This is a genomic window from Paraburkholderia sp. (genome assembly GCF_036488795.1).
Classification (GTDB): domain Bacteria; phylum Pseudomonadota; class Gammaproteobacteria; order Burkholderiales; family Burkholderiaceae; genus Paraburkholderia.
The window spans coordinates 1-56,816 of the sequence record NZ_DASXHA010000072.1 but is presented as its reverse complement, the minus strand read 5'-3'; the positions used below and the strand labels follow the sequence as shown (position 1 = coordinate 56,816).

At 64.2% G+C, this 56,816-nt stretch carries 46 protein-coding genes and 2 pseudogenes; 17 read left to right on the top strand and 31 right to left on the bottom strand.

Translation table 11 applies throughout. The annotated features are described in order from the left end of the window. The 6 genes and pseudogenes from VGH41_RS09905 to VGH41_RS09880 all read left to right on the top strand — a co-directional run. A pseudogene (locus tag VGH41_RS09905) lies at positions 1–585 on the top strand (acyl-CoA dehydrogenase domain-containing protein); the annotation flags it as partial. Positions 586–674: 89 nt separating this feature from the next. Then, positions 675–2,084 (top strand): 3-oxoacyl-ACP reductase, encoded by a 1,410-nt coding sequence (locus tag VGH41_RS09900; protein ID WP_331597221.1) that lies wholly within the window; start codon positions 675–677, stop codon positions 2,082–2,084. Positions 2,085–2,086: 2 nt separating this feature from the next. Then, on the top strand, positions 2,087–2,998 hold the full coding sequence (locus VGH41_RS09895) for a MaoC/PaaZ C-terminal domain-containing protein (protein WP_331597220.1): 912 nt from the start codon (positions 2,087–2,089) through the stop codon (positions 2,996–2,998). Between the two features lie 181 nt (positions 2,999–3,179). Beyond that, positions 3,180–4,481, top strand: a complete 1,302-nt coding sequence (locus VGH41_RS09890) for an acetyl-CoA C-acetyltransferase (RefSeq protein WP_331597219.1) — start codon at positions 3,180–3,182, stop codon at positions 4,479–4,481. 71 nt (positions 4,482–4,552) lie between these two features. Beyond that, positions 4,553–6,325, top strand: coding sequence for an AMP-binding protein (locus VGH41_RS09885; protein ID WP_331597218.1), 1,773 nt, complete (start codon positions 4,553–4,555; stop codon positions 6,323–6,325). Positions 6,326–6,485: 160 nt separating this feature from the next. Further along, a complete protein-coding gene (locus VGH41_RS09880; RefSeq protein ID WP_331597217.1) occupies positions 6,486–7,490 on the top strand; it encodes a DUF1571 domain-containing protein in 1,005 nt (334 codons plus the stop codon). A gap of 43 nt (positions 7,491–7,533) precedes the next feature. On the opposite strand, the gene VGH41_RS09875 is transcribed toward VGH41_RS09880, so the two are convergent. From VGH41_RS09875 to VGH41_RS09850, 6 genes are all read right to left on the bottom strand, one after another. Next, a complete protein-coding gene (locus tag VGH41_RS09875; RefSeq protein ID WP_331597216.1) occupies positions 7,534–7,920 on the bottom strand; it encodes a hypothetical protein in 387 nt (128 codons plus the stop codon). A 52-nt stretch (positions 7,921–7,972) separates the two neighbouring features. Continuing rightward, positions 7,973–9,550 (bottom strand): FAD-binding oxidoreductase, encoded by a 1,578-nt coding sequence (locus tag VGH41_RS09870; protein ID WP_331597215.1) that lies wholly within the window; start codon positions 9,548–9,550, stop codon positions 7,973–7,975. Between the two features lie 122 nt (positions 9,551–9,672). Then, positions 9,673–10,167 carry a hypothetical protein gene (locus tag VGH41_RS09865; protein WP_414696630.1) on the bottom strand — a complete coding sequence of 165 codons (495 nt, stop codon included), beginning with the start codon at positions 10,165–10,167 and terminating at the stop codon, positions 9,673–9,675. A gap of 258 nt (positions 10,168–10,425) precedes the next feature. Next, entirely contained in the window at positions 10,426–11,241 is an 816-nt protein-coding gene (locus VGH41_RS09860; RefSeq protein ID WP_331597214.1) for an anti-sigma factor, read from the bottom strand. Continuing rightward, on the bottom strand, positions 11,241–11,771 hold the full coding sequence (locus VGH41_RS09855) for a sigma-70 family RNA polymerase sigma factor (RefSeq protein WP_331597213.1): 531 nt from the start codon (positions 11,769–11,771) through the stop codon (positions 11,241–11,243). Before VGH41_RS09855 ends, VGH41_RS09860 begins: the two co-directional genes overlap by 1 nt. 22 nt (positions 11,772–11,793) lie before the next feature. Next, positions 11,794–11,943: a hypothetical protein gene (locus tag VGH41_RS09850; RefSeq protein WP_331597212.1), complete on the bottom strand. Its 150-nt coding sequence runs from the start codon at positions 11,941–11,943 to the stop codon at positions 11,794–11,796. Between the two features lie 492 nt (positions 11,944–12,435). Between VGH41_RS09850 and hfq the strand changes: the two genes are divergently transcribed. Continuing rightward, positions 12,436–12,918, top strand: coding sequence for an RNA chaperone Hfq (hfq, locus tag VGH41_RS09845; protein ID WP_331597210.1), 483 nt, complete (start codon positions 12,436–12,438; stop codon positions 12,916–12,918). 109 nt (positions 12,919–13,027) lie between these two features. Here the strand turns inward: hfq and VGH41_RS09840 are convergent, their stop codons facing one another. After that, a complete protein-coding gene (locus VGH41_RS09840) occupies positions 13,028–13,255 on the bottom strand; it encodes a hypothetical protein (RefSeq protein ID WP_331597223.1) in 228 nt (75 codons plus the stop codon). 221 nt (positions 13,256–13,476) lie between these two features. Between VGH41_RS09840 and VGH41_RS09835 the strand changes: the two genes are divergently transcribed. Together VGH41_RS09835 and VGH41_RS09830 are read left to right on the top strand one after the other, a co-directional pair. Beyond that, on the top strand, positions 13,477–13,644 hold the full coding sequence (locus VGH41_RS09835) for a hypothetical protein (protein ID WP_331597209.1): 168 nt from the start codon (positions 13,477–13,479) through the stop codon (positions 13,642–13,644). A 239-nt stretch (positions 13,645–13,883) separates the two neighbouring features. Beyond that, complete coding sequence (locus VGH41_RS09830; RefSeq protein ID WP_331597208.1) at positions 13,884–15,098, top strand: low temperature requirement protein A; 1,215 nt, start codon at positions 13,884–13,886, stop codon at positions 15,096–15,098. 164 nt (positions 15,099–15,262) lie between these two features. On the opposite strand, the gene VGH41_RS09825 is transcribed toward VGH41_RS09830, so the two are convergent. The 14 genes and pseudogenes from VGH41_RS09825 to VGH41_RS09760 form a co-directional block, all read right to left on the bottom strand. Continuing rightward, a complete protein-coding gene (locus VGH41_RS09825; protein ID WP_331597206.1) occupies positions 15,263–15,985 on the bottom strand; it encodes a DUF2968 domain-containing protein in 723 nt (240 codons plus the stop codon). Positions 15,986–16,032: 47 nt separating this feature from the next. Beyond that, positions 16,033–17,424 (bottom strand): sigma-54 dependent transcriptional regulator, encoded by a 1,392-nt coding sequence (locus tag VGH41_RS09820; protein ID WP_331597205.1) that lies wholly within the window; start codon positions 17,422–17,424, stop codon positions 16,033–16,035. Positions 17,425–17,434: 10 nt separating this feature from the next. Next, positions 17,435–19,261, bottom strand: coding sequence for a TadG family pilus assembly protein (locus VGH41_RS09815; RefSeq protein WP_331597204.1), 1,827 nt, complete (start codon positions 19,259–19,261; stop codon positions 17,435–17,437). Between the two features lies 1 nt (position 19,262). Next, positions 19,263–19,604 (bottom strand): DUF3613 domain-containing protein, encoded by a 342-nt coding sequence (locus VGH41_RS09810; protein ID WP_331597203.1) that lies wholly within the window; start codon positions 19,602–19,604, stop codon positions 19,263–19,265. Between the two features lie 32 nt (positions 19,605–19,636). Beyond that, entirely contained in the window at positions 19,637–20,443 is an 807-nt protein-coding gene (locus tag VGH41_RS09805; RefSeq protein WP_331597222.1) for a pilus assembly protein, read from the bottom strand. A 169-nt stretch (positions 20,444–20,612) separates the two neighbouring features. Continuing rightward, the gene (locus VGH41_RS09800) at positions 20,613–21,629 is read right to left on the bottom strand and encodes a type II secretion system F family protein (protein ID WP_331597202.1); all 1,017 of its coding nucleotides are present in this window, start codon (positions 21,627–21,629) and stop codon (positions 20,613–20,615) included. Next, positions 21,629–22,669, bottom strand: a complete 1,041-nt coding sequence (locus VGH41_RS09795) for a type II secretion system F family protein (RefSeq protein WP_331597201.1) — start codon at positions 22,667–22,669, stop codon at positions 21,629–21,631. The genes VGH41_RS09800 and VGH41_RS09795 overlap by 1 nt, the downstream gene beginning before the upstream one ends. After that, positions 22,662–24,029: a CpaF family protein gene (locus tag VGH41_RS09790; RefSeq protein WP_331597200.1), complete on the bottom strand. Its 1,368-nt coding sequence runs from the start codon at positions 24,027–24,029 to the stop codon at positions 22,662–22,664. The genes VGH41_RS09795 and VGH41_RS09790 overlap by 8 nt, the downstream gene beginning before the upstream one ends. 3 nt (positions 24,030–24,032) lie before the next feature. After that, a complete protein-coding gene (locus tag VGH41_RS09785; protein ID WP_331597198.1) occupies positions 24,033–25,265 on the bottom strand; it encodes a fimbrial protein in 1,233 nt (410 codons plus the stop codon). A gap of 156 nt (positions 25,266–25,421) precedes the next feature. Continuing rightward, positions 25,422–26,900, bottom strand: coding sequence for a type II and III secretion system protein family protein (locus tag VGH41_RS09780; RefSeq protein ID WP_331597197.1), 1,479 nt, complete (start codon positions 26,898–26,900; stop codon positions 25,422–25,424). 40 nt (positions 26,901–26,940) lie between these two features. Beyond that, positions 26,941–27,873, bottom strand: a pseudogene (gene cpaB, locus VGH41_RS09775) (Flp pilus assembly protein CpaB). A gap of 103 nt (positions 27,874–27,976) precedes the next feature. Then, positions 27,977–28,474 carry a TadE family protein gene (locus VGH41_RS09770; RefSeq protein ID WP_331597196.1) on the bottom strand — a complete coding sequence of 166 codons (498 nt, stop codon included), beginning with the start codon at positions 28,472–28,474 and terminating at the stop codon, positions 27,977–27,979. Then, positions 28,471–28,971, bottom strand: coding sequence for an A24 family peptidase (locus tag VGH41_RS09765; protein ID WP_331597195.1), 501 nt, complete (start codon positions 28,969–28,971; stop codon positions 28,471–28,473). The genes VGH41_RS09770 and VGH41_RS09765 overlap by 4 nt, the downstream gene beginning before the upstream one ends. 160 nt (positions 28,972–29,131) lie before the next feature. Continuing rightward, the gene (locus VGH41_RS09760; protein WP_331597194.1) at positions 29,132–29,293 is read right to left on the bottom strand and encodes a Flp family type IVb pilin; all 162 of its coding nucleotides are present in this window, start codon (positions 29,291–29,293) and stop codon (positions 29,132–29,134) included. A 652-nt stretch (positions 29,294–29,945) separates the two neighbouring features. Here VGH41_RS09760 and VGH41_RS09755 point away from each other — a divergent pair. The 4 genes from VGH41_RS09755 (at position 29,946) to VGH41_RS09740 (ending at position 35,607) form a co-directional block, all read left to right on the top strand. Then, complete coding sequence (locus tag VGH41_RS09755; protein WP_331597193.1) at positions 29,946–31,370, top strand: collagen-like triple helix repeat-containing protein; 1,425 nt, start codon at positions 29,946–29,948, stop codon at positions 31,368–31,370. A gap of 179 nt (positions 31,371–31,549) precedes the next feature. Then, a complete protein-coding gene (locus tag VGH41_RS09750) occupies positions 31,550–32,941 on the top strand; it encodes a collagen-like triple helix repeat-containing protein (protein WP_331597192.1) in 1,392 nt (463 codons plus the stop codon). 241 nt (positions 32,942–33,182) lie between these two features. Further along, entirely contained in the window at positions 33,183–34,883 is a 1,701-nt protein-coding gene (locus VGH41_RS09745; RefSeq protein ID WP_331597191.1) for a ShlB/FhaC/HecB family hemolysin secretion/activation protein, read from the top strand. A gap of 229 nt (positions 34,884–35,112) precedes the next feature. Continuing rightward, positions 35,113–35,607, top strand: coding sequence for a DUF2147 domain-containing protein (locus tag VGH41_RS09740; RefSeq protein WP_331597190.1), 495 nt, complete (start codon positions 35,113–35,115; stop codon positions 35,605–35,607). Positions 35,608–35,719: 112 nt separating this feature from the next. Here VGH41_RS09740 and VGH41_RS09735 read toward each other — a convergent pair whose 3' ends face one another. The 6 genes from VGH41_RS09735 to typA form a co-directional block, all read right to left on the bottom strand. Further along, complete coding sequence (locus VGH41_RS09735; RefSeq protein ID WP_331597189.1) at positions 35,720–36,172, bottom strand: transposase; 453 nt, start codon at positions 36,170–36,172, stop codon at positions 35,720–35,722. A 173-nt stretch (positions 36,173–36,345) separates the two neighbouring features. Then, positions 36,346–37,443, bottom strand: a complete 1,098-nt coding sequence (gene zapE, locus VGH41_RS09730; protein ID WP_331597188.1) for a cell division protein ZapE — start codon at positions 37,441–37,443, stop codon at positions 36,346–36,348. 92 nt (positions 37,444–37,535) lie between these two features. After that, positions 37,536–38,966 carry a dihydrolipoyl dehydrogenase gene (gene lpdA / locus VGH41_RS09725; protein ID WP_331597187.1) on the bottom strand — a complete coding sequence of 477 codons (1,431 nt, stop codon included), beginning with the start codon at positions 38,964–38,966 and terminating at the stop codon, positions 37,536–37,538. A gap of 137 nt (positions 38,967–39,103) precedes the next feature. Continuing rightward, positions 39,104–40,384: a 2-oxoglutarate dehydrogenase complex dihydrolipoyllysine-residue succinyltransferase gene (odhB, locus tag VGH41_RS09720; RefSeq protein ID WP_331597186.1), complete on the bottom strand. Its 1,281-nt coding sequence runs from the start codon at positions 40,382–40,384 to the stop codon at positions 39,104–39,106. A 121-nt stretch (positions 40,385–40,505) separates the two neighbouring features. Further along, positions 40,506–43,367 (bottom strand): 2-oxoglutarate dehydrogenase E1 component, encoded by a 2,862-nt coding sequence (locus VGH41_RS09715; protein WP_331597185.1) that lies wholly within the window; start codon positions 43,365–43,367, stop codon positions 40,506–40,508. A gap of 337 nt (positions 43,368–43,704) precedes the next feature. Beyond that, complete coding sequence (typA, locus tag VGH41_RS09710) at positions 43,705–45,531, bottom strand: translational GTPase TypA (RefSeq protein WP_331597184.1); 1,827 nt, start codon at positions 45,529–45,531, stop codon at positions 43,705–43,707. Positions 45,532–45,906: 375 nt separating this feature from the next. Here typA and VGH41_RS09705 point away from each other — a divergent pair, with 375 nt between their 5' ends. The 4 genes from VGH41_RS09705 to VGH41_RS09690 all read left to right on the top strand — a co-directional run bounded on the left by VGH41_RS09705 (position 45,907) and on the right by VGH41_RS09690 (position 50,944). After that, positions 45,907–46,434: a MarR family transcriptional regulator gene (locus VGH41_RS09705; protein WP_331597183.1), complete on the top strand. Its 528-nt coding sequence runs from the start codon at positions 45,907–45,909 to the stop codon at positions 46,432–46,434. A 67-nt stretch (positions 46,435–46,501) separates the two neighbouring features. Further along, positions 46,502–48,025, top strand: a complete 1,524-nt coding sequence (locus VGH41_RS09700) for an efflux transporter outer membrane subunit (RefSeq protein WP_331597182.1) — start codon at positions 46,502–46,504, stop codon at positions 48,023–48,025. An 81-nt stretch (positions 48,026–48,106) separates the two neighbouring features. Further along, positions 48,107–49,342, top strand: a complete 1,236-nt coding sequence (locus VGH41_RS09695) for an EmrA/EmrK family multidrug efflux transporter periplasmic adaptor subunit (protein ID WP_331597180.1) — start codon at positions 48,107–48,109, stop codon at positions 49,340–49,342. Positions 49,343–49,381: 39 nt separating this feature from the next. After that, positions 49,382–50,944: a DHA2 family efflux MFS transporter permease subunit gene (locus tag VGH41_RS09690; protein ID WP_331597179.1), complete on the top strand. Its 1,563-nt coding sequence runs from the start codon at positions 49,382–49,384 to the stop codon at positions 50,942–50,944. Between the two features lie 145 nt (positions 50,945–51,089). Here VGH41_RS09690 and truB read toward each other — a convergent pair whose 3' ends face one another. From truB to nusA, 4 genes are all read right to left on the bottom strand, one after another. Continuing rightward, the gene (truB, locus tag VGH41_RS09685) at positions 51,090–52,049 is read right to left on the bottom strand and encodes a tRNA pseudouridine(55) synthase TruB (RefSeq protein WP_331597178.1); all 960 of its coding nucleotides are present in this window, start codon (positions 52,047–52,049) and stop codon (positions 51,090–51,092) included. A 56-nt stretch (positions 52,050–52,105) separates the two neighbouring features. After that, the gene (gene rbfA / locus VGH41_RS09680) at positions 52,106–52,471 is read right to left on the bottom strand and encodes a 30S ribosome-binding factor RbfA (RefSeq protein WP_331597177.1); all 366 of its coding nucleotides are present in this window, start codon (positions 52,469–52,471) and stop codon (positions 52,106–52,108) included. Positions 52,472–52,612: 141 nt separating this feature from the next. Further along, positions 52,613–55,543, bottom strand: coding sequence for a translation initiation factor IF-2 (gene infB, locus VGH41_RS09675; protein ID WP_331597176.1), 2,931 nt, complete (start codon positions 55,541–55,543; stop codon positions 52,613–52,615). A 93-nt stretch (positions 55,544–55,636) separates the two neighbouring features. Then, positions 55,637–56,816: transcription termination factor NusA (nusA, locus tag VGH41_RS09670; RefSeq protein ID WP_331597175.1), on the bottom strand; the 1,180-nt coding region annotated here is incomplete at its 5' end.

Sequence of the window (56,816 nt, the reverse complement as noted above, 5' to 3'; positions counted from 1 at the left end):
AGACGAAGGCCGGCAGGAGACCGATTTGCCGCTGCTTCGGTGGGGCGTCGAAGACTCGCTTTACAAGGCGCAACAGGCCATTGACGGCGTGCTCGCCAACTATCCGAACCGCGTGGCCGCTGCCCTCGTGCGTGGGCTTGCCTTCCCGTTCGGCTTGCCGCATCGCGAGCCGGCCGATCGACTCGGCAGCGAGATTGCCGTGTTGATGCAGACGCCCGGTGCTGCGCGTGAGCGCCTCGTAGCCGATTCCTATGTGCCGCATCCTGAGCCGATCCGCTCGGCTATGGCGAACTGCTGTTTGCACTGAATCCGCGCCTCAACGCAATCGAGGAAAAGCTGCGTGACGCGCTCAGGCAAGGTCTGCTTGCACCGATGCCGCAAAGCCTCGCGCTTCTGCCTGAATGGACCGCCCGCGCGCACGAGCAGGGACTGATCGACGCCGACGAGCGCCAGGTGCTCGACGACTACGCCCGCTACGGCGCCGAGGTGCTCAAGGTCGACGACTTCGCGCCGGACTTCGGCATGCTGGAGGCCCTGCAAAAGCGTAAGGAAGCGTTAGAAAAAGCGCTGCAGCTTGCGGCCTGAGCGTCGCGCCCTGCACACTGACGCAAATCTGCAAAGCACATGCGCGGCACACGCATCAGCAAACCGACTGGCCAGCGGAGCAACGGAACATGAACGACACCTACCTGAACTTCGTGAACTCGCCGTTCGGCGCACGCCTCGCGCGCTCGATCGGCCTGCCGAAGCCGGAGGTCTTACGCCGCTATCGCGCGGATCAGCCCGAATTCGACGGGCTGGTGGCGATCGGCGCGGGGCGCGAGCCGCAGTTGCTCGACGCGCTCGCCGACGTGATCTCCCGCACCGGCTTCACGAGCGTCGCGCATCAGAGCGCGGGACTGTGGATGCCGCTCGCGAACCGTCACGGCCTGATGACGGGGCGCTTCGAACCCGCCGAGGCGGGGCCGCATGGCAGTGTCGCGGCACTCATCTTCGATGCCAGCGGCATTGAGGACAGCAGCCAGCTCGATGCGGCATATGCGTTTTTCCACGACACGCTGCGCTCGCTCGGCAAGAGCGGACGCATCATCGTACTGGGACGACCACCCGAGGCTTGCGCGAATCCGCGTCAGTGGACCGCGCAACGCGCGCTCGAAGGGCTCGTGCGATCACTCGGCAAGGAAGCACGGCGCGGCATCACCGCCAATCTCGTGTATGTCGAAGCAGACGCGCAATCGCACGTCGAAGCCAGTTTGCGCTTTCTGTTGTCGCCGCGCTCGGCCTATGTGTCGGGTCAGGTGGTGCGGGTCGGCGCAGTGCCCGCCATGCAGCCGCCTGCTTTCGACTGGACCCGGCCGCTCGCCGGCCAGCGCGCGGTCGTCACCGGTGCCGCGCGCGGGATCGGTGCGGCGATCGCGGCTGCCCTTGCTGCCGAAGGCGCGCATGTGATCGGCATCGATATGCCCTCCGCCCTTGAAGCGCTCGACGCCTCCATACGGCAACTGTCGGGCACCGCCCTCGCCTTCGATATCGCCGCGCCCGAGGCGCCGGCGCAGATCGCCGCGGCGCTCGACGAACTCGGTGTCGATATCGTCGTGCACAACGCCGGCATCACGAAGGACAAAACCATCGCAAAGATGAGCGAGGCTGCATGGCATAGCGTGATCGATATCAACCTCGCCGCACAGGAACGCATCGACGATGCGCTGCTTGCGGCCGGCACGTTGCGCGACGGCGGCCGCATCGTCTGCGTATCGTCGATCAGCGGCATTGCCGGCAACATGGGCCAGGCCAACTACGCGACATCGAAAGCCGGCGTGCTTGGCCGCGTGCAAAGCATGGCAGCGCATCTGAAGGAGCGGCGTATCACGATCAATGCGGTGGCACCCGGCTTTATCGAAACCCAGATGACTGCGAAGATTCCGCTAGCCATTCGCGAAGCCGGGCGGCGCATGAATTCGCTGAGTCAGGGCGGTCAGCCCGTCGACGTCGCACAGACCGTCGCATGGCTTGCCCATCCCGGGTCGGCCGGCGTCACGGGCCAGGTGGTGCGTGTGTGCGGGCAAAGCCTGATCGGAGCCTGAGCATGCACGAACCGTCCCGCATGGGTCACGCACTGGGCGCGCCACGCGCCAAAACGGTGGTGATCGAACGCCTGCCCGCGCCGGCCAGACTCTATGCACGCGCGCTGTCCGGTCTCATCAAGCGCGGCCGGGAGAGCCGCTTGCCCGCGTTGCGGCTGGTGCGCCCTGCCGCGCCGCTCGAACCCGTCGCGATCGAACGCTATGCGCGGGTCTGCGGTTTCATCCCGGAGCATGGGGTGCCGCTCACGTTTCCGCATCTGCTGGCTTTTCCGCTGCACCTGCTGATGCTGACGGATCCCGCATTCCCGTGGCCCGCCCTCGGTCTCGTGCATCTGGCGAATCACGTGCGGCTGCGCCGGCCGCTCGCGTATGGCGACGTCCTGCGCGTCGAAGTCGAATTCGGCGCCTTGCTGCGCCACGACAAGGGCCAGGCGTTCGTGCTGCATACGCGCTTATATCGTCGCGGCGAAGCAGTCTGGGATGGCGACAGCATCTATCTGAAGCGCAACGTCGCCGCCGCCGGCGACCCGCTGGCCGCACTCGAGGTCGAGCGCGATGCGCTGCGGCGCGTCTCCCGCTGGCAGCTTCCTGCGCAACTGGGGCGCGACTATGCGCACGCATCCGGCGACTACAACCCCATTCATCTGACGACGCTATCCGCGAAAGCCTTCGGGTTTCCCAGGGCGATCGCGCACGGCATGTGGACGCTGGCTCGCGCGGCGGCCGCGCTGCAACCGCCGAAACCGCTCGCCGACGCCACCTTCAGCGCCGAATTCAAGGCGCCGATGCTGGTGCCGGGCGATGCGTGGTTGTGGAGCGCGTCGCCGGCCCCGACCTTGCGCGAACTGGAAGTGCGGGATGCGGCCGGCGAAAAACCGCATTTGCGCGGCCGGTTTCAGTGGACGCCGCAATGATTGGTAATCAACCGAAGCCATCCGTACCGGCTAAAGATGGAATCCATACCGCGGCGCACCCGTTAAGTTCACGCCGTTGTGCGAACCTGTTTGCCCGGGAAGACAGGTACTTCGCGCACGGATCGGCGCGCGGTGGTGCCCCGGTTCAACTGGCGAGGCAACGTCCTCAAAGGAGTCACGCATGTCCAACCCGCTTCCTGCTGTGCGGCGCGTCGCCATCCTCGGCGGCAACCGGATTCCGTTTGCGCGTTCGAATACCGCCTACGCAAACGCGTCGAATCAGGACATGCTGACCTTCACATTGCAAGGCCTGGTCGATCGGTTCAACCTGCACGGCGAGCGGCTCGGCGAAGTGGCGGCCGGCGCGGTCATCAAGCATTCGCGCGATTTCAACCTGACGCGCGAATCGGTCCTGTCCACCACGCTGGCGCGGCAAACACCCGGCTACGACGTCCAGCAGGCTTGCGGCACCGGGCTGGAGGCGGCCATTCTGGTGGCCGGCAAGATCGCCCTTGGACAGATCGAAGCAGGCATTGCCGGTGGCGTCGACTCGACCTCGGATGCGCCGATCGGCGTCAACGAACGGATGCGCAAGATCCTGCTCGAAGCGAACCGCGGCAAGACGACCGGCCAGCGCGTCGGCGCGCTCGCGAAGCTGCGCCCCGACATGTTTTTCAAGCCGCTGTTGCCGCGCAATGGCGAGCCGCGCACCGGTCTGTCGATGGGCGAGCACTGCGAACTGATGGCCAAGCGCTGGGCCATCTCGCGCGAGGCCCAGGACGTGCTCGCCTACGAAAGCCATCGCAAGCTGGCCGACGCTTATACGCGCGGCTTCCTCAACGATCTGATGACGCCGTACCGGGGCCTTGCGCGCGACAACAACCTGCGCGCCGATCTGACGCTGGACCAGCTTGCGGGTCTGAAGCCCGTGTTCGATCGCGACGCCGGCACGCTCACGGCCGGCAACTCCACGCCGCTCACCGACGGCGCATCCGCGGTATTGCTCGCAAGCGAGGCCTGGGCCGCTGCGCGCGGGCTGCCGGTGCTCGCGTACCTGAGCTGGTCGGAAACCGCCGCCGTGGACTACTTCGACAAGAAGGAAGGCCTGCTGATGGCGCCTGCGTACGCGGTCCCGCGGATGCTGGCGCGCGCGGGCCTCACGCTGCAAGACTTCGATCTGTACGAAATTCACGAGGCATTCGCGGCCCAGGTGCTCTGCACGCTCACCGCGTGGCAGGATGACGAGTATTGCCGCACGCAGCTCGGTTTGCCCGGACCGCTGGGCGTGATCGATCGTGCGAAACTGAACGTCAACGGCAGCTCGCTTGCGACGGGACATCCGTTTGCGGCCACCGGCGCCAGGCTCGTCGCGGGACTTGCCAAGATGCTCGCGCAACTCGACAAACCGGCCGGCACGGCACGCGGCCTGATTTCGATCTGCGCGGCGGGCGGCCAGGGCGTGGTGGCGATTCTCGAACGTTAAGGCGCATGCTGTCAGGCGCGAACCCGAATAGATAACAATGACGCGGAGCGTTCCGCTTCAGGAGACATACGATGAACCAGCCCACCCAATCGCCGCCCATGCGACCGTCCGGCACCGAAGCCGCGCCACTGCGCGCGCCGGACACCGACGGCATCTGGTACGCGTCGTACCCGCCGGACGTGCCGCACGAAGTCGACGTGACGCAATACGAGTCCCTCGTGCAGTTCTTCGACGAGTGCACCGCGAAGTTCCGCGAGCGGGTCGCGTACGTGAGCGTCGGCGCCGAGCTCACCTATGGCGAACTGGCACGCAAGGCGACGGCCTTTGCGGCGTATCTGCAAAGCATCGGCGTAAAGCCCGGCGAACGTGTCGCGATCATGTTGCCGAACACCTTTCAGTATCCGGTCTCGCTGTTCGGCGTGCTGAAGACGGGGGCAGTCGTCGTGAACGTCAATCCGCTCTACACGGTGCGCGAACTCGCGCATCAATTGAAGGACAGCGGCGCGCAAACCATCATCGTGTTCGAAAACTTTGCAAGGACGCTCGAAGAAGCGTTGCCGGGCACCCAGCTGAAAAACGTGATCGTGACGGGCCTCGGCGACCTGCTCGCCGACGGTCTCAATCTGAAAGGGCGGATGCTGAACTTCGTGCTGCGGCACGTGAAAAAGATGGTGCCGAAGTATCGCCTGCCGCACGCCGTGCGTCTGCTCGATGCCCTCGCGCGCGGCTATCGCCTGCCGCTGATGCCGGTGCGCCCCACCCGCTCCGATCTGGCGTTTCTCCAATACACCGGCGGCACCACGGGCGTCGCGAAAGGCGCCATGCTCACGCACCAGAACATCATCGCCAACCTGCTGCAGGCGAAAGTGTGGTCCGAAGGCCAGTTGGGCGGCGAGGTCGAAACCGTACTCACGCCGTTGCCGCTCTATCACATCTATTCGCTGACTGTGAATGCGCTGATCTTCATGGGACTCGGTGGGCGCAACATCCTGATCGCCAATCCGCGCGACATGAAGCGCGTGATGATGATCATCCGTCATGAAAAGTTTACCGGCATTACCGCGGTGAACACGCTCTACAACGCGTTCCTCGAAAACGAGGAATTCCGCCAACGCGATTTTTCCGACCTGAAACTGGCGATGGCCGGCGGCATGGCGACGCAAAAGGCGGTCGCCGAGCGCTTCAAGGCGGTCACAGGTCAGCCGATCATCGAAGGCTATGGCCTTACCGAGTGTTCGCCGATCGTCTCGATGAATCCGGTGGACCTGAAAAACATGCGCGATTTCGAAGGCTCGATCGGCCTGCCCGCGCCGTCGACGCAAGTGCGCTTCAGGAAAGAAGACGGCAGCTGGGCCAATATCGGCGAGGCGGGCGAGCTGTGCGTGAAGGGTCCGCAGGTCATGAAAGGCTACTGGAACCGCCCGGACGAAACCGCCAAAGTCTTCGACGACGCCGGCTGGCTCGCGACCGGCGACATTGGCGTGATGGACTCGCGCGGCTTCATGCGGCTCATCGACCGCAAGAAGGACATGATCCTGGTGTCGGGTTTCAACGTCTATCCGAACGAGATCGAAGACGTGATCGCCATGCACCCCGATGTGCGCGAGGTGGCGGCCATCGGCGTGCCGGACGCGGTCCACGGCGAGCGCGTCAAGGTCTTCATCGTCGCGCGCAATCCGTCGCTCACCGCGGAGCAGGTGATCGAATACTGCCGTAAGCATCTAACCGGCTATAAGGTACCCAAAATGGTCGAATTTCGTAGCGAACTGCCGCAGACCAATGTCGGCAAAATCCTGCGCAGAGCACTGCGTGATGAGGAACTCGCGAAACAAACCCGGGCCTGACGGGAATGCCTGTTGCATGGCCGGCGCGCCTTGCGTCATCATCGCGATAGTCTCGCGCGTAGACATCACCGTAGTCATCATCCTGGTCAACCCATTGCGCACCACCTTTGTGCTCAGAACCGCTACCGATGCCGAATCAGCCGACTCTGGAGAGAAGTCCATGAAGCACCGTATGCATTCGGGCACGCGCCCGGCGCCGCTCGCCACGGGCGTCGCTCGTCTGAGGCCCTGGCTCACGGGGACGGTGCTCGCCAGTGCATTGACCGCGGTGTCCGGAGTGTTCGCGATGGTCACCGAGGCAGTGGCGCAAACCGGGGACGCGGCGGCCGCCGCGCTCGGCGCCAGCGCCGTGGTGCAGTCGCAAGCAACGTCAACTGCAGCAATGGCTTCGCCTTCACAGGTCGGCAAGCTGACGCTCGATCAGCAGGTGCGCTGGCTGCGGCAAGCGCAGCAAAGCGGCGCACTCGAGAAGCTCGACGACTCGCAGTTGAGCGCGCTCTTTCAGTCTCTCGATCCGCTGACCGTGCCGCGCCTGATCAAGGAAGGACCGAACGGCTACCCGTCGTACGAGTTCACGATGTGGCGCTGGGAACGCATCAGAGGCGCATGGCCGGACAAGGCGGATCACATGCTGGGCAAGATTTCGCACGACCCCCTGCGGATCTACGCGAAATGGCTGCCGGACGGCGCCCATGCGGGTCAGGAAATCATTTACGACGAATCCAAGCGGCCTGACGAAATGTACGGCCACCTGGGCGGTCTGCTCGGCATGGTGCCCATCTGGACTTCCACGACGGGCGCGCTGGCGCATGCGCAATCGAACCATCAGGTGCGCGATCTCGGCATCGAGTACATTTCGACCCAGTATCTGGCCGAAGCCAAAAAATATGTCGAGGCCGGTGTGCCGCGCTCGCTGCGGATTGCCGTGGAAACCATCAGCGGCGTGCGGGTCGTGACCTTTACGTACGAGACGGCGATCGGCCAGCCGCAGTTCTACGCAAAGAAGGAAACGCTCGGGCTGGATCTACGGCATCCGTATTTCCGTACCGTCGAGTCCTACGACAACGACGGCAAGATCTTCGAGAAGATCATTTTCGAAAGCATCACGCCCAAGACCTTTGACGACGTGGCGTTCGATCCCAAGAATCCGGATTACAAGTTCTGACTGGTCGAGAGGTACGCGAGGCAGCCGCGTTGCAAGCCCCGCGCTACCTCGCAGGACCTATCAGAAACGCGACCGGCGCGCTCAGCCCCGTACCCTGCTCGTGTTTATGCCGCAGCATGCGGCCCGAGTTCAGCGCGAGCTGTTCGAGCACGAAGTAGTCGGAGGCGCGTGTGACGCCCAGCAACAGGCCCGGCGTTGCCGCAAGACGCGGCGCGAGCGTTGCGTACCAAAGCACCCCCACGTCGTCACCTATGTCGAACACCGGCATCTCCAGACGCTTCACGTAGTCGACAAACGCGCGTCCTCGCGCGAGCCCCGTATCCACTACGGCGATCGTGTCGCGTGAGCGCACGGCCCGCGCCATCCACGGCAGGCTCAACCCTGCTGCCGAAAGCCAGGCACCGGTGGTCATGAACGTGCGTCGATCCATAGTGGGTTCGCTCAATGCTCCAGTCAATCGCGCGCACTACGCGTACTGCGCGCTACGTATAGCCACGCCGGTCGCGCCATGCCGCGGGCCACACGCCCTGTTTGCCGGGCGAGAGAATGCCGGCCGGATCGAGCGCGTCCTTGATCGTCTCCGACAGCCGTAGCAAGGCGCCATCATTGAAGCTGTACTGGGCCGCGGCAAAATCCATGTACGCGAGATGCGTACGGTATTCGCCATAGCCGGCCGCACGCGCATCGCTCATCAGCACGCGCAGCAGATCGCCGGCCATGTCCGCCTGATGCGGCTCGTCACGATCGAAAATCGCCGCGAAAATATGATTCAGATGGCGCTGGCCCGCTGTAAAGCCGCCGTAGTAATCGAAGCCGTATTCCGCTGCGCGCGCCTTCACCATCATGTACTGGCGCATCGCGTCGCGTCCGGTCGCCGGACACACCGGCGAGAAGTCGACGTGCGCGCCGGCGCCGCCGCGCCAGTCGAGCATGCGGAACGCGGTCATCGCGGGAATGCCCGCAAGGTTGCGATCGCCGCCGCCGGTCGGCTGTGCATCGCCGTTATACAGAGCCGCCGTGAGTTTCGCCTGCGGCACACTCGCGAAAGCGTGCCGCACGATCGCGTATTGCGCGTCGATCAGTTCCGGCGTGCCATACAACGCAAAGTGCAGGTTCCAGCGGCCGACCTGCAATTTATCCAGCATGGCCGTGATCGCCTGCTCCGGCATCGGCCCGCTGCCCTGGTACCATTGGGCACGCGGCGTGAGACCGGCGGCCCGGCGCAGTCCGCCTTCGATCACCGCGTTGTTGCGGATGATTTCATTCAGGCGCAGCGGCCGCAGGATCTCCACGATCGTTTCGAGATCCTCTTCATGTTGAAACTGGATTTCGCCCAGCAGATAAGCAGGCGGTGCCGGCATCAACCAGATACCCATCTTCGTGACGACGCCGTAGTTAGACTGCATGAACATGGCATCGAACGAGGGGCCATAGCCTGCCTGAAAGGTCTGCCACGAGGTGCCGATGTCGACCCCGCCCATGCCGGTTCGCACCACGTCGCCATTCGCCAGCACGACTTCCATGCCGCACGCGTGGGCCGCGTGATCGCCGTATGGCGTGTAGCCAAAGCCGCGCTCCAGGGTGTTGCCGACCACACTGCCCCAGCCTGCCGCGGGCGGGTCGACCCACAGCTTGTGGCCGTTGTTGCGCAGATGCGCGTACAGATCGAAATAGCTGACGCCCGGTTCGACGAGCGCATAGGCAAGCGTGTCGCTCACTTCGAGGATGCGGTTCATGCGCTGCAAGTCGAGCACCACCGATCCGCCCAGACGCGGCGCCGCCCCGCCATAAGCGAAGTTGCGGCCGGTGGACACGGTCCATAGCGGAATGCGAAATTGATTAGCAATCCGCAGGACTGCCCGCACTTCGTCGACGCTGGCCGGCCGCAACGCGGCGGACGCCGCGAAGGCGGCGGCCTGCCCCGGCGCGAACGGATCGCGGTAGCCATTCAGGTCCGCCGCCGTCGACATGACATTGGGCGCGCCGATTTCGGCGCTCCAGGCAGCGAGTACGCGTTCGAACTGCGCTTCGGCAACATTCGGCGGCAAGATGCGTGTCAAGTGGTCTCCTTCGGTCAGCTTGCAAGATACGGTTCGTCACGCGATAGCGGGTGCACCGGCCGTGCGCCATGTCACGCCGCGCCGCCAGCGGCCAGGGCGCAGGCACCCGATCCCGCCGCAGTCTAACGGCGCCCGCCTCCGCCGTGCATCATGCCAAAGCCGCCATGCATGCCGCCCGTGACGGCGTTCGTTTGCCAGGTGCCGCCGTGTCCCCACCCGCCATACGGACCATGGCCGAAATGGACATGACCCATATGAAAGTGATGATGGAAGCGGTCGATGAAAACAAACGACCCGCCCACCACCGTGACAAAGCCGCCCCAGTACCATGGATCGTAGTACGGATACACAAACGCGGGATACAGCGACACCGCGTTGTCGTCGCTCTGCATGATCTGCCATGTACCGTCCGGCTGCTGACAGGCCAGCCCGCCGATCTGCTGCATGGTGCCGTCAATCTCGGCCTGACCGACGATGTTCCGGCACGGCGGTGCGGCCGCGCTCGCCTCGTCCTGCATGGATTGCGCCTGCGCCGGCGCCATCCATGTCACGCCCACCACCGCGCACATGGACAGCCCCAGCGACAGCGTCGCACCGCGTTGCTTGATATTACGCATGATGTCGCCTTGCTTCGACGATCCGGCGTTGCGACCCGCACTGGCGGGACGGCACCGTAAAGACCCCGTCGCTTTGCCTCGCGTTCGTGCTCTGCAGGCCCCGTGGGACGCGGCAGAATCAACGAATTGCAGGGAGTAAACGATGCGCGCAAGAGGGCTATTCCGGGTTCGCCGGGGCGGCGCGGCGCGTCTGTATTACGCCATGTTTCGACGCGCGCAGGTGGACATCAATGTGAGCAATCGAGCGGCCTGGCTGGCTTACTGCCACGACTCGGGCTTGCCGCCGAGATCGCTGCAGACGTCGATCGCGATCTCGCGCAGCTTGCCCTCCGAGATCGGTCCCGAGAGGGCGTAGCCCATGTGGTCGCTGACCCAATAGAAGGTGCGGCGATTGCCGTCGCGAAGCAGGCGGAACGCCGTCTCGTCGCGCGCGATGCCGGTCACGTAAAGCGTGAGCCGCGCGCCCGTGGTGTTCTCATACATGAACTGGGCCGCCGGTCCGGCTTCGCCTGGAAGCAGGCGCCCGCCGACCAGCGAATAGCCATATTCCTGCAGCGAAGGCACCGAAAGCGGCCGGTTCAGCCGCTTCGACAACCAGTTGATCAGATGTTCTTCCTCGGTGGCCGCCACTTCGACCGGATGCCGCCGTTCGGGCGTATAGACCGCGTAGGCGATATCGGCGCGCCGCGCGAAGCTGATGGTGTCGCTGCCGTTCCAGCCGCCGAAGCCTCCCCAGCCGCCTGGCAGGCGCGACGCGAGCGGCCCCAGCGCCAGCGTCAAGCCGGCGCCGACCCCGAGCCAGCACGCGGCGAGACCGGCGCGGCGCCACCACGGCGACGGCGTACGCACGACCATGAAGACCGGCTCGTTGCGTTCGGGCGCGCCGCACAACGCCTGCAGCGCCGCCTTCTGCCGGCGCCAGTCAGCAACCTGCGCCGCTGCCCGCGCATCCAGCTCGAGATAAGCCAGCACGGCCGCCCGCTCTCGCTCCGGCAACGCATCGTCGACGAACGCGGAGAGCGTGCGCGGATCGGGCGGATTCGGGAAAGCGGGATCGGGGTCGTCGTGGCTCATCACGGATTTCTCACTACTTTCAGCGGCGCTGGCTTACGCGTCGAGCCCTCGGCTGGATCGTCCGTCAGCAATACACGCATATGCTCGCGGGCGCGCGACAGACGCGACATGACGGTACCGATCGGCACGCTGAGTGCGATCGACGCTTCCTGATAGGACAACTCCTCAACACAAACCAGCAATAGCACCTCGCGCTGTTCAACGGGCAGACGGTACAACGCGCGCTGCAAATCGCGCAGCACCAGTCCGTCCACTTCACCGTGCGGCGCTTCCAGATTGCGCCACGGCGCGCTTTCGTCGTCGACGGCAATTTCACGGCGCACGCGCAACTGGTCAATATACAGATGACGCAGGATTGTCAAAAGCCATGCCCGCAAATTGCTGTTCGGGCGGAACCCCGCCCAGCGCGCAAGCGCCCGCTCCGCCGTATCCTGAACCAGATCGTCGGCCCATGCGTAGTCCCCCGTCAGCGCGCGCGCATAGCGGCGCAACTGCGGGAGCCACGAAATCACTTCCGCTTCGAAGTTCACACGTCAAACGCCGCCCGAGCGTTCAATAACCGCCGCTGCTGCCGCCCGAGGATCCGTTACTGCTGCTGGATGAACCGGAATCGCCCGGCGAAGTGCAAGCCGTCGTCGCGAGTGAAGCGAATGCCAGCGCCATCAGTACGCAGGCGGCGGAGAGGATGCGGGATGTCTTCATATGCGGGCTCCTGATCTGACGTCCGGCTCGGCCGGGACGTCGTGTCGTCGGCGATCTCTCGCCAGGGTGTCGCGCGGTGTCGCGCTGTGTCGTATCGCCGCGCAGGTACACGCAGCAAGCCGTTGCCGGGCGGCATGCGAGGGTGTCTCAAGCTGCGCCTCAGACTGGACCGTCGAGACCCGGGCGGATGATTTGCCAGGCATCTGCCAGATTGTCCACATGAGGCGTCACACCACATTGTGCGCGCTGCCTTGATGTACTAACGGGTCGAGAGGTCGTTTTATTCCGCGCTCTTTTAACGGAATTTGTGCGTGAACCCAGCCGTCTCCCGCCAGATCCCTTGCCAGATTGGTAACTCAACGTTACATGTGAGAGTTATCAGATGCTTCTATGCGCGCAAGCCGCTATAGTGGAACAGATCGCCCACCCGCCCGCTTTTGCTGAAAAGGGTAGAATCGCGGCGAACAACTGTCCTTCTTACCTGAATTGTCCATGGCATCCGCAGAATCGCATCCGCAAAACGACTTCATGAACGCAGCGCGCAAAGAACGAAAGCGCGTGGAGATCTATCTCGTCAACGGCATTCGCCTGACCGGATGCATCGAGTCGTTCGATCAGTACCTGGTGATGCTGCGCACGCCGGTCGGCCTGCAAGGCATCTACAAGCGCGCCATCTCGACGATCCAGCTCGACACCGGCACCCGCCCCGCGCCGCGCGCAGGCCGGCCGTCACACGGCGAACACACTACGCGTGGCCCGCATGGCTCGCGCGAACCGCGTGAGCATCGCGAACCGCGTGAACCGCGTGAGTCGTATGGTTCGCAGGGCTCACAGCCGCCGGGCGAGCGTACGCCGTCAGACCGCGCGCCGTCGGATGGTCCGGTGGTCGTGACGCGGCGCCGGCGTCTGTTCGGCACCGGCAGCGGCAATGGCGAAGGCAACAATAGTGGCGGTAACGGCGGCGGTCACGAGTAAGACGCGCCGGGCCACGTTGCCGAGACAGACATCAACCCCGTATAAGCGGCAATGAGCCGTACCGCAGTGGCCACAACCACATCTACCGGGACCTCGCGCAGGTCCCGGTCTACTCCACCGGCTGGCTCAGCCGCTGCAACATCTGCTCGATCCGCACACCCTGCTGGTGCGTCAGTTCGAACCCGCCTTTGACCGCCAGCACGCGGCGCCGCCAGTAGCCGGCGTTCAACATGCTGACCACCGGTTGCCGCGTCGCCCACTCCAGATGGTCCAGTTCCGTTTCCACGACGTGTAGCGCGTTAAAACGCTGCGCCGGCCGCGCTCCCTTCGATTCCATCATCTGCTCACCCCGTTTCTGTTCCGCCCGAAGGTGCCGGGCGCAGGTCGCCTTGCGCGACATTCAGAAGACGAATCTCGCCACCCCAATTTCAAGGCGCCGTGTGGCGCGGCGTGGCACCGTGTGGCGCGCTTCGGACCGCACCCTGTCATCCGGCCAGGTCGTCGTCTGAGGCAGGATTGCGCTATCCTGAACTTTCGACACTCTATGCGGAGGACCTCATGACCAAGCCGAAGCACGACGCGCCCGATCCCGCTAAAACGGCCGAAGACCGGCTCGACGAGGCACTCGATGAAACTTTCCCCGCCAGCGACCCGATCGCCATCGACCCGGGCGAGGACCGGCCCGATCCGCCGCACGCGCCTGAGAAAGACAAGAAGCGCCACTAGGCAGCCGGCCTGACCGTCAGGACGAATTGCCTTCGCGTCAGGTCAGGCAAGGCGAACTCGGGCGACCTGCGCCTGCCTTGTTGACTACATCGTTCGGACAGGCCGTCCATGTCACTCGAGGCGAGCCGGGACCACTCAGGCGCCCTCACGTTGCATCTCATACGTGCTTCTCGCGGCCTTGCGCGCCGTCGCACGTTGAGCCGATCACTCTGCCCGCTCCCGCCAGAAGGAACGACAGCATGCCGAACCAGAACGGCCGTCCGCCGGGCGCCCCACGCGCGCGCTTTCTGCGCGAACGCGACGGACGCGAAGCCCGCGTCACCTACGTCGAGCTGTTCTTCGACCTGATCTACGCGTTCGCCGTCACGCAGCTCTCACACCGGCTGGTGCACGACCTGAGCGCGTTCGGCGCGCTGGAAACGCTGGTGTTGTGGTTCGCGGTGTGGCTCGGCTGGCAATACACCTGCTGGGTCACCAACTGGTTCGATCCCGATCGCATCCCGATACGCCTGCTGCTGTTCGCGGTGATGCTCACCGGTATGGTGATGGCAGCCAGCCTGCCGCTTGCCTATGGCGAGCGCGGCCTTGTCTTTGCGATCAGCTATGTGACGATCCAGGTGGGCCGTAGCCTCGCCGTGCTGGGTTTTCTGGGCCGCGACCATGCGCTCACCGCCAACTTCCGGCGCATCTGCGGATGGCTGATGATTTCGGGCCTGGCGTGGCTCGCCGGTGGCCTGCTGGACGGCATGCCGCGTTTCGCGTGCTGGAGCGTCGCGGTACTGTGCGAGTACGTCTCGCCGATGTTCGGCTTTCCGCTGCCGCTGCTCGGCCGCTCGAGTGCCGCCGACTGGCGCACCACCGAGGGCGGCCATATCGCCGAGCGATGCCAGGGGTTCGTGATTCTGGCACTCGGCGAATCGGTGCTCGTGACCGGCGGCACGCTGTCCGAGCTCGGCGCCTGGAGTGCGCCGGCGATCATTGCATTTCTGGTGTGCTTCGCGGGTAGTGTCGCCATGTGGTGGGTCTACTTCGACACCAGCAGCAGCGCCGGCAGCCACACGATTGCCCGCACGGACGAACCGGGTCGGATGGCGGCCTATTTCCACTACGTCCACGTGATCCTGATTGCCGGCATCATTGTCTCGGCGGCAGCCGACGACCTCGTCATCCTGCATCCGCCCGAGCGCGTCGGCTGGGCGACCGCGTGGCTGCTGCTCGGCGGCCCGGCCATTTATGTGGTGGGCAACGCCCTGTACAAACGCGTCGTGTACGGCCGGTTTCCGCTATCGCATTGGGTCGGGCTGGCGCTGCTCGCGCTCGTGGCGCCGTTCGCGTTCCGCACAGATCTGCTGATGACGGGCGGTCTCACGACCGCCGTGATGATCATCGTCGCTGCCTGGGAAAGTATCTCGCGCCGCAGGTCGGCACAAGCGCAGCCGGTCAGCAGCGACTAGCGTGCATTCACCTCACGCCGTCGCCAAAAGACACGCGCGAACCACAACCGCCGGAACGCCGCCGGGTCATCGGTCACGCCGGAAAGCAACAAAACCCCGTGCGGCGAACCGGACGAGGCCCTGGATTACCGGAACCGGGCGAACCCGGTACGCGCCTTGACGAATCAGTGCGTGTTGGGCAAGCCGCTATCCAGCTGACGCTGCAGGTCCTGAACCTGACGCTGCGCCGCGCGCAACTGGTTCTGCGCGGCCAGCTTCTGCTGCGCGAGGGCCGTGGCTTCGGCACGCGTCGTCTGCTGCTGGCTGTCGACAATCGCCTGTTGCTTGTGCGCTACGTCGAGGTCGGCCTGCAGACGGTTGGCGCGATCCTGCGACAGCGCGATCATCTGGTCCGTGAACGCCTTTTGCGCCTCGAGGCGGGTGCGGCGAATCTCGACGTCGGACAGCTGCATGGTCTGGCGCACGAAGTCCTTGTAGATCAGCTCGGCGCGCGTATCGTCGCTGGTCTTGATCACACGCCAGAAGGTCTTCTGCTGGAACAGCGCGACGTAATACGTCATGTCCTTCGCATGGAACAGCAGGCTGGCACCGTAGCTACCGTTGTAGGTGGTGCGCAGCTCGGTCAGATCCGAGCCGCGGATCATCTGCTGCAGTTCCGCGACATTGCCTGCCGCCGATTGTTTGGCCTCGTCCGGTGTCAGGGCGGTGGTCTGGTCCGCCTGGCCCGGGGTCGTCGTGGTGGGCAAAGCGCTCGTCGTGCCTGGCTGGGAAACGACTGCCGCGCTTGCCCCGCTATCCGGCAGAGTCTGCGCATAAACGCTCTGCACGGTCCCCAGCGCAATCAGGGCGCTCAGGGCAATCTGTCGAAGTTTCGACTTGTGGTCCATGTAATTCCTGCTTAAACAGTTTTTGTTTTAGTACATCTGTCTCATTATTACTCACTTTCGCGTGTTTCGGGCTCTTCGTCGAAAATTTGATACTTGCGCATCTTCTCCCATAACACCTTCCGGCTGATGCCGAGCGTACCAGCAGTATCCTGCCTACGCCAACCGTTTGCGTCCAGTGCGGCGAGCACGCGATTGCGCTCCGCCATGTCCCATTTGCTGCGGTCGACCAGCACCTCGGCGGCGCTCTCGGGCGGCACCGGCTGGCTGCTGCGCGCCTGGGCGAGCAGGCGCTGCAAGCGTGCCGCATCCCACGAGCCGACCTGGCGCACCGTCACGCCGATCCGCTCGGCCAGATTACGCAGCTCGCGCACGTTACCGGGGAAGTAGGTGTCGGCGACGGCGTCGGCCAGCCAGTAAGGCAGATCGGGCAGCGCGGCGAGTTTTTCGGGACCGACGACGGACGCGATGAAGGACTTGAAGATGGCAATCTTGTCGACCGCCCCGCGCTCTTCGAGCGAAGGGATTTTCAGTTCGATCACCGCAAGCCGGTAGTAAAGGTCGGCGCGGAAGGCGCCGTCCTTGACGAGTTGCGGCAGGTGCCGGTGGCTCGCCGCGACGAGGCGAAAATCGAGCTTGACCGGCGTGGCCGAGCCGATCCGCGTGACCGCGCTGTCCTCCAGCACGCGCAGCAGTTTCACCTGCTGGTAGAGCGGCAGGTCGCCGATCTCATCTAGAAACAGCGTGCCGCCGTCGGCCTGCTCGAAATAGCCTTTGTGGGCCACCACCGCGCCGGTGAACGAGCCTTTCGAATGGCCGAAGAACAGCGACTCGAACAGGCCGTCGGGAATCGCACCGCAGTTGACCGCGACGAACGGCCCCTGCCCGTAGCGCCGATGCTTTTCGTGCAGCAGTTGCGCGATGCGTTCCTTGCCCACGCCGGTCTCGCCATGCACCAGCACGCTGGTGTCGCAGTCGGCGAAGGTGTCGACTTCGTGCAAGAGCGCCTGCATGCATTCGGAATTGGCGACGAGCGCGCTCGACTCGAGGGTCTGCGCGCTGTGTGCGCGCAGTTGCAGCACCAGCTTCGTGACCATGCCACGCAGTTCGGCGCAGGTGAAATCGAGCGGCAGGACGTGCGAATACTCGGACGGGTACATCGCCGGATCGTGATCGCGCGGCGCCGCGCCGACCCACACGACCGGCATGCCGTGCGCGGCCTGCCAGTCACGCAGGATCAGCGCGCCGCTGTCGATCACCGAGACGCTGATGATGGCAAGCGACGGACGCTGCGCGGTGCGCTCGGGTGAAATCGCGATGTCGTCCGCGCGGATCACCTCGACGTCGAAGCTCGCCATGCATCGCGCGACCCGGTCGACGATGTCGGCCTTGCCTTCCCAGACGTAGATATCGAGTTCGTCGATTTTGGCGGTGGTTCTCATTGGCGGAAAATCAGTAGACCAGTTGCGCCTGACCACAGGCGAGTCCGAGGTCGTGGACCGTGCTGACACCGATCTGGACACCCAGGAGTTGCAATACAGGAACCAGCAGTCCGTCGAGCGAGGACAGGATGGGCGACAGCAGGCTGACGAGCGCGCCCAGCAACGGGCCGACCAGCGCCGTGACATTCACGCCGAGGGCCGTCGCCTGCAGCGCACTGGACGCGCTGGACGAGGACGTGCCGGACATCGCCGCGGCCACCTGCGTCAGCAGGCCCGCACTCGCCGAGCCGAGAGCGTTGGTGTTGGTGGACTGGTAGTCGTCGCTGTCGCCCATGACGCCGTTGAAAACGAGCGGTGTCGAAGCGCCCGCAAGGTTCAGGTTAAGGCCCGAAACGGACACGTTGATGGCGCTATAGCCCAAGGCGGTCACTTGCGTCAGTTGTGCCGGCAGCGAGCAGGTCGTGGGCACCGTCGTGTTCCCGAAGTTAGCCAAGGCGTCAGCGCCTACGCAGATGTTGGCCACGCTGGATTTCGCAACAATCGTGCTCTGGCTCGTGGTCTTTTGCGTCGTGCACTGGGTGCTCTGCAAATTGGCATCGCCTCCAGCAGCCTCGATGTAAATCGGCAAATTCAATGCACTGATACTGACCAGCGACGGCAGCCCCAGATAGGGCACCTTCACGCTAGCGTTGAGCAGACTCACGTTCAGATAAATCTGCACCGACGCAGCATGGGCTTTAGTCTTGCCTGTCCCATCGGCGTTCAGCACGGCTTCGCCCACGGCAATCACCGGCGGTTGAATGATCTTCGCCTGCGCGGTCACACTCGCCAGGGCGCCCAGATTGAGCGCCGTCCCCAGATTGATCGCCGACTGACCGTTGGCAATCTCTGCCGCCGTCAGCAGCACGTCCAGCACATTGACGGTGGCCGTCGCCGCCGCTTGCGGATCGCCCAGCGCGAGCGCCAGTACACCCGGGTTGCCCGCCGTATTGCCGATCGCGATCTTCTGGCCACCGGGAATGCTCGCGGCAATCGTCCCGAGATCCGTCGCGACGGACGCCGCCGCGGTCGTGCTCTGCGCCACGGCCGTCACCATCGCCGAGGCAAGCTGGGCCACCGTCACCTGCGTGTTGAGCAACTGGGTCATCGAACCCGCGCCCAGGGCAACCGCCAGATCCTGCAACTTGATCTGCGCCGTGGCGAGACCCTGATACGAGCCGACACTCAGGTTCAGATTGGTGCCGAGCAAGCCGTTCAAAAGACCGTTCAACATGCCGCCGGACAGGCTCGCTACCGCGGTCGAAAGCGAGAACGAGCGAATATCGGTCGCCTGGGCGGTCGCCGTGGCTTGCAACGGGCGCGACGCGCCCACGAAAAAATAAGGCACCTGTTCACTGACCGTCACCTGGACCGCGTTGAGCGGCGCGCCGGTTTGAGTGAAATAGGATTGACCGGGATTGGCAGTCGGGTCCCAGCGCCCGCACTGCACGGCGACATTCGGACTCGAGCCGGACGGGAAACCGTTGCCGTTCAGCGCATTCTGTTGTGCCGACGTCGTGGCCGCCGCACAGCCGCCCGCGCTGCCGATAGTCTGCGCGCCCGCGACAGCCGCCATGTCGGCGGTGCGCTGCAGCGCGCGGTGCGCAAAATAGAAGTTGCCGATATCGATCGCCCCCAGCGCCGCAACCGCGATGCCCAGACATAGCGCCGCCAGCACCACGGCTGAACCGCGCTGCGCGCCGCGTGCCCGCCATCCTGCAGGGCGTCGGCACACCCGGCGCGAGTGCCGCGAGAGCGGTCTACCGGCATGACGGCGGGAACGTTCGGATTCCGACATATCAGTACTGCGGCGAGCTGCCGAGCTGAGCGCCACTGCCGCCGCCCTGATTCACAGCAGAGCTGTAGAAATCGGGAATCTTCGAATCGAACGACTCCATGTAGCGCTGGTATGCGCGGCCGGCTTCCGCGCCGAGCATGGGCTGCACAGGTGCGGCCGACCCATTGCTGCGCTGCAGTTCGCGCCACGACTGGGTCGCGTGGCCGATCTCGCTGGACGGCACCGGCGGCTGCGCGGCCTCGCTCTGGGCCCAGGCCGGCTGAAGCCCGGTCAGTGTCGCCGCGGCCAGCAGCGTGAGGCCCGCGTAGCGCCACACGCCTTGAATGACGTACTTGTTGTTCACGATGACTCCCTCATCCCACGATCAACCCGCTCTTATTGTGAGAACCGCTGCAACAGCCGCGGCGCGGGGTCGATGCCCTGCCCGCTCTCGGCCAGCGCGGCCCGCATGTCCTGCTGCGAGCGCGCCGCGCGTGGTTGCGCGCGCCTCGCTGCCGCAACCTTGAACGCGTCGCGGTGAATCGCGGCGCGCACCTCCGGCGTGAACTTCTGCTGATCCATCAACGACGCCGCATGTTGTTCTTCGCCGTTGGCCAGCAGATAAAGCGCGACATTGCTGACGATCTTCGGATTGCTCTGGTCCAGTTCGGCCGCCTTCATCAGCGGCACGCGCGCGCCGTTGACGTCGCCGGCGCGCAGCAGCGCGTAGCCGAGGTCCGACAGCGTCAGCGGATCGGTCGGGACCAGCCGGGCCGCCTCCTGCAACTCCTGCGCCGCGACGCCGAAATTGCCCGCGGCCCCCGCAATCAAGCCGAGCCCGCGATGCCCACGCGCCGCAAGCGGCGTCTGCAGCAGCCTGGCGTAGGCGTCGGCCGCAGGATCCGGCTGACTGGTCATGCGCAGCGCGTCGGCGCGCAGCAGCACCGTGTCGGGTGTCGAGCCGTACTGTTTTTCGAATGCATCGATATGCGCCAGCGACGCATAGTAGAGCCCTTGCGCCTGCATGCGCCGGATCAGGTCGAGGTACACCCCTGGCGTGTCCGGCGCGGGGTCGCGGCCGGCCTGCTCGATCTGCGCCGCACGTTCGGCCTGCGGCCCGATGCCATAGCCCGTCTCTTTCGACGCACAGGCGCCGAGCAGCGTCAGCGAGACTACGCTTGCGAGCGCGGCTGCGCCTCTCAGGAGCGCCGCGCGTGATGGAACGCGCGGCGCCGCGTGGTGAAATGCGCGGTGAGACACATCACGAGGGCCGCCGTAAAGCGCAGCGCCGGCCTTGCTGCCAGACGTAAGCTCCGCCTCAACACGTGCTGCAAATCCTTCTGTGTCCGAAATGTCATTCATGGCCTTCAACCTACCGTTTGATGTTCGACAACGCATGCGTGACGGACAGAATGCCGGGGCCGGCGGTCACGATCATGAGCGCCGGTAGCAGCGTCAGGACCATCACGCCTGTCATCTTCACTGCCAGACGACCGACGCGCTCGCGCAGCATCGCGCGGCGCGCTTCGCGCAGCCGTTCGCCGAATTGCTTGAGCGGCTCTTGCACCGCGCCGCCGTGCCGGTCGACCTGGATCAGCAGACGCACGATCGCGCGCAAGTCTTCGTTGTCGTAGCTGGCGGCGATGCGCTGCAGCGACTGCTCGCGGCTACGCCCTGCGGCGAACTGGCGCTGCGCGATCTCGAGCTCGCGCGACAGCACCGGCAGCACGCCGCGAAAATCGCCCACCATCACCTGCAGACTCTGATCGAGCGACAGGCCGACCCCTTGCAGGAGACGCAGCAGGTCGACCAGCATGGGCAGCTCGTCGATCACGCCGCGCCGGCGCGCCGCGGCGCGGCGCTGGATGACGAGCTTCGGCGACATGAAGCCGATGATCAGCGCGCCGATCGTCAGCGCGACATAGCGCACGTTGTCGACATACCCATTGACGAGCACCGCGGTCAGGGCCGGCAGAACGATTGCGCAGCCAATCCGCGCAACCAGAAAAAGCCCACGTGCCCGCGTATCGACGAAACCGCATTGTTCGAGCAAACGCCGGTCTTCTTCAGCGACGAGCTGCCGCCCAAACGGCGTATCGAGCCAACTCACGCCGGTCTGCGCGAAGCGCTCGAGCAGGCTTTTCAGGCCGCGGGCGGGCGCGCTTTTCGGCGCGTTCCGCAGACCCGCGGAGGTACTGTCCACCGCCCGCGCCGCGGCGCCCGCGGCAGCCAGTGCGGCGCTCTGCTGGGCGCGTTGATCCAGCGCTTGCGTGAGCGTGCGCTCGCTGCGCCTCGCGGCGGCAAGCCGCACCAGCACGAGACCGGCGATCAACAGCAAGCCGAGCGCGGCAAACGCGAGCGCAAGTGCAAGAACCCGGTTGGCTTCCATCACTCCCCCCGCAGGCGTGTGAGGCGGTACAGCAGGTACGCGCCGAACAGCTGCAGCGCAAACGCCAGATACACCAGCTCGCGCCCAGTCGGATCGAACCACATGGCGCCGAAATAGCGCGGATTCGAGACGATCAGAAAGCCGCCGATAGCGAGCGGCATCAGCGCCAGCACCCACGCCGACAAGCGCGTCTCCGCCGACATCGCGGACAGTTCGCGTTCGGCCTGTTCGAGGTCGCGCATGAATGCCGACATGCGGTCGAGCATCACGTCGGCGCGGCCGCCGTATTTCACCGACAGGCGCAACACGGCGCCGACCAGTTCGAGTTCGCGCGCACCGTACACCACGGCTGCGTGCGACAGTGCGCGGTCGATCTCGACACCGGAGCGCAGCATGCGCGAGACGTGATCGAGACATTCGCGCAACGGTGTTTCGGTGGTTTGCACCGCGCCCTGGAACGCCGCCGGCACGCTATTGCCGAGCGTGATCAGACGCACGATGCCGTCGAGAAACGACGGCAATTGCCGCACGATAGCCACCCGGCGCTTCTGCGTGCGCACCGACACCAGAAACCAGATGAAACACAGGCACACGGCCAGCATGGCGGCCACGCCCAGCGCACCGCCCTCGCGAGCGGCGAGCAGGCAGAGCCACGCCGTGACGATTGCCGCGATGATGGCGAGGGTCCGCGCGTTCGAAATACCCGCGCGAATCATCAGGTTGTCGATCAGGACGCCGACACGCGCCTTCTGGTACGCCCATTGATCGCGCAGGCCGGCACCCTTGCCCGGCGCTTCCGGCGCCAATGCGCCGCGGCCTGCGGCGGGGCGCCCCCCTGCATGGACCGCCGTGGCCGCCCTGGGCGGCGCGCTCCGCGGCACCGTCTCGGAACCGCCCGGCATGGCCGGTGCGATCCGGCTGTCGATAAACCGCTCCGTGCTGACCTGATCCTTGCGATGCGCGCCGCGCTGCAATAGCAGCAACGCGCCGGCGGCACACAGCAGCGCGAGCGCCGCAAAGAGCAAGGTGACGCTAGACATTGAAGCCTCCGCCGAATCCGCCGCCGCCAGCGCCGCCGAAGCCGCCGAAGCGGCCCGACTGTTCCGGCGCGCCGCCAAGCGCCTGCCGGAAGCGTGCGAGCTTCGGCGAATGCGGATGGATCCCGAGCGAGGTCCACTGGTCGAGCTCGTCGCCGTCCTGCGTCGCCACCGGTTCGTAGCGGTACAGTTCCTGCGTCGCGATGATGTTGTCGGACAGGCCCGTCACTTCGGTCACCGACAGGATGCGCCGGCGCCCGTTCGACAGCCGGCCGATCTGCACGATGAAGTCGATCGCGTTGGCGATCTGCCGGCGCAGGCTCGACTCGGTGCCCTGGAAGCCCGCGAAGCCCGCCAGCATTTCGAGCCGGTACAGGCACTCGCGCGGCGAACTGGCGTGCACCGTGCCCATCGAACCGTCGTGGCCGGTGTTCATCGCCTGCAGCATTTCGAGCACTTCGCCGCCGCGCACTTCGCCGACGATGATGCGGTCCGGACGCATCCGCAGCGTATTGCGCAGCAGATCGCGGATCGACACGACGCCCGCGCCGTCGAAACCGCCCGGCCGGCTTTCGAGCCGCACCACATGCGGGTGATTGAGCGAGAGCTCCGCCGTATCCTCGATCGTCACCACCCGCTCCGGCTCGGGAATGTGAAACGCCAGCGCGTTGAGCAGCGACGTCTTGCCCGAACTCGTGCCGCCGGACACCAGCACATTGCAGCGTGCCGCCACGGCGGCCTCGAGCAGCGCACCGATCTCCGCGTTGTAAGTGCCGTTGCCGAGCAGATCTTCCGGCCGCATCGGATCTTTGCGGAACTTGCGGATCGACACGATCGGACCGTCGATCGACAGCGGTTCGATCACCACGTTGACGCGCCCGCCGTTCGGCAAGCGCGCGTCGACCATCGGATTGGACTCGTCGAGGCGTCGCCCGATCGGCGCAAGAATGCGCCGCACGATACGCAGCAGATGGGCGTTGTCGGCAAAGCGCACCGGGATCTTCGTCAGGATGCCGTGGCGCGACACATACACGTCGTTGTAGCCGTTGATCAGAATGTCTTCGACGGCCACGTCGTTGAGCAGGTCCTCGATCGGCCCGAAGCCCGCCAGTTCTTTCGTCAGCGCTTCGGCAATCAGACGCACTTCGCTTTCGTTGATCGGAATGCGCCGCAGCCGCACGAAGCTGTCCATTTCCAGATCGACGAACTGGTTGATCGCGTTGCGCGACCAGCGGCCGAATTCCGCGCCGAGTTCCTCGATGCGGGTGAGCAGATGCTCGTGCGCCGCGTTCTTGATGTCCTGGAACTGCTGGCTTTGCGCGAACGAAGGCGCGTCGTCGGCAAATTCGATGTCTTTAGCCATCGTCTACGACCGCTTGTTTGAGGTTGGAATGAGGCGCCTGAGCGCGCCGAATGCGGACTTGCCCTGCCCCGGCACGGACGCCCCGCCGAGCCGCTCCACGAGCGGGTCGAGCGCGCGCACGTAGGGATCCCGCGCGGACGTGTCGATCAGCAACTGCCCCTGGTTGACCGCTTGCCCGAGCGGCACGCGCCGCTCGGGCAGTGTGGCGAGCAGCGGTATGTCGAGGCGTTGTGCGATCTGCGCGGCGGTGAGTCCCAGGTCCGGATCGAACTTGTTGACGATCAGCCGTAGATTGCCCAGTTCGACGCCTTGCTCGCGCAAGCCGTCGAGTACGCCCACCGCCGAAACGATCGACGCCACGCCCTGATCGCACAGCAGCCAGGTCTCATCCGCGGCCTGCACGACGTGCGCGATGAACTCGCTGTTGCTGAAGCCCCCCAGGTCCACGATCTGCTGGTCGAAAAATGCCCGCAGCCGGGTCAGCAGACCGATCGAGCTCGAATAGGACACCTCGCGCATGTCGGCGAGATTGGGCGGCAGTGAGGTGAGCGCAAGCCCGCTGGCATGATGCGAAAGGGCGGTATGGACGAAGGTCTGATCGAAGCGGCGCAGATTGCGCACCGCTTCGACGAAATTGAATTCGCTGCGCGTGTTGAGCAGCAGCGAGCCGTCGCCGGCCGGCAAGCCGAGATCGAACAGCGCCGTTTGCCGCCCCTGCGCGGCGTCGCGCCGGTGCAGCAAGGTAGACAGGTTCGCGGCCAGCGTGCTCACGCCCATGCCGACGCGTGCGCCAAGCATGACCGTCACGTGACCGTGCCGGCTGACCGGTTCGACCAGGTTCTCGAGCACCTGGCGCGTGATGCGCAGTGCGTCTTCGGCCGGTGCGGACAGGTCGATGAAATCGCGCACACCGACGCGCAGCGCGGCGAGCGCGCTCTCCGGCTCGGCGAGCGAACCAACCGCGACGATCTGCAAGCCCGGATACGCGGCGCGTGCGGCGGCGGCCGCCGCGCTCGCCGCTGCAGCACGGCCGCCGGAGAAATCGACGAACAGCAGCGACGGGTTGAGCGCCGCGATGCGCTGCGTGAGCAGCGACGGATCGAGCGTCACCGGTTCCACCGCACCCGCCGCCACCAGCGTGCCGGAAAGCCAGTAGACGTGTTCGTCGGCTAGCGACGCAAACACGAAATGATCGGTGATCGCGCGGTCAGTCAACGAATGCGTTCTCGCGTTCATGGTAGACATCCTTATGCGGCCTCGCCTGCAGGTCCGCCGATTCGTACTGCGCACTGCCGCAGGTGGCGTGCACCCATGCGCCGCCCTGCCCGTTCCTGCCTTGCGTCCGTTGCGGCATCCGCGGCCCGCTTGCCTGCGCCCCACTCTCACACGGGTTCATTTCGAAAATCCCGGTGCCGCGTCCGGCGACATCACACCGCCCAGCAACGATTGCCATACCGGACCGTTACGCTGTTCGGACTGCTCGCCGGGCGTCGACGGCAGCGCCGCGCCCCTGGCGATCGGCGAGACCAGATGCGGCGTCACGATGATGACCAGCTCCTTGTCGTTCTGCGTGTAGCTCAACTGCTTGAAGAAGGCGCCGATGATGGGCAGATCGCCGAGCACCGGCACCTTCGACACGTTCGACATGGTCTCGCGATCGATCAGTCCGCCGATCATGAAGCTCTCGCCGTCTCCGAGTTCGACGGTCGTATCGGCACGCCGCGTCGTGATGGCCGGCACCGACACGCTGTCGATCGTGACGGCGTTGGTAAAGTCCAGCTGGCTCGCCTCCGGCGCCACCTTCAGGGCGATCCGATGCGGACCCAGCACCGTGGGCGTCAGCGTCAGGCCCACGCCGTAGGGCTTGTACTGGATCGACACCGTGCCGAGTCCTTGCGGCACAGGCACGGGAATCTCGCCACCAGAGAGGAAGTTCGCGCTCTGCCCGGACAGCGCAACGAGCGTCGGTTCGGCCAGCACGCGCGCGAGATTGTTGCTCTCCATCAGGCTCAGGTCCGCGGCGATCCCATGCGTGACGGAGTTGAACACCAGGTTGAAAGCCGATGAGATCGGCGTCGTCGCGTTGAACTGCGGCGACTGGCCGAAATTTGCGGACGTCAACGACGAGGGCGCAAACGAGCCGAACGTGAAGCCGTTGTTCTGCTTGAGGATGTTCAGGCCCACCTGCTTGAGCACCGAACGGCTGAACTCCACCACGCGGACATCGACCTGCACCACCGGGCGCGAGGCCACCGTCGAGGTGTCCACCACCGTCGCCTCGCCGCCTGCCGTTGCACCGGAACTGTCGCCGCGCGCCCCGCGCTTGCCGCCGCCCTTGTTGCCCGCGCTGCCCGTGTTCGTGCTCGGGCCGCCGTCGGCGGCGTCGGCGGCCGCCATCTGATGGGCCCGTGCTTCCGCGCCGGCCACCGCCACCGCGCGCTGATGCTGTTCCATCGTCGCGGCCGACCCGTAGATCAGCGCGGTATCGCCCAGCGTCCTGACCGCCGGCGTGTCAGGTCCGAGCAGCGCCCGTGCCGCCGCGGTCGTGACGTTGACGGTATAGGTGAGCGGCGCATCGCCGTTGCGCTCCCACAACATCACATTCGTGGTGCCGGGCGATTTGCCGATCAGCAGTACGCCGCCCCGTTTGTCGCCGCGGATCACGAGTACGTCCGCCACGGCCGGGTCGGCCACTGCGACCCGCTGCAGGATGTGCCCGCTCGCCAGCGACTGCTGCGAACCGACCGTGATATCGACCGATTGCGTATCGACCGGCTGCGGCGCAGCGGCGGCGGCGCTCGTGCCAGGCACGGCCAGCGACGCCACGCACAGCCACGCCGTCAACCCACATGCAAAAATCTGTTTTTTCATATTCTTATGGACGCGTCCGGCCGTCCGCTCCCTGAAACTGCTATCGGGCGACCGTTTCGGCGCGCCCACCCCGTATGACTTCAATTCCGTTCGCCGACGCGTCCGCTACCCGCGTCGCGGGCCGGACAATCTGCGGCGCCGGCTGCGGCCGGACAGCCGGTGCGCCCGCGCTGCCGGACAGCGCGCTGAGCGCGACGCCGGTTGCGGCGCGCGTCGAATCCTGTGCGGGGTCGCCGCCCGTCGTGTGCGCCGCGGTCTTCAGCACACCGGGCAACGGTGCGAAGGCAGCCGCGTCGACCACTTCGGCATCCTTCGGACTGCGTAACGCAAAGACGAGGCGCCCGGCCGTTTCTGCCAGGGTCAGCTTGTCGACGTCGGCCACCGGCACGGCCAGCACCGCGGTACGCACCATGCCGCTGGCGTCGCCCGGGTTGTCGCTGGCCGGCGTGGCGTTGCCGAACGCCAGCACGCGGACTTTCGACATCAATAGCCGCGCCTAGGTCTGGTCGACCTCGGAGCCAACGCCGGAATTGAGATCGCGCTTCAGCGTGAAGAAGACATCCACGAAATTGCCGGGACGCAGCCGGTTGCCGACGGCATTGCCTTCGTCGACATGCACCGCGACCGCCCGCTCGCCGGGTTCGAGGACCTCGGCGAGCCCCGACGAAAGCTGCGCTTCGAGCACGGGCGCATCCGCACCGATGTCCGTGGTGGGCACACGGCCGGCCAGCGTCGAAGGGTCGGCAAACGCGCCATTCGGATTGATAGGCAGGGCTTGCACACGCAGCGCGTCGGCCTCGATGGGCTTGCCGGCCGGCAAGGGTCGCGCCGCCACCACGACGGGGAAGCTTGCCTGTGCCACGGACTTGACGGGTGCCGGTGCCGGCCGTCGCGACAGCGTCCACGCAAAGATGCCCAACAGCACTGCAAGCGCGAGCAAACCGCCCGCAAGGACGCGTGTCAGATTCGGCATGATGGGCCGCCCGATGGGTTGTGGGCGGCCTGGCCCGTGGGCCATCCCGACGAGCATGAAGCCGGGCAGCGCCAGACTGCCGGACATGAGGCGAATGCGGAGATCACAGTATGTTTTCCGGATTGAGTTGCACCATCGCGCTGCTCTGCAGCGACGCCGGCAAGGCGAGTCCCCACAGCGGCAGCGCCGGGATGAGCGGATTGTTCGAGTAGTCGTAAGTGAGCGTGACGTTGACGCACTTCATGGTCGCGTCGTAGCTGCATGAGGTCGCCGTCGTGGTGCATTGGGCCTTGCTCACCAGGCTCGCCACCATGTTGCTTGCCGCGGTGCAGGCGGCACTTGCGCGGGCGCCGAGCGCCGCGCCCGGGCTGGCGGCCTGCTGGTAGTTCAGCGCGGCGCGGGCGCCCTCTTCGGCGGCAAGCGTGAGGTTTTGCTGCGCGACGAAGATCAGGCTATAGGTGACGATCGCGTAGAGAATCATGAAAAACGCCGGGAATACCACCACGAATTCCACCGCGGCCGAGCCGCGTTCGGTGCGCCGGGGCCGCGCGATCGGCCGCGCGGCCAGACGGCGGAGCGGCACGCCGGATGCCTCGTTCATCGCACTCTCCCGGCAAAAGATTGCACTGCCAACCATCCGAGCGCCGCTAGCGTCATAAAGGCCGCATACGGCGCCCCGCGCTTACCGGCCACTTCGAAAGTGGGTCCAGCCTGGCGCCCGATCGCTGCGAGCGGCGTGCCGCTCGACATCACCAGCCACAGAGCATGCACGCCAGCGGCAAGACTCGCGGCGATCCACAGACCGGGCAGCGCACGCATGCCGCACCATGTGCCGAGGACAGCGAAGACTTTCACGTCGGCCGAACCCATGACACCCAGCGCGAAAAACGGCAATAGCGCCGCCAGACCGACGAGTCCGCCCACGGCCGATTGCCCGGCGGAAATGCCAAACGGGCCGCTTTGCACGAGTGCGCAGCCCAACGCCATTGCCAGACCGGCAACGACCAGCGAATTAGGAATGCGGCGGCGGCGGCAATCGAAAACGGCGATTAAGGCGGCCCAAACCACAAAAATAATCGGAGCGGGTGACAGGTTCATGGTGATATTCGACGGGCGAGGCACACCAATACGGACCGCAATAGCAGTCCGTACTGGTTCCATTCAGAATGGCTCTCGTCAAGCGCGTAAAACTTGCCGGCGCGGGCCGGCAATAATACTGATTGCGCTTATAGAAACTGCCGCCGTCTAACCTTGAAAGTCACAGCGAATTAACGATGTTGGCAAACACCTGAACCAGTTTGGCCTCGACACCGTTGAGACTGCCCACAAGGGCTACTGCAATAAGACCGGCAATCATCGCGTACTCGATTGCCGTAACCCCTTCTGTTTCTCTCAGGAAGCGCTTGGTGAATGTTTTCATTTTTACCCTCGGAATTTCTGTAGTCGTTTGTATGCGTGCTGCATTCGATGAGGGCGTAGTCAGTACCTTGGCCGCCGATTCTCTCGTTCGTCGACCCGGGTCGTTTGCACTGCCACACCTCTTTCATCGCAGCCGGCTTCAAAGCATGAGTTTATGTCTGGCCGTCTGTTCGATATAGCACCTCCCTCGCTGTCTCCCGATGCTCCCGGCTTTTATAGCGTATCAATCTTATTAAAGCAATCGTCTGGAGCCCTATGAGCGGTATTTTGTTTGAAGTGTTGTGTCTACCTAGATTAACGGTAGTTCGTGCGTTGCAGCACATAGGACTAACCATAGGTTAGATTCGCTCCACTAAATAACCGTTTCAACATTCCGTTTCAAGCAGGCGGCGTTGTGATCGCGTTACGCACCCCACCGTAACGCGAAACATGGATCGTTACGTTACGCAAAATGCTAAATCGTATTCAGCATGGTTATGCGTCTTTAGGGTCCCGTTCGATTCTCACTCCATCAGCAACTCGCAACACCTTTATGCGCCTTGCTCCCAGCGATTTAAAAAGCGCCCCCTCGGTATTCTCCAGTTGAAATGGCACGGCTGTTGCAGAGACAGGCACGCGGCACTCTCCAACAACACATGCGATTCGAGGGCGACATGATTATTCAAACGACCAGCCACACGGTACGGGCAACATTCATCGCGGCAACGGTGGCAACGATGCTGTCGTTGAGCGCGTGCGGCGGCTCAGGCACCCTGAGCTCGGGGACCGGAAGCAACGGTAGCGGCAGCGACGGCGCCACCCTGACGACGTCGGGCGGCAGTGGTTCGACCGGGGCAAACGGCTCCGGCACGACGAGCGGCGCGGGCGGCACGACCAGCGGATCAACCGGCTCCACGGGCACCGGCAACAACGGCGGCGGCTCGACCCCGACTGCCACGGCCAATGCGCTCGGCACCGTAGCGGGCAACGCCGGTAACGGCGTGAGCAATGTGGGCTCGACCGTGTCGGGGATCGGCTCGGTGATCGGTTCGCAATCGCTCCCCGGGATCAGTTCGCAGACCACGCAGGCAGCCGGAGGCATCGTGCAGAACCTGGGTGCAGCCGTATCCACGGTCGGCAACGGCGTGGCCCAGGGGCTCGGCGAGCTCGGCACGAACCAGAATGCAGTCGGCACTACGGTGTCGAGCCTGGGCGGCGCGGTGAGCAACGTCGGCGGCGCGGTCACGAGCACCGGCAACCTGGTGACGAGCCTCGGCAGCGGTCCGCTCGCCCCGCTCGCTGCCGTCACGACACCGCTCGGCGGCGTGATAGACACGCTCGGCGGCGCGGTCACCAAGGGCGGCGGCACGCTGGGCACCGCGCTCTCGACCGGTCCGGTCGAACAGGTCACCTCGACACTCAGCACGGCCATTACGCCGATCACTTCGATGGTGGCATCGACCACCCAAACGATCGGCACGACGACCGGCCTCGGCGCGCCGCTCAACGGCCTGCTGTCGACGATCGGCGGCGGCCTCAACAAGGCAGGCGGCCTCGTCGCCGCGACCGGCGGCAATCCAGTTACGGCAGGCCTCGGCGGCGTGGTATCGAGCACGGGCACGACAGTCAGCTCGGTCGGCGGCCTGTTGACGGGCGGCTCGACCAATCCGCTCGCGCCGGTCACCGGTCTGCTCGGCGGCCTGACGGGCGCAGCGGGTGGCGCGACAGGCAGCGGCCCGCTCGCGCCGGTCACCGGTCTGCTCGGCGGCGTCACCGGTGCGGCCGGTGGCACATCGGGTAGCGGGCCGCTCGCGCCCGTCACCGGCCTCCTCTCGAGCGTCACCGGCAGTCTGAACAGTGCGAGCGGCGGCAGCAGCAGCCCGTTGGCCCCAGTCACAGGTCTGCTCTCGAGCGTGACGGGCACGCTCGGTAGTGCCACCACCACGGTCGCGTCAACCGCCACGCCAGCCGCCACGACGACGGCGTCGACCGGCACGGGTGGCGGCCTCTCGGCCACCACCGGCAGCGGCGCGGGCGGCCTGCTTGCGCCCGTCACATCGCTCGTCGGCGGTCTGCTGGGGGGCATTGCGAAAAAGTAACCATCGGGACGGGATGCCGTGCCTGCCCGGCATCCCCTCTCGCCTGAGCTGAGGGCGCCGCCCGGCAATAACCCGATACGAAGGAATACCAGGCAACCCCCGGCAACCCCAGGCTGTACCGGCGCGCGGAGACCATCCAGCACGGCGTCACGACATCCATAAAAGACTGAGGAGCAACCATGTCCAACCCACGTTTTTTGGTTCCCCATGCGGCATGCGCGACGCTGTCATCGTTGCGCGCGCCGTTCAGCGCGCTGGCGCTCGCCTGCCTGCTCGCCGCTTGTGGCGGCAATGGCGTCAGCGCGCCGCCGAGCGCGTCGTCCGGCGGCGGCACCCCCACCGGTAGCGGCTCGGGCAGCGGCACCACCACGGCAGCCACCGGCACGTCGGGGCTCGTCACCACCGCGGCCAAAACCACCAGCGACCTCGGCAACACCATCGCTGCGCAGACCCTCCCCGGGCTCAGCCCGCAGGTGACGCAAGGCCTCGGCAACACCGTGTCCGCCACCGGCGGCACGTTGACGGCGCTTGCGAACGCCGTCAGCAGCGGGGTCGGCCAGACCGGCTCGACGGCGAATCCGGTCGGCACGACCGTCGCCGGACTCGGTTCCGTGGTCAGCTCGACGAGCGGTGTCGCGCAGGGCTTGAGCACGACCGTCGGCGGACTCGGCACGGGCAATCTGGCCGCGCTTGCGCCGCTGACCACGCCGCTCGCCAACACGCTCAGCACCGCCGCCAACGCGCTCAACGCGGGCGGTGTAACGCTCGGCAACTCGCTGGCGTCGGCGCCGGTGCAGCAGATCACACAGCCCGTCAGCACCGCCATTACGCCGCTCGTCCAGACCGCGGGCATCCTGACGCAAACGGTCGGCACGACCACCGGACTGGCGACGCCGGCGGGCGGTCTGCTTGCCCAGCTGGGCGGCGCGATCAGCAAGGCGGGCACGACGGCCGGCGCGGCGACGCAAAATCCGCTCGGCACCGATGTCGGCAGTCTGGTCGGCTCGCTCGGCAATACCGTCACGAATGCCGGCGGCCTCGTCAATCCGAACGGACCGAACGGCGCTGCGCCGATTCCGGGCCTGATCACGAGCCTCGTTGGCAGCACCACGGTTGTCGTCGCCAACGGGCCGCCCATGGGCGTCGCCGCCAATGGCCCGCTCGGACCGTTGAACGCGGTCCTGACAAGCCTCGGACTGGGTGTCACCCCCCTGAGCTCCGTGACCTCCCTGCTTGGCGGCACACCGCTCGCCACGCTCTCCTCGGCAACCAGCGGCACTCCGCCTGGCCCGCTCACATCCGTGCTGGGCAGCGGTCCGCTCGGTTCGGTCACGTCGACTTTGACCGGCGCCACCAGCAGCGGCTCGAATCCGCTCGCGGCCGTCAGCGGCGTACTGGGCGGCGCGGCCGGCGGCACCTCGGGCGGCAGCCCGGCGAGCTCCCTGCTCGCCCCGGTAACGGGTCTCGTCGGCCAGCTGAGCGGGACCCTGACGTCGGCTGCGGGCACCTCGGGCAGCGGCCCGGCTGGCGTGACATCGCTGGTCGACGGGTTGTTGGCCCAACATAAGTAGTCCGCATGAACGGCCAGGGATTGCGTTCACGCAAGGGCTCTCCCTGATTGGCCGACATCAGTAGCAAGCCGATGACGTACCAAGCCCGTGCTCCGTTAGCGGAGTGGACCCCGCAAGCGGGCACGTGGCGCAACGCGAGCACCCAAGGCAGGCTGCGCGTAGCCGCACACAACCAACGCATCCCGCCGGGCCGGGCGGCGCGTTCGAACGACAAGAAAGCTGGGCATACGAGGAAAATCCGATGAAACTCGGGTACGCAAAATGGACGCTTCTGCTTGCGGCAGTGGCAGCGGCGGCGGTGCACGCACAAACACGCCCTACGGTGGGTGGTAGTCCGGTCGGCGGCAACCCGCTGGAATCGTTGCCGCAGGTCAATGCGCCCGACAAGGGGCCTAACGTCACGTTGAATGTGCAGGCGCAGGCGCCGCAACTGCAGGCGCTGCTCGCGACCCACCTCACGCCCAGCCGGTTCCAGGTGGAAGGCGTGAAGTCGATTCCGTTCGACGACGTCGCTCAACGCTTCACGCCGCTCGTCGGCAAGGACATCACGATTGCCGATCTGATCCAGGTCGCCGATGGCGTCACGAAGCTCTATCAGGCACGCGGCTATGCGCTTTCGTTTGCCTTCGTGCCGGCGCAATCCTTCGAGAACGGCGTGGTGCGCGTGACGGTGGTCGAGGGCTACGTCTCCGAGGTGAAGATCACCGGCAATCCGGGCCGGGAAGAAGACAAGATTCGCGCGATCGCCGAGCACGTTCGCGCGGACCGGCCGCTGCGGCGCGCGACCTTTGAGCGCTATATCAACGTGCTGGGCATTCTGCCCGGCGTGAAAGTGGCGGCCAACGTGCCGCCGCCGCAGAACACCGACGGCGCCACCACGCTGGAACTCAAGGTGGATCGCAGACCAGTCGACGCAAGCGCCGGGCTGGACCTGAATCATCCGGGCGTGCAAGGGCTGCTGACGGCAACCGAAAACGGCCTGACCTCGCTCGGCGAACAGTTGAGCGTCTCGGCGCTGCTGCCCAAAGGCCGCGACAACGTCACGTACCTCGCCGCGCACGGCGCACTGCCGATCGGCAGCGACGGCCTGGTGGCGAAGATCGATGCATCGCATTACCGCGGCAACCCGGTCGATAATCCCGGCCTGCCCTCGTATGTCGAGCGCACCGTGATCAACGACAAGTTCGGCGGCTCGCTTGCTTACCCGCTGCTGCTGAGCAATTCGCAGAGTGTGCTCGGCACGGTGACGGCCTATGCGTCGCACGACGAAGACCGCTATCACAACACCATCAATGGCGCGCAGATCGGCTTGCGCTCGCAAGTGCGCGTGCTGCAATTGCAGGCCGATTACACCAGCGTAGACACGACCCAGGTCCGCAAAGCCAGCGTGAATGTCGCGCAGGCGTTCAACATCCTCGGAGCCTCCAAGGCCGGCGATTCGAATATTCCGGGCGTGGTCGAAACCAACCCTGCTTCGCTGACCTTCACGCGCACCGGCGCGAGCTTCTCGCAAACCAACCAGTGGCCGCTGAAGCTCGGCACCGCCGTCGCGATGACGGGGCAATACAGCCCGAATTCGCTGCCCACGTCCGAACAGATCTCGTTCGGCGCACAACGCTTTGCGCAGGGTTATCAACCGGGCGAAGCGTCCGGCGATTCGGGCTGGGGCGCGTCGTTCGAAGTCAATCGCGGCTTCACGCCCGGCTTCACCTATCTGAAGACATTCGTGCCGTACGTGTCGTTCGACATGGCGCGCGTCTATTTGCACGCGGGCACGCCGGCGCCGTCGAAGCTCTCCTCCATCGCGTTCGGCTTCCGCGTCTCGGATGCGAAGTACTACACGCTGGATCTGTCAGTGGGCAAGGCGGTCGGCGATGCGCCAATTGAAAGCGCCTCGCGCAGTCCGCGTATCAATGCCACCTTTTCGTATCAGCTGAATTGAGCACTCGAGCAAGGGCGCCGCGCGGACCCGGAAGAAAATTAACGTGCCCGCGCCGCCAGATTGATTAGAGGGTCCACTATCAAACGCGCGCGGCACTTTCACGTATTCTGCGTTGACCAATCCAGAAACAGATCACGCCAGACGAGGCACGCAGCGGCAACGCGTCGCCTCGCCGGTCAATAACGCCGCGCGACCACGATCGCGCAGTCCTATATCAAGGAGGAAGACAATGACGCAATTCACCGAATATGCCTTGCGTGCCCGTGCCACCATGAAGCGCACGGCGCAACACGCCGCGCTGGCCGGCGTGCTGCTCGCCGGCGCCGTCACGGCAATGGCGCAGACCGACAGTCCGGTCGGCACCTGGCAAACCATCGACGATCACACCGGCCAGCCCAAGGCGCTCGTGCAGATCACCCAGGACGGCAGCGGCGCGCTGGATGGCAAGGTGATCAAGGGACTCGGCCCAAACGATCAGCCTGACCGCCGCTGCACAGCGTGCACAGACGCACGCAAGGATCAGTTGATCCTCGGCATGACGATCATCAACGATATGAAAAAAGACGACGACGGCTGGGACGGCGGCCAGATTCTCGATCCGGAAAACGGCAAGCTCTACAAGTGCAAGATGCACCTGGAAGATGGTGGTAACAAGCTGGTGGTGCGTGGATATATTGGCGTGTCGCTGCTGGGTCGCTCGCAAACCTGGATCCGTCAGCAATAATTTCGGATACCTGCCTATCTTCGCTCGTGAGCAGAAAGATAAAAAAACCGGCCGACGATTTTATCGTTCGGCCGGTTTTTTATTGTTCGGCGGGTTCAATTCATTGGACTCGTCATGCAGCGTGTTTGTAGGACGCGGCAAAGCTGAAAACGGACGGCACCAGCGGTTGGGTGGGCTGGCCATAGACGGCTGGCGTGGACGCTGCAGCAGGGTCGGCTTCGGGGCGCGCAGCCTTGTGTTCCGGACTCACGTGAATGCGCATGCGTGCTTCCATCATGTCGCACAGTTGAGCACTGGCTTCGCCGAACAGCTGATCCATCACCCATTTGAGGACGCCTGACGCGTGCCACGCCTTGAAGCGGCGATGGCAGGTCTGGTACGACGGGTATTTGCGCGGCATGGCGGACCACGTAGCGCCGCTATACATCACCCACAGGACGCCGTTGAGCACGGAACGGGTGTTGGCAAGCGGGCGGCCACGCAGCTCGGAGCGCGGACGCAGCTCGGGGAGCAGCGGTGCAACACGCTGCCATTCTTCGTCATTGATATCTCGATACGGGGTCATGGTTTCCTCCTTCGTCAGAACCGTGACGAACAAGATATCGGCTGCCCCCTACATCGAATATAAGACCAATCTGAATCTTGAAATTGTGAGTATGGCCGCCGGGATTCGGCGGCCCAGACCCTGATCTATCGCAAAAGGCTGATGGACAGGATGAACGGTTTGGTTTGACAGCTTCAGGTCAACGAAGTATCGACGATGCGGCGCGGTGCATCGAGATATTCCTTTGACTGCATTTCGACGATCCGCGACACCGTGCGCGTGAACTCGTTCGCCATCGGGCCATCGACGTACAGGTCTTCCGGCGGCACCGCTGCCGACATCAACAGCTTGACCTTATGGTCATAGAACACGTCGATCAGCCATGTAAAGCGACGCGCTTCCGAGGCCATGCGCGCACTCATCTGCGGCACACCCGACAGGATCACCGCGTGAAAACGGCTCGCCAGCTCCAGATAGTCGTTCTGCGAGCGCGGGCCGCCGCACAACGTGGCGAAGTCGAACCAGACAACCCCGTCGGCCTTGCGCAGTGCCTTCAGCTCGCGCTTTTCAATGTGCAGGATCGGGCTTTCGTCCGGTACCGCGGCGAGGCGACCGAAGGCGTCGCGCAAGGCCTTGTCGGCGGCCGCGCCGAGCGGCGTGTGATACACCTCGACTTGCGCCAGCGTGCGCTGGCGGTAGTCGATGCCCGCGTCGACATTGATCACATCCAGTTTGGACTTGATCAGCTCGATTGCCGGCAGCATGCGATCGCGGTGCAAACCGTCCGGATACAGCGTGTCCGGATCGTAGTTGGACGTCATCACGAACTGCACACCGTTCTCGAACAGCTTGTCGAGCAAGCGGTACAGGATCATCGCGTCCGCGATATCCGATACGTGAAATTCGTCGAAGCAGATCAGCCTGTAACGCCTGGCGATGCGGCGCGCGAGTTCGTCGAGCGGATCAGCCTGGCCTTTCAGTTCTTCCAGTTCGCGATGCACCTCGCGCATGAACTCGTGAAAATGCAGACGCGTCTTGCGGTACAGCGGCACCACCGTGAAGAAGCTGTCCATCAGGAAGCTCTTGCCGCGCCCCACCCCGCCCCACATGTACACGCCGCGCGGCAGATCCGGGTGAATCAGCAGTTTCTTGAACGCATTCGAGCGGCGCGCCTTGTAGCCGGTCCACTCTTCGTAGCACCGCTGCAAACGGTCGACCGCCGCGCGCTGCGCCGGGTCGGATTGATAGCCCCGCGTCTGCAGTTCTTTTTCGTAGTATTCGGTGACGTTCATTTTCTGGCTGCAAAAAAGAAGGCGGGAGGGATTGAACCCGCCCGCCTTCGTCGTAAAGCTAAGCTGCTGCGATCAGTCAGGCGTGCGCGTCATTACATGTTCAGCGCGCGCTTGTCCACGGCAAGCGCCGCTTCGCGCATCACTTCGGACAACGACGGGTGCGGATGGCAAATGCGGCCGATGTCTTCCGACGCCGCCTTGAATTCCATCGCCACCACGGCTTCCGCGATCAGGTCCGACGCGTTGGCCGAGATGATGTGCACGCCGAGCAGTTCGTCGGTTTTCGCGTCGGCGATCATCTTGACGAAACCATCCGCCTTGTTGATGCCGAGCGCACGGCCGTTCGCCATGAACGGGAACTGGCCCGTCTTGACTTCGCGGCCTTCCGCCTTCAGTTGCTGCTCCGTCTTGCCGACCCACGCAATTTCCGGCTCGGTGTAGATCACCCACGGAATGCAGTTGTAGTCGATATGCGGCTTCTGACCGTCGATGATTTCAGCGACCAGCACGCCTTCGTCTTCCGCCTTGTGCGCGAGCATCGGGCCACGCACCACGTCGCCGATGGCGTACACATTCGGCACGGCCGTTGCGCAATGGTCGTCCACGTCGATGAAGCCACGCTCGTTGGCCTTCAGGCCGATCGCTTCGAGACCGAGGTTGTCGGTGTTCGGCACGCGGCCGATCGACACGATCAGGCGGTCCGCTTCGAGCTTCTGCGCGTTGCCGTCCTTGTCCGTGTAGTTCAGCGTGACGCTCTTGTCCGTGGTCGTCACTTCGCCGACCTTCACGCCCACGTGAATATCGAGGCCCTGCTTCTTGAACTGCTTGGCCGCTTCTTTGGCGAGCGCCTGGTCGGCCGCGCCGAGGAATTCCGGCAGCGCTTCGAGCACCGTGACGTCAGCGCCGAGACGACGCCACACCGAGCCCAGTTCCAGCCCGATCACGCCGGCGCCGATCACGGCCAGTTTCTTCGGCACGGAGTCGAAGCTCAATGCGCCTTCGTTGTTGGCAACGATCTTGTTGTCGACCGGAATGCCCGGCAGATGACGCGCCTTCGAACCCGTGGCGATGATCACGTTCTTCGCCGTCACCGTTTCCGTTTCGCCTTCGCCGCTCACTTCGATCTGCACGCCGGCGTCCGTCTTGCCGGTGAACTTGCCGTGGCCCTTCAGCCACGTGATCTTGTTCTTGCGGAACAGGAATTCGATGCCCTTGGTCATCTTCTCGACGATGCCTTCCTTGCGGGCCAGCATCTTCGAGATATCGACCGACACGTTTTCCACGCTAATACCGTGGTCGGCGAGGTGGTGTGACGCGTTTTCGAATTCTTCGGACGACGCCAGCAGCGCCTTCGACGGAATGCAACCCACGTTCAGGCAGGTGCCGCCGAGCTTCAGCGCGCCGGCCGGGTTCTTCCATTTTTCGATACAGGCGACCGACTTGCCGAGTTGCGCAGCGCGAATAGCTGCGATATAGCCGCCGGGACCGGCACCGATCACGACGACGTCAAATTCTTTGGACATGACAATCCTTTTGATGACGGGACGACGCACGGCCACGCTTCGTGGCGCGCGTCGTTCCAGTACAGCGGATGCTAGATGCGTGGTGCTTATATGGCGTCGGTTTGCGCAATGACAAGCCGACGCCGGCCGACAGACGCTTACAGGTCGAGCAGCAGGCGCGCCGGGTCTTCCAGCGCGTCCTTCATGGCAACCAGCGACAGCACTGCTTCGCGACCGTCGATGATGCGGTGGTCGTACGATAGCGCCAGGTAGTTCATCGGGCGGATCACGATCTGGCCGTTTTCGACCACAGCGCGTTCCTTGGTGGCGTGCACGCCCAGAATCGCGGATTGCGGCGGGTTGATGATCGGCGTCGACAGCATTGAGCCGAACACCCCGCCGTTCGAGATCGAGAACGTACCACCCGTCATTTCTTCGATCGACAGCTTGCCGTCCTTGGCCTTCTGGCCGAATTCAGCAATCTTCTTTTCGATGTCGGCAAGGCTCAGCTGATCTGCATTGCGCAGGATCGGCACCACCAGACCGCGCGGCGAACCGACCGCGATACCAATGTCGAAGTAGCCGTGATAGACGATGTCGTTACCGTCGATCGACGCATTCACCAGCGGGAACTTCTTCAGCGCGTGAACAGCCGCCTTGACGAAGAACGACATGAAGCCGAGCTTCACGCCATGTTCCTTCTCGAAGCGGTCCTTGTACTTGTTGCGCAGGTCCATCACCGGCGCCATGTTCACTTCGTTGAACGTCGTGAGGATGGCGTTGGTTTGCTGCGACTCGAGCAGACGCTCGGCAATACGCGCACGCAGACGCGACATCGGCACGCGTTGTTCCGGACGGTCCTTGAGCCAGGCGTCGGCGGAAGCCGGTGCCTTGACGTCCGGCAGCGACGGCCTGACAGCCTTCGGTGCGGCGGCCGGAGCAGGCGCAGCCTTGGGAGCCGGAGCGGCCGCGCCTGCGGTCAGCACGTCACCCTTGGTGATGCGGCCATCACGGCCCGAGCCGGCGACGTCGCCCGCGCCCAGATTCTTTTCTGCCATCAGCTTGGCAGCGGCCGGCGAAGCGGCCGTGTTCGCACCCGTTGCGGATGCGGCTTGAGCGGCAGGTGCTGCAGCGGGAGCCGCTGCGGCGACCGGTGCGGGCTTCACTTCTGCTTCGACAGCAGCCGCGCCAGCCTTGCCTTCCGTGTCGATCTTGGCGATCACCTGATCAGCCGTGACGGTGTCGCCGTCGTTCGCGATGACTTGCGCGAGCACGCCGGCGGACGGGGCCGGCACTTCCAGCACGACCTTGTCGGTCTCGATTTCGATGAGGATCTCGTCTTGCGCGACAGCCTCGCCGGGTTTCTTCTTCCACTGCAGCATGGTGGCTTCCGAAACCGACTCCGAAAGCTGGGGGACCTTGACTTCTACAATAGCCATTGTGATTTTCCTGAATACGTATCTGGTGACAACGAACCGTCTGCGAACCCTGGTCTGCGGCGAAGGCCGTCAGACGCGCCGCGGGAAAACGCACTGCGCTTTCCCGGTTCGGTTCAATGAGTTATCTGGCGATCGACGCGCTCTTGAGACGGCCGAATGCACCTTCGACCAGCGCCTTCTGCTGCTCGTAATGCTTCGCGTAGTACCCAACTGCCGGCGAAGCCGAAGCCGGACGGCCGCTGTAGGCCAGCTTCTGTCCTTCCTTCATGCCTTCCTTCAGGTGATGTTCGATGTAGAACCACGGGCCCTGATTCTGCGGCTCGTCCTGCACCCACACCACTTCGGTCGCGTTGTCGTACTTCTTCATTTCCGCTTCGAACTGCTTGTGCGCGAACGGATAGAGCTGTTCGATACGGATGATCGCGACGTCGTTGGCCTTCGCTTCGCGGCGATGCGCAACCAGGTCGTAATACACGCGGCCCGAGCAGGCGATCACGCGCTTGACCTTCTTCGCTTCGATCGCTTCGTCCACTTCGCCGATGATCGGCTGGAACGCGCCCTTCGCCAGTTCGGACAGGTCCGATACGGCTTCCTTGTGACGCAGCAGCGACTTCGGCGTGAAGACGATCAGCGGCTTGCGGAACAGGCGGATCATCTGACGGCGCAGCAGGTGGAACATCTGTGCCGGCGTGGTCGGCTGAACGACCTGCATGTTGTGGTCCGCGCACAATTGCAGGAAGCGTTCGATACGCGACGACGAGTGCTCAGGACCCTGACCTTCGTAGCCGTGCGGCAGCAGCATCGTAAGACCCGAAACACGGCCCCACTTCACTTCACCCGACGAGATGAACTGGTCGATCACGACTTGCGCGCCATTCACGAAGTCGCCGAACTGCGCTTCCCATGCGACGAACGTGTTCGGTTCAGCGGTCGAGTAGCCGTATTCGAAGCCGAGCACGGCTTCTTCCGACAGCACCGAGTCGATCACCGTGAACTTCGCCTGACCTTCGGCGATGTTCTGCAGCGGCACGTACGTGCCGTCGTTCCAGCGCTCGCGGTTCTGATCGTGCAGCACCGCGTGGCGGTGCGTGAAGGTGCCACGGCCCGAGTCCTGACCCGTCAGGCGAACTGCATAACCCGATGCGACCAGCGACGCGAACGCCAGGTGTTCGCCCATGCCCCAGTCGAGCTTCGCTTCACCGCGGCCCATCGCGCGACGGTCATTGATGACGCGCTCGACCAGCGGGTGAACCTTGAAGTTTTCCGGGATCGTGGTGACGCGTTCTGCGAGACGCTTCAACTCGGCGAGCGGCACTGCGGTATCTGCCGCGTCGGTCCACTTGCGGTTCAGGAACGGCACCCAGTCGACCGCATACTTGCTCTTGTAGTTCGAGAGCACCGGGTCGACGGTGTGGTGGCCTTCGTCCATCGCCTTGCGGTAGGCCTTGACGAATTCGTCGCCTTCTTCCGCGGTGATCACGCCTTGCTGAACCAGCTTTTCAGCGTACAGCGCGCGCGTGCCCGGATGCTTGGCGATCGTCTTGTACATCAGCGGCTGCGTGACGGCCGGCGTGTCCTGCTCGTTGTGGCCGAGCTTACGGAAGCAGACGATGTCGACCACGACGTCCTTGTGGAACTGCATGCGGAAGTCGATGGCGATCTGCGTGGCCAGCACCACTGCTTCAGGATCGTCACCGTTCACGTGCAGCACCGGTGCTTCGATCATCTTGACGACGTCCGAGCAGTACAGCGTCGAGCGCGAGTCGCGCGGATCCGACGTGGTGAAGCCGATCTGGTTGTTGATGACGATGTGCAGCGTGCCGTGCGTGCCGTAACCGCGCGTTTGCGCGAGGTTCAGCGTTTCCATCACGACGCCCTGACCAGCGAACGCCGCGTCGCCGTGGATCTGCACCGGCAGCACTTGCAGGCCGCTGTCGTCGCCGCGGCGGTCCATCCGGGCCTTGGCCGAGCCTTCGACCACCGGGTTGACGATTTCGAGGTGCGACGGATTGAACGCGAGCGACAGGTGAACCGGGCCGCCTTCGGTCGAGACGTCCGACGAGAACCCCTTGTGGTATTTGACGTCGCCAGCCGGCAGGTCGTCGACGTGCTTGCCTTCGAATTCGGCAAACAGGTCGGCCGGCATCTTGCCGAGCGTGTTGACCAGCACGTTCAGACGACCACGGTGGGCCATGCCGATGACGATTTCCTGCACGCCGCGGGCACCGCCGTGACGCACGACTTCGTCCATCGAGGCGATGAAGCTTTCGCCGCCTTCCAGCGAGAAGCGCTTCTGGCCGACGTACTTGGTGTGCAGGAAACGCTCGAGGCCTTCAGCGGCCGTCAGGCGATTCAGGATGTGCTTTTTCTTGTCGTTCGAGAAATTCGGCGTCGAACGGATCGACTCGAGCTTCTCTTTCCACCAGCGCTTCTGTTCCGGATCGCTGATGTACATGTACTCGGCGCCGAGCGTGCCGCAGTACGTGTCACGCAACGCCTTGACGATTTCCCGCAGCGACGCGCGCTCGAAGCCGAAATACAGGTTCGTTGCGCTGAACTCCTGGTCCATGTCGGCTTCGGTGAAGTCGTAGAACGCGGGTTCGAGTTCGGGAATAGCGGGACGTTCGCGGCGCTTCAGCGGATCGAGATTGGCCCATTGCGAGCCAAGAAAGCGATATGCGCCAATGAGGGACTGCACATAAACTTGCTTGCGAGCGGTAGCGAGATCTTCGCCGCCAGCGGCAGTGCGCGGGATGAAGGCGTTCGCCTTTGCCCGTTGAGCAAATGATTCGACGATCGGGCCGTGAGCCACGTCGTTGGCACTGGTGCCATCCGATGCAGGAACGTTCTGCAACGCGTCGAAATACACACGCCAGTTCTCGGGCACTGACGCCGGATTATCGAGATACGCTTCGTACATTTCTTCTACGTACGGAGCATTGCCGCCGAACAGGTAAGAGTTCGACTGGAATTGCTTCATCATATTTACGCTCACCTTTCTTCGAGTTTCTCGAGAAATAGCGGGTTACTCAAACCTTCCGCGACACGGCCTGACCGTTTGGCGGATTGCGCGAATCAAGTCTTGCTTGGAAGGACCTTAACTTGCATCCGCGCAAGCATAGCACAGAACGAATAGTCCAGATAGCAGGCATAGTGCCGCAAAAGCCCGCCGCAAGAGGGTTTCAGGGATATTCTCAGGACTGGCAACAGTGTTCTGCACGATACGTTTGCTATGAATGCAACACGTGCTGCGCAGAAACGGCAAAAGCCACCCTAGGGTGGCTTTTGCTTGAGAAACAACCGCTTACGAGGCTACCTGCTTAGTCCACTGCGCCCTTACGGCTGGCGCTGCGGCGCTCGTGTTCCTTCAGGTAACGCTTGCGCAGACGGATGGATTGCGGCGTGACTTCGACCAGTTCGTCGTCGTCGATGAATTCCACGGCGTATTCCAGCGACATCTGGATGGGCGGCACGAGGCGCACCGCTTCGTCCGTACCCGACGAACGCACGTTGGTCAATTGCTTGCCCTTGATCGGGTTCACGACCAGATCGTTGTCGCGGCTGTGAATACCGATGATCATGCCTTCGTACAGCGGCTCACCCGGCGACACGAACATGCGGCCGCGATCCTGCAGCTTCCACAGTGCGTACGCGACGGCCGCGCCGTCGTCCTGCGAAATCAGCACGCCATTGCGACGCTCGCCGACCGCGCCTTCCTTGACCGGCTGATACGAATCGAACGTGTGGCTCATCAGGCCAGTACCGCGCGTGAGCGTCAGGAATTCCGACTGGAAGCCGATCAGGCCGCGCGCCGAAATACGATACTCGAGACGCGTACGGCCGCGGCCGTCCGACGCCATGTCGAGCATTTCGCCCTTGCGGCGACCCAGTTCTTCCATCACGCCGCCCTGGTGGCCGTCTTCCATGTCGACGGTCAGGTTTTCGTACGGCTCGTGGCGCACACCGTCGATTTCCTGCATCACCACGCGCGGACGCGACACGGCCAGCTCGTAGCCTTCGCGGCGCATGTTTTCCACCAGAATGGTCAGGTGCAGCTCGCCACGACCCGCCACTTCGAACGTGGTTTCGTCGCCGGTTTCCTTCACGCGCAACGCGACGTTGTGGTTCAGCTCTTTCATCAGACGGTCGCGGATCTGGCGGCTCGTCACGAACTTGCCTTCACGGCCGGCGAGCGGCGACGAGTTGACGAGGAAGTTCATGGTCAGCGTGGGTTCGTCCACCGTGATCATGGGCAGCGCTTCCGGCTGCTCCGGCGAGCAGATGGTCACGCCGATGCCGATTTCCTCGATACCGTTGATCAGTACAATGTCGCCGGCTTCCGCCGAGTCGACCTGGACGCGCTCCAGACCCTTGAACGACAGCACCTGGTTGATCTTGCGGTTCAGGATCGCGCCATCCGGACCCGAACGCACGGCAACGGCCATGCCCGGCTTGATGGTGCCGCGCGTGATGCGGCCCACGCCGATACGGCCGACATACGACGAATAATCCAGCGACGTGATCTGCAATTGCAGCGGCGCTTCCGGGTCGGCCGGGCGCACCGGAACGTGTTCCAGCACGGCCTCGAACAGCGGACGCATGTCGCCCGAGCGCACGTCCGGCGTGAGACCCGCATAGCCATTGAGGCCCGAGGCGTAGACGATCGGGAAGTCGAGCTGCTCGTCCGTTGCACCCAGCTTGTCGAACAGGTCGAAGGTCTGGTTGATCACCCAGTCGATACGCGCACCCGGGCGGTCAACCTTGTTGATCACGACGATCGGCTTCAGGCCGAGGGCGAGCGCCTTTTTCGTCACGAAACGGGTTTGCGGCATCGGGCCCTCGACGGCGTCCACCAGCAGCAGCACCGAGTCGACCATCGACAGCACGCGCTCCACTTCGCCACCAAAGTCCGCGTGGCCCGGCGTGTCGACGATGTTGATGTGAGTGCCTTCGTACTCGACCGCGCAGTTCTTCGAAAGAATCGTGATGCCACGTTCCTTTTCGATGTCGTTCGAGTCCATCACGCGCTCGACAACCGCCTGGTTGTCGCGGAATGTGGCGGTTTGACGGAGCAGCTGGTCGACGAGCGTGGTCTTGCCGTGGTCGACGTGAGCAATGATGGCGATGTTGCGTAGGGCGCGAGTCATAGGAACCTGGAGACAGTTGAGTGCGCCAGCAGCAGCATTTGTGTACAAAGCCAACAAAGCCCAAAGCGCACTTTTGGGAACCCAACATTATAGCATGCGCTGATTAAGGTTATCTGGTATTCCCTAGGTCCTGTCGGCAAAGCCACGTCGCACCGACATCCGGCCGCCCAATCTCCCACGTCGCCTTCGGTCTCACTCCGTACTGTCCCGCTGTCGCAGCGACAACTCGCCTCGCCCAATTTTCGCACGCGCGCCCCCTGGCTTTAAGCGCTTGAGCAGGCATAGATCCTTGCCTAAGCTGCAATAACGCTTGCCGCGTCAACTAACTGCCACCTATAATCCTGCATAGTCAACCATTGCAGTCGCATGAGAATCATGACCGAACAGACTGACCAGACGAGTGCGACGCCCCCCGAAATCAGCGCATACCAACTGGGCGAAAGCGTCGGTTATCTGATTTCGCGGGTGAAATCCACCGCGTCGAATCTGATTACCCAACGCACCATGGCGGAGCACGGCATCACCAGCCAGCAGGCCAGCATCCTGTTCATGGTGGCGAGCGGCAAATGCCTGCTGGCGGCCGAACTGGCCCGCGAATATGGGATCGACGCCAGCGCGGTCACGCGTCTGATCGACCGGCTCGAAAAGCGCGGGCTGCTTACCCGGGTGCGCAGCAATGAAGACCGGCGTGTCGTACGCCTCGCCCTGACACCTGAAGGTCAAGGCATTGCCCGGCGCCTGCCGGCCATGTTCACTGGCGTGATGGACGGCCTGCTGTCCGGCTTCACCCCGGAAGAAGTCGGCTTCCTGAAGAGCATGCTGCGCCGCGTACTGACCAATAGCGGGTGTGATCTATCCGGCATATCCCGTGACACGGCAACTAATACCGACGCTAAAGCGTAAGACGCTTAGTTGCAGCGTCCATCAAAACAAACAACTGACCAATCAACTGACACTCAAGGGTTGAGCGATGAAATCCCTTTCCCTGTCCGCGCCCGCACTGCCGTGCCGGGCCGCTGTCGCCGCCGCGGCGACGGCGCTCGCCCTCGCGGGATGCGCGAACTACATCGGTATCAAGAGCGACAAGCAGATCTCGTCGCCGGGGCAGTACGAATCCAGCGAGGCGCTGCCGGGCCAGGGCGGCCAGTGGCCGTCGCTCGACTGGGCCAACCAGTTCGGCGACCCGCAACTGCCGCAACTGATCGCCGAAGCCCTCGACGGAAATCCGTCGATCGCGCAGGCGCAGGCGCGCCTTGCCAAAGCCTCGTCGTACATCGAAAGCACACGTTCGGCGCTCTATCCGAAGGTCAACGGCAGTTATTCCTGGACCCGCGAACTGTTCTCGGCCAACTCGATTTACCCGCCGCCCTTCGGCGGCACGTGGTATAGCGAGAACAACGTGCTGGCAAGCGCCTCATGGGATCTGGACCTGTGGGGCAAGAACCGGCAGCGCCTGGGCCAGGCCGTGTCCCAGAAAATGGCGGCGGAAGCGGATGTGCAGCAGGCGCGCGTGACGCTCGCCGCGTCGGTGGCCAGCACCTATAACCAGCTCGCGCAGCTGTATGCACTGCGCGACATCGCCGCGCGCGAAATCGTCAATCGTCAGGACATTGGCCGCATCACGAATGGCCGGGTGACGGCGGGCCTCGACACCAACGTCGAACGGCAGACCGCCAACGGCAACATTGCCACCAGCCAGTCCAACCTGAGCGATCTGGACGGTCAGATCAAAACCGTGCGTTATCAACTGGGCGCGCTGCTCGGCAAGGGGCCCGACCGCGGCTTGCAGATCGCCAAGCCGGTGCTCACGGCGGGCGACGCGGTCGCCCTGCCGGACAACGTGCCGGCCGACCTGGTCTCACGCCGCCCGGATATCGTGGCCGCGCGCTGGCAGGTCGAAGCGGAGATGCACGACGTCAAGGAAGCGAAGGCTGAGTTCTTCCCGGACGTGAATCTCGCCGCCGGTTTCGGCTTCGATGCATTCGGCTGGGGCAAATTCTTCACTTCCTCCAGCCGCCAGACGCAGTTCGGCCCCGCCATTCACCTGCCCATCTTCGATGCAGGCGCATTGCGCTCGCAACTGAAGGGCCGGTATGCCGATTTCGACCTGGACGTGGCCAACTACAACCAGACGCTGATCAATGCGCTGTCGGACGTCGCCACCCAGGTCACGTCGATCCGTTCGATCGACCAGCAGTCCGGTGACGCGCAGCGTGCGCTCGACGCGTCCACCAAGGCGTATCAACTGGCTGTGATCCGCTATAAGGCCGGCCTGTCGGAGCAGTTGCAGGTACTCAACGCCGACCAGAATCGCCTCGCCGCCGAACAGACGGTGACGAACCTGAAGATGCGGCGCCGCGAGATGCAGATCGGCCTCATCAAGTCACTGGGCGGCGGCTTCGACGCGACGCAAACCGGTCTCGTGGTGCCGACCGACGCACCAGCTTCGTCAGCCGGCGCCGCAGCGCCTGCCGCTCAGGCCGCGGCGAACTGAACCCGCTTGCCCATCTGAAGAAACGACGCACATAAGCGACACAAATAAACGACGCAGATTGAGAGAACACGGAGCATATCAATGAGCACCCCGCAACAACCTGCCGCCAGCGCGCAACCGGCGAATAACGGCAAACGCAAACTCATGATGACGCTGCTCGTCATCGTGATCCTGATTGCCGCCGTCGCCTACGGCCTGTACTACTTCCTCGTCGCGCGCTTCCATGAGTCGACCGACGACGCGTACGTGAACGGCAACGTTGTGCAGATCACGCCGCAAGTGACCGGCACGGTCATCGCGGTCAACGCCGACGACACCCAGACGGTCAAGACCGGCGACCCGGTCGTCGTGCTCGACCCGGCGGATGCCCGCGTCGCGCTGCAGCAGTCCGAAGCCAATCTGGGTCAGGTGGTGCGTCAGGTGCGCGGCCTCTTCGCCGACGACAACCAGTACCAGGCGCAAGTCGAAGTCCGCGAGGCCGATCTGTCGCGCGCTCAGGACGACCTGCGCCGCCGCATGACGATCGCGCAGACGGGTGCCGTATCGCAGGAAGAAATCTCCCACGCGCGTGACGCCGTGAAGAGCGCGCAAGCCGCCCTCGACGCCGCGAAGCAACAGCTCGCCTCGAACCGCGCGCTGACCGCCAACACGACGATCGCGAACCACCCGAACGTGGAAGCTGCTGCCGCCAAGGTCCGCGACGCCTATCTGGCGAACGCGCGCAACACGCTGCCGGCGCCGGTCACGGGTTATGTGGCGAAGCGCTCGGTACAGGTCGGCCAGCGCGTCTCGCCGGGCAATCCGCTGATGGCGATCGTGCCGCTGAACGGCGTGTGGGTCGACGCCAACTTCAAGGAAGTGCAGCTGAAACATATGCGGATCGGCCAGCCGGTCGAACTGACGGCCGACGTGTACGGTTCCTCGGTCGTGTTCCACGGCAAGGTGGTCGGCTTCTCGGCCGGCACGGGTTCGGCGTTCTCGCTACTGCCGGCACAGAACGCAACGGGCAACTGGATCAAGGTGGTGCAACGCCTGCCGGTGCGCGTCGCGCTCGATCCGCAGGAACTCGAAAAGCATCCGCTGCGGATTGGCCTGTCCATGAACGTCGACGTCAGCATCAAGGACGAAAACGGCGGTCAGCTGGGCGAAGCGCAAAACACGGTCTATCAGACCAACGTGTTCGACAAGTACGGTGATCAGGCCGACGCCGAAATCGCTCGCATCATTGCTGAGAACGCCGGTCCGAATGGCGGTCAAAGCACCAGCACGCAGAAGTCGGCCGACCGCGCCGCGAAGTCCACAGCCAAGACCATGTAAGCGGCGACCCGCTTCAAGAAAGAGAAAGGCTGCAAATCAATGGCTCAGGCTCAAGCGCCCGTCGCTCACCCGCCGCTCGAGGGGGCGCGACTGGTGATCGGCACCATCGCGGTGTCGCTCGCCGTGTTCATGAACGTGCTCGATACGTCGATTGCCAACGTGTCGATCCCGTCCATCTCCGGGGATCTCGGCGTTTCATCCGACCAGGGCACGTGGGTGATCACCTCGTTCGCGGTGGCGAACGCGATCTCCGTGCCGCTCACTGGCTGGCTCACCGAGCGGAACGGCCAGGTGCGCCTGTTCATGGCGTCGATCATTCTGTTCGTGATCTCGTCGTGGATGTGCGGCCTCGCGCCCACCCTGCCGTTTCTGCTCGCCTCGCGCGTGCTGCAGGGCGCGGTGGCCGGTCCGATGATTCCGCTCTCGCAGACGCTGCTGCTCGCCAGCTATCCCCGTGCGAAGGCGCCCATGGCGCTCTCCATGTGGGCCATGACCACGCTGATCGCCCCGGTCGCCGGGCCGATTCTGGGCGGCTGGATCTCGGACAACATCTCGTGGCCGTGGATCTTCTACGTCAATATTCCGGTCGGCACGATCGCCGCAATCGCCACGTGGATGATCTTCCGCAATCGCGATTCGGTCATCCGCAAGGCGCCGATCGACGGCGTGGGGCTCGCCTTGCTGATCGTCTGGGTGGGCTCGCTGCAGGTCATGCTCGACAAAGGCAAGGACCTCGACTGGTTCGCGTCCACCACCGTCGTGGTGCTGGCGCTGACGGCGGTGATTGCGCTGGCCTTCTTCATCGTGTGGGAGCTGACCGCGGAACATCCAGTGGTCGACCTGTCGCTTTTCAGCAAGCGGAATTTCACGGGCGGCACCGTGGCGCTGTCGATTGGCTATGGTCTCTATTTCGGCAATCTCGTGTTGCTGCCGCTCTGGCTGCAGACCGATCTGGGCTATACCGCCACCAACGCCGGTCTGGTGATGGCGCCGGTGGGCGTGTTTGCGGTGCTGCTCTCGCCCATTACCGGCAAGATCTTGCCGCGCACGGATCCGCGCTATATCGCCACCGTGTCGTTCCTCGTGTTCGCGCTGTGCTTTTGGATGCGCTCGCGTTATACCACTGGCGTCGACACCAATTCGCTGCTGCTGCCCACACTGATTCAGGGCATCGGCATGGCCGGGTTCTTTATTCCGCTGGTGTCGATCACGCTGTCCGGCTTGCCGGGCAACCGGATTCCCGCGGCATCGGGCTTGTCGAATTTCGTGCGGATCATGTGCGGCGGTATCGGCACTTCGATCTTCCAGACCGCCTGGGATCACCGCACGAGCATGCACCACGCGCAACTGACGGAACAGGCCAGCGCATACAACCCGGTGTTCGATCAAACGATTCGTCAGATGGGCGCGGCGGGTTACAGCCAGCCGCAGGCCTATGGGCTCTTCAACAGCATGACGACCCAGCAGGCCGCGCAGTTGGGCGTGAACGATCTGTTTTTCGTATCGGCGGGCATCTTCGTTGCCCTGATCGCGCTGATCTGGGTGACGAGGCCTGAGCGTGCTGGCGGCGACGCGGGAGCGGCGGCGGCAGCAGCGCATTGATGACCGGGACCGCCAGCGCGAGCGCGGTTGAAACGCCGCGGAGATAGTCTCAGGCAGGCGACAAGCAAGGAAAAAAGGCGGCGCCGCAATCATGCGGTGACGCCTTTTTTGTACCTCATCCTGCTGGGCTACGATCCGCCCCGCTTCACTGCGCAGCCGTGACCACCAGCCGCTCCGGCGCGAGCACTCCCTCGCCCAGCTTCGCGACGCCAAGCAAGCGGCCCTCGCCTTCATAGACGCGCACGCGCCCGGCGTTGGCCGCGTCCCGCGTCAGCGTCAGGTCGGCAAGGCGCAGACGTTGGCCATGCAGGAAGCGGCGGGCCGCCTCCGCATCCAGGTGCACCGCGGGAAAAGTGGACAGCAACGCGTCCACCGGCTGCAGCCAGGCATCCCGCTCGCCTTCGGCCGCGTCGGAGAGGGCATCGAGCGTCACCGCGTGTTCCAGCGTCAGCGCGCCGACCCCTGTGCGACGCAATCCAACCAGATGGGCGCCGCAACCCAATGCTTCGCCCATATCTTCGGCGAGCGTGCGCACGTAGGTGCCCTTGCTGCACGTCACGCGAAAGGTTACGTCCGGCAGCGCGCACACGAGCAGTTCGAGCGCGTGAATGGTCACCTGGCGCCCTTCCCGCTCGACCGTTTGGCCCGCGCGCGCGTACTCGTACAACGGCTTGCCGTCGCGCTTGAGCGCCGAATACATCGGCGGCACCTGGACGATGTCGCCGCGAAAGCCTGCCATGGCCGCGAGCACTGCCGCTTCGTCGCACGTCACCGGGCGCGTTTCGACGGTCTCGCCTTCGGCGTCGCCGGTAGTCGTGCGAATGCCGAGGCGCATGGTGGCCTCATAGGTCTTGTCGGCTTCCAGCAAATCTTGTGAGAACTTGGTCGCCTCGCCGAAACACAGCGGCAGCAAACCCGAAGCGAGCGGATCGAGTGTGCCGGTATGGCCGGCCTTCTTCGCCAGATAAAGACGCTTGGCCCGGATCAACGCGTCATTGCTGGACAGGCCGACCGGCTTGTCCAGCAACAACACGCCGTCGAGCGCCCGGCGCGGCACGCGGGGCTGCTGAGGTCCGCGCCGAGGGGCGCGTGTAGAGTCGGTCATGTCAGAAAAATCAGGGCGAACAGGAAGTCACCAACCAGCGAGACGGCAACGCGAAATCAGTCTTCTTTCGCGCGATTGGCATTCGCCTCGTCGATCAAACGCGACATTTCCACTGCGCGCTCGATCGTCTTGTCATAGTGGAAATGCAGCGTCGGCACGGTGTGGATGTGCAGGCGCTTGAACAGCTGGTTGTGCAGATGACCGGCGGCATGCGTGAGCGCCGCGAGTGTCTGTTGCGGATCGCCCGTCAGCGTCGTGAAGTAGACCTTGGCATGCGCGTAGTCCGGCGTCAGTTCGACGCTCTGGATCGTGACGATGCCAATGCGCGGATCCTTGACCTCGCGCAGCAGCTCGGACAGGTCGCGTTGGATCTGATCGGCGATCTGCACGTTGCGATTGGGGGAAGAACGTTTCTTGGGCATGGTGAATCCGTGATCCGCTCAAGGCGGATAGCAATGAGTTCGCGCGTCGGCAGCAGACGCTGCGAGCGCGAACGGCAGGCACAAAAACAAGGGGCGGAGCGGCTCAAGCGCCCGCTCCGCCCCTTCAGCGTTGCGCCTGAATTACAGCGAACGCGCGACTTCGGTGACTTCGAAGACCTCGAACTGGTCGCCTTCGACGATGTCGTTGAAGTTCTTGACCGACATACCGCACTCGAAGCCCTGACGGACTTCCTTCACATCGTCCTTGAAGCGCTTGAGCGAATCGAGCTCGCCCGTGTGAATCACGACGTTGTTGCGCAGCACGCGGACCGACGACGAACGCTTGACGAAGCCGTCCGTGACCATACAACCGGCCACCGTACCGACCTTCGGTACCTTGAAGACCTGACGCACTTCGACCATACCGGTGACGACTTCGCGCTTCTCCGGTGCCAGCATGCCCGACATTGCAGCCTTCACCTCATCCACAGCGTCATAGATGATGTTGTAGTAGCGAATGTCGATACCGTTGGCTTCCGCCAGCTTGCGCGCCTGTGCATCCGCACGGGTGTTGAAGCCGATGATGACCGCCTTCGAGGCCGTTGCCAGGTTGACGTCGTTTTCGCTGATGCCACCCACGGCGCCGTGCACGATCTGCACGCGCACTTCGTCTGTGGACAGCTTTTGCAGCGACTGCACCAGCGCTTCCTGCGAACCTTGCACGTCTGCCTTGACGATGAGCGGCAGGTACTGCACTTCGCCTTCGCCCATCTGTTCCAGCATGTTTTCGAGCTTGGCGGCTTGCTGCTTGGCCAGCTTGACATCGCGGAACTTGCCTTGACGGAACAGGGCGACTTCGCGCGCCTTGCGGTCGTCCGGCATCACGATGACTTCTTCACCAGCCTGCGGCACTTCCGACAGACCCTGAATCTCGACCGGGATCGACGGGCCGGCCGACTTGGTCGGCTTGCCGGTTTCGTCGAGCATGGCGCGTACGCGGCCATAGGCACTGCCTGCCAGCACCACGTCGCCGCGGTTCAAGGTACCCGACTGGACGAGGATGGTCGCAACCGGACCCTTACCCTTATCGAGCTTCGCTTCAATGACGAGGCCCTTGGCCGGTGCGTCGACCGGTGCCTTCAGTTCCAGCACTTCGGCCTGCAGCAGCACGTTTTCGAGCAGGTCGTCGATGCCCGCGCCGGTCTTGGCCGACACCGACACGAACGGCGAATCGCCACCGTATTCTTCCGGCACGACGCCTTCTGCGACGAGTTCCTGCTTCACGCGCTCCGGATTCGCATCCGGCTTGTCGATCTTGTTGATTGCGACGACGAGCGGGACGCCGCCAGCCTTCGCGTGGGCGATGGCTTCCTTCGTCTGCGGCATCACGCCGTCGTCGGCCGCGACCACCAGAATCACAATGTCCGTTGCCTTGGCGCCGCGAGCACGCATAGCCGTGAAGGCCTCGTGACCCGGCGTGTCGAGGAACGTGATCACGCCGCGCGGCGTTTCGACGTGATAGGCGCCGATGTGCTGAGTAATCCCACCCGCTTCACCGGCCGCCACCTTGGCGCGCCGGATGTAGTCGAGCAGCGAGGTCTTGCCGTGGTCGACGTGACCCATCACGGTCACAACCGGCGGACGCGGCAGCAGTTCTGCGTCGGTGATTTCGCCTTCGACCAGCATGGCTTCCGGATCGTCCAGCTTGGCGGCGACCGCATGATGGCCCAGTTCCTCGACGATGATCATCGCCGTTTCCTGGTCCAGCATCTGGTTGATCGTGACCATCTGGCCGAGCTTCATCATCGACTTGATGACTTCCGATGCCTTCACGGCCATCTTGTGCGCCAGGTCGGCGACCGTAATGGTTTCCGGCACGTGTACTTCACGCACGATAGGTTCGGTCGGCGCCTGGAACGTGGTGCTCTGATCCTGGTGCTTGCCGCGCCCCTTCGGGCCGCCGCGCCAGCCGCGATCGACACCGCCGCTCGTATCGCCACGCGTCTTGATGCCGCGGCGCTTCGCTGCGTCGTCCTGCCAGCCGCCCTTGCCTGCGCCCGGTTTCTTCTTGTCGCCTGCCGACGGCGCCGTGGTGGCTGCCGGTGCCGCTGCGGCCGGCTTCTTCGCCGCCGGACGTGCCGGTGCTGCGCCTTCCGGACGAGCCGGCTTGTGCAGCGTGCCCTTGGCTTCGGCGGCCTTCGCCGGTTCCGCAGGCTTGGCCGGCGCCGGTTCCGGCGCCTTGACCTGGGCCTTGCGCGGCGTGTTCATCATTTCGCGAATCGCGCGGGCTTCGGCTTCCGCCGCTGCACGGCGCTTGCTGATTTCTTCCTGCTCGGCACGCGTTTTTTCCGCGGCCTGACGCGCGGCGTCTTCCGCCTTCTTCGCGGCTTCGCGTTGCGCGGCGCGCTCTGCTGCAGCGCGCTCGTCATCCTGCTCGCTCGTGGCGCCCGCGACGGCTGCGGGCTGAGCGGCTTGCACAGCCTGCTCGGCCTTCTTCTGCGCCGCAGCTTCCGCCGCCGCAGCAGCGCGCTTCTTCGCCGCCTCTTCTTCCGCACGACGACGCTCGGCTTCAGCAGCCTGTTCGCGTGCCTGACGCTCGGCTTCTTCGCGCTCGAGCTGCTCCTGGCGCGCCTTCAGTTCCTGCGCCTGCTTTTCGAGCAGTTCGGCTTCATGGCGCGCTTCTTCTTCGCGACGCTGAAGTTCGAGATCGTCCGTATCCGTGTCGGCCTCGGCCACATGATTCGATGCATCGCCGCCTTCGCCCGCCGCTTCATCACGACGGACGAACGTGCGCTTCTTGCGCACCTCGACCTGAATGGTACGAGCCTTACCCGTCGCGTCGGATTGCTTGATCTCCGACGTATGCCGTTTCGTCAGCGTGATCTTGCGCTTGTCCGCATCAGTCGAGCCGTGAGACTTGCGCAAGTGGTCGAGCAGACGCGCCTTGTCCGTTTCGGACAAGGTGTCGTCTTCGCTCGCTTTTGTGACGCCAGCTGCCTGCAGTTGCTCGAGGAGCACGCCTGCTGGCATTTTCAGTTCCGCGGCAAATTGGGCTACGTTGTTACTCGCCATTCATTCCTCTTAATGCAAGGACCGATTCCTTGCGGTTAGCATCTTGTCATGCGGCCTGACGGCCGCTTCAATTTAGTGCGCCATGGTCATTTCTCACTGGAACCAATGTTCACGTGCTTTCATGATCAACGCCTTAGCGGCATCCTCTTCCATTCCGGTCATCTCGACCAATTCGTCTACTGCCAGCTCGGCCAGTTCGTCACGCGTGTGAATCTGGTGTTCGGCCAGCTTTGCGAGCAGGTCGGCGTCGATGCCGTCCAGGCTCTTAAGGTCGAGCGCTACATTTTCGACCTTTTCTTCATTCGCGATTGCCATCGTCAACAACGCATCGCGTGAGCGATTGCGCAGTTCGTGAACAGTGTCTTCGTCGAACGCTTCGATCTCTAGCATCTCGTTGAGCGGCACATACGCGATCTCTTCGAGGCTCGTAAAGCCTTCGTCGATCAGGATGTCAGCCACTTCTTCGTCGACATCGAGACGCGCCATGAACAGGTCACGCAGTACACCGCGTTCCTGATTCTGCTTTTGCGCAGATTCGTCCGGCGTCATGATATTGATCTGCCAGCCGGTGAGTTCGCTGGCAAGACGCACGTTCTGGCCGCTACGGCCGATTGCGACCGCCAGTTCGTTTTCGTCGACGACGACGTCCATCGAATGCTTCTCTTCATCGACGACGATCGACTGAACGGCTGCCGGCGCGAGCGCGCCGATCACAAACTGGGCGGGATCTTCCGACCATAGCACGATGTCGACGTTTTCGCCACCAAGCTCGTTACGCACCGCCTGCACGCGCGAGCCGCGAATGCCGACGCAAGTGCCGATCGGGTCGATGCGCTTGTCATAAGCGACCACGCCGATCTTGGCGCGCACGCCCGGATCGCGTGCGGCCGCCTTGATTTCGAGCAGGCCCTGCTCGATTTCCGGCACTTCCATTTCAAACAGCTTCATCAGGAACTCAGGCGCCGTACGCGAGAGTTCGATCTGCGGACCGCGAGCGGTGCGATCGACCTTGGCAATGTAAGCGCGCACACGGTCGCCCACGCGCAGGTTTTCCTTCGGAATCAGCTGATCACGACGCAACAGCGCTTCGACACGGCCCGATTCGACGATGAAATTACCCTTGTCGAGGCGCTTGACCGTACCGGTCATGATGTTTTCGCCGCGCTCCAGGAAGTCGTTGAGGATCTGCTCGCGCTCGGCGTCGCGCACCTTCTGCAGGATCACCTGCTTGGCGGCCTGCGCGCCGATCCGGCCGAATTCGATTGACGGCACC

What these genes read in the sequence shown, in the direction of transcription:
- VGH41_RS09900 (WP_331597221.1), top strand. Translation starts at nt 675, where the DNA reads ATGAACGACACCTACCTGAACTTCGTGAACTCGCCGTTCGGCGCACGC.
- VGH41_RS09895 (WP_331597220.1), top strand. Translation starts at nt 2,087, where the DNA reads ATGCACGAACCGTCCCGCATGGGTCACGCACTGGGCGCGCCACGCGCC.
- VGH41_RS09890 (WP_331597219.1), top strand. Translation starts at nt 3,180, where the DNA reads ATGTCCAACCCGCTTCCTGCTGTGCGGCGCGTCGCCATCCTCGGCGGC.
- VGH41_RS09885 (WP_331597218.1), top strand. Translation starts at nt 4,553, where the DNA reads ATGAACCAGCCCACCCAATCGCCGCCCATGCGACCGTCCGGCACCGAA.
- VGH41_RS09880 (WP_331597217.1), top strand. Translation starts at nt 6,486, where the DNA reads ATGAAGCACCGTATGCATTCGGGCACGCGCCCGGCGCCGCTCGCCACG.
- VGH41_RS09875 (WP_331597216.1), bottom strand. Translation starts at nt 7,920, where the DNA reads ATGGATCGACGCACGTTCATGACCACCGGTGCCTGGCTTTCGGCAGCA.
- VGH41_RS09865 (WP_414696630.1), bottom strand. Translation starts at nt 10,167, where the DNA reads ATGCGTAATATCAAGCAACGCGGTGCGACGCTGTCGCTGGGGCTGTCC.
- VGH41_RS09860 (WP_331597214.1), bottom strand. Translation starts at nt 11,241, where the DNA reads ATGAGCCACGACGACCCCGATCCCGCTTTCCCGAATCCGCCCGATCCG.
- VGH41_RS09850 (WP_331597212.1), bottom strand. Translation starts at nt 11,943, where the DNA reads ATGAAGACATCCCGCATCCTCTCCGCCGCCTGCGTACTGATGGCGCTG.
- hfq (WP_331597210.1), top strand. Translation starts at nt 12,436, where the DNA reads ATGGCATCCGCAGAATCGCATCCGCAAAACGACTTCATGAACGCAGCG.
- VGH41_RS09840 (WP_331597223.1), bottom strand. Translation starts at nt 13,255, where the DNA reads ATGGAATCGAAGGGAGCGCGGCCGGCGCAGCGTTTTAACGCGCTACAC.
- VGH41_RS09835 (WP_331597209.1), top strand. Translation starts at nt 13,477, where the DNA reads ATGACCAAGCCGAAGCACGACGCGCCCGATCCCGCTAAAACGGCCGAA.
- VGH41_RS09830 (WP_331597208.1), top strand. Translation starts at nt 13,884, where the DNA reads ATGCCGAACCAGAACGGCCGTCCGCCGGGCGCCCCACGCGCGCGCTTT.
- VGH41_RS09825 (WP_331597206.1), bottom strand. Translation starts at nt 15,985, where the DNA reads ATGGACCACAAGTCGAAACTTCGACAGATTGCCCTGAGCGCCCTGATT.
- VGH41_RS09820 (WP_331597205.1), bottom strand. Translation starts at nt 17,424, where the DNA reads ATGAGAACCACCGCCAAAATCGACGAACTCGATATCTACGTCTGGGAA.
- VGH41_RS09815 (WP_331597204.1), bottom strand. Translation starts at nt 19,261, where the DNA reads ATGTCGGAATCCGAACGTTCCCGCCGTCATGCCGGTAGACCGCTCTCG.
- VGH41_RS09800 (WP_331597202.1), bottom strand. Translation starts at nt 21,629, where the DNA reads ATGGAAGCCAACCGGGTTCTTGCACTTGCGCTCGCGTTTGCCGCGCTC.
- VGH41_RS09795 (WP_331597201.1), bottom strand. Translation starts at nt 22,669, where the DNA reads ATGTCTAGCGTCACCTTGCTCTTTGCGGCGCTCGCGCTGCTGTGTGCC.
- VGH41_RS09790 (WP_331597200.1), bottom strand. Translation starts at nt 24,029, where the DNA reads ATGGCTAAAGACATCGAATTTGCCGACGACGCGCCTTCGTTCGCGCAA.
- VGH41_RS09785 (WP_331597198.1), bottom strand. Translation starts at nt 25,265, where the DNA reads ATGAACGCGAGAACGCATTCGTTGACTGACCGCGCGATCACCGATCAT.
- VGH41_RS09780 (WP_331597197.1), bottom strand. Translation starts at nt 26,900, where the DNA reads ATGAAAAAACAGATTTTTGCATGTGGGTTGACGGCGTGGCTGTGCGTG.
- VGH41_RS09770 (WP_331597196.1), bottom strand. Translation starts at nt 28,474, where the DNA reads ATGAACGAGGCATCCGGCGTGCCGCTCCGCCGTCTGGCCGCGCGGCCG.
- VGH41_RS09765 (WP_331597195.1), bottom strand. Translation starts at nt 28,971, where the DNA reads ATGAACCTGTCACCCGCTCCGATTATTTTTGTGGTTTGGGCCGCCTTA.
- VGH41_RS09760 (WP_331597194.1), bottom strand. Translation starts at nt 29,293, where the DNA reads ATGAAAACATTCACCAAGCGCTTCCTGAGAGAAACAGAAGGGGTTACG.
- VGH41_RS09755 (WP_331597193.1), top strand. Translation starts at nt 29,946, where the DNA reads ATGATTATTCAAACGACCAGCCACACGGTACGGGCAACATTCATCGCG.
- VGH41_RS09750 (WP_331597192.1), top strand. Translation starts at nt 31,550, where the DNA reads ATGTCCAACCCACGTTTTTTGGTTCCCCATGCGGCATGCGCGACGCTG.
- VGH41_RS09745 (WP_331597191.1), top strand. Translation starts at nt 33,183, where the DNA reads ATGAAACTCGGGTACGCAAAATGGACGCTTCTGCTTGCGGCAGTGGCA.
- VGH41_RS09740 (WP_331597190.1), top strand. Translation starts at nt 35,113, where the DNA reads ATGACGCAATTCACCGAATATGCCTTGCGTGCCCGTGCCACCATGAAG.
- VGH41_RS09735 (WP_331597189.1), bottom strand. Translation starts at nt 36,172, where the DNA reads ATGACCCCGTATCGAGATATCAATGACGAAGAATGGCAGCGTGTTGCA.
- zapE (WP_331597188.1), bottom strand. Translation starts at nt 37,443, where the DNA reads ATGAACGTCACCGAATACTACGAAAAAGAACTGCAGACGCGGGGCTAT.
- lpdA (WP_331597187.1), bottom strand. Translation starts at nt 38,966, where the DNA reads ATGTCCAAAGAATTTGACGTCGTCGTGATCGGTGCCGGTCCCGGCGGC.
- odhB (WP_331597186.1), bottom strand. Translation starts at nt 40,384, where the DNA reads ATGGCTATTGTAGAAGTCAAGGTCCCCCAGCTTTCGGAGTCGGTTTCG.
- VGH41_RS09715 (WP_331597185.1), bottom strand. Translation starts at nt 43,367, where the DNA reads ATGATGAAGCAATTCCAGTCGAACTCTTACCTGTTCGGCGGCAATGCT.
- typA (WP_331597184.1), bottom strand. Translation starts at nt 45,531, where the DNA reads ATGACTCGCGCCCTACGCAACATCGCCATCATTGCTCACGTCGACCAC.
- VGH41_RS09705 (WP_331597183.1), top strand. Translation starts at nt 45,907, where the DNA reads ATGACCGAACAGACTGACCAGACGAGTGCGACGCCCCCCGAAATCAGC.
- VGH41_RS09700 (WP_331597182.1), top strand. Translation starts at nt 46,502, where the DNA reads ATGAAATCCCTTTCCCTGTCCGCGCCCGCACTGCCGTGCCGGGCCGCT.
- VGH41_RS09695 (WP_331597180.1), top strand. Translation starts at nt 48,107, where the DNA reads ATGAGCACCCCGCAACAACCTGCCGCCAGCGCGCAACCGGCGAATAAC.
- VGH41_RS09690 (WP_331597179.1), top strand. Translation starts at nt 49,382, where the DNA reads ATGGCTCAGGCTCAAGCGCCCGTCGCTCACCCGCCGCTCGAGGGGGCG.
- truB (WP_331597178.1), bottom strand. Translation starts at nt 52,049, where the DNA reads ATGACCGACTCTACACGCGCCCCTCGGCGCGGACCTCAGCAGCCCCGC.
- rbfA (WP_331597177.1), bottom strand. Translation starts at nt 52,471, where the DNA reads ATGCCCAAGAAACGTTCTTCCCCCAATCGCAACGTGCAGATCGCCGAT.
- infB (WP_331597176.1), bottom strand. Translation starts at nt 55,543, where the DNA reads ATGGCGAGTAACAACGTAGCCCAATTTGCCGCGGAACTGAAAATGCCA.